At 73.2% G+C, this 57,344-nt stretch carries 50 protein-coding genes (1 of these 50 only partly in view); 32 read left to right on the top strand and 18 right to left on the bottom strand.

Annotation, left to right across the window (positions count from 1 at the left end; translation table 11 throughout):
* Positions 1–99 precede the first annotated feature (99 nt).
* Entirely contained in the window at positions 100–1,542 is a 1,443-nt protein-coding gene (locus LG396_RS14910) for an NAD(P)H-quinone dehydrogenase (protein ID WP_037740318.1), read from the bottom strand.
* A 108-nt stretch (positions 1,543–1,650) separates the two neighbouring features.
* On the opposite strand from LG396_RS14910, the gene LG396_RS14905 reads away from it, so the two are divergent.
* Together LG396_RS14905 and LG396_RS14900 are read left to right on the top strand one after the other, a co-directional pair.
* Positions 1,651–2,457, top strand: a complete 807-nt coding sequence (locus LG396_RS14905) for a purine-nucleoside phosphorylase (RefSeq protein WP_018834644.1) — start codon at positions 1,651–1,653, stop codon at positions 2,455–2,457.
* 207 nt (positions 2,458–2,664) lie between these two features.
* Positions 2,665–4,299 (top strand): phospho-sugar mutase, encoded by a 1,635-nt coding sequence (locus LG396_RS14900; protein WP_225795245.1) that lies wholly within the window; start codon positions 2,665–2,667, stop codon positions 4,297–4,299.
* A gap of 15 nt (positions 4,300–4,314) precedes the next feature.
* Here LG396_RS14900 and LG396_RS14895 read toward each other — a convergent pair whose 3' ends face one another.
* Entirely contained in the window at positions 4,315–5,193 is an 879-nt protein-coding gene (locus tag LG396_RS14895; protein ID WP_225795132.1) for a helix-turn-helix domain-containing protein, read from the bottom strand.
* 273 nt (positions 5,194–5,466) lie between these two features.
* On the opposite strand from LG396_RS14895, the gene LG396_RS14890 reads away from it, so the two are divergent.
* The 4 genes from LG396_RS14890 to LG396_RS14875 all read left to right on the top strand — a co-directional run bounded on the left by LG396_RS14890 (position 5,467) and on the right by LG396_RS14875 (position 10,696).
* A complete protein-coding gene (locus LG396_RS14890) occupies positions 5,467–6,969 on the top strand; it encodes a cytochrome P450 (protein WP_225795131.1) in 1,503 nt (500 codons plus the stop codon).
* A gap of 207 nt (positions 6,970–7,176) precedes the next feature.
* Positions 7,177–8,538 (top strand): cytochrome P450, encoded by a 1,362-nt coding sequence (locus LG396_RS14885; RefSeq protein WP_225795244.1) that lies wholly within the window; start codon positions 7,177–7,179, stop codon positions 8,536–8,538.
* A 95-nt stretch (positions 8,539–8,633) separates the two neighbouring features.
* Positions 8,634–9,713, top strand: coding sequence for a selina-4(15),7(11)-diene synthase (locus LG396_RS14880; protein WP_225795130.1), 1,080 nt, complete (start codon positions 8,634–8,636; stop codon positions 9,711–9,713).
* A gap of 182 nt (positions 9,714–9,895) precedes the next feature.
* Positions 9,896–10,696 (top strand): IclR family transcriptional regulator, encoded by an 801-nt coding sequence (locus LG396_RS14875; protein WP_225795129.1) that lies wholly within the window; start codon positions 9,896–9,898, stop codon positions 10,694–10,696.
* A gap of 51 nt (positions 10,697–10,747) precedes the next feature.
* Here LG396_RS14875 and LG396_RS14870 read toward each other — a convergent pair whose 3' ends face one another.
* Positions 10,748–11,431 (bottom strand): PH domain-containing protein, encoded by a 684-nt coding sequence (locus LG396_RS14870; RefSeq protein WP_018834651.1) that lies wholly within the window; start codon positions 11,429–11,431, stop codon positions 10,748–10,750.
* Between the two features lie 126 nt (positions 11,432–11,557).
* Between LG396_RS14870 and deoC the strand changes: the two genes are divergently transcribed.
* From deoC to LG396_RS14855, 3 genes are read left to right on the top strand one after another with little or no spacing between them, the layout of a single operon-like run.
* Positions 11,558–12,526, top strand: a complete 969-nt coding sequence (deoC, locus tag LG396_RS14865; RefSeq protein ID WP_037729820.1) for a deoxyribose-phosphate aldolase — start codon at positions 11,558–11,560, stop codon at positions 12,524–12,526.
* Between the two features lie 16 nt (positions 12,527–12,542).
* Positions 12,543–13,985: an aldehyde dehydrogenase family protein gene (locus LG396_RS14860; protein ID WP_037740303.1), complete on the top strand. Its 1,443-nt coding sequence runs from the start codon at positions 12,543–12,545 to the stop codon at positions 13,983–13,985.
* A complete protein-coding gene (locus LG396_RS14855) occupies positions 13,982–14,878 on the top strand; it encodes an aldehyde dehydrogenase family protein (RefSeq protein WP_037740301.1) in 897 nt (298 codons plus the stop codon). The genes LG396_RS14860 and LG396_RS14855 overlap by 4 nt, the downstream gene beginning before the upstream one ends.
* Before the next feature lie 453 nt (positions 14,879–15,331).
* Here LG396_RS14855 and LG396_RS14850 read toward each other — a convergent pair whose 3' ends face one another.
* Complete coding sequence (locus LG396_RS14850; protein ID WP_225795128.1) at positions 15,332–16,207, bottom strand: SigE family RNA polymerase sigma factor; 876 nt, start codon at positions 16,205–16,207, stop codon at positions 15,332–15,334.
* A gap of 211 nt (positions 16,208–16,418) precedes the next feature.
* On the opposite strand from LG396_RS14850, the gene LG396_RS14845 reads away from it, so the two are divergent.
* From LG396_RS14845 to LG396_RS14825, 5 genes are all read left to right on the top strand, one after another.
* Positions 16,419–17,096, top strand: a complete 678-nt coding sequence (locus tag LG396_RS14845; RefSeq protein WP_158691612.1) for a response regulator — start codon at positions 16,419–16,421, stop codon at positions 17,094–17,096.
* Positions 17,093–18,640, top strand: coding sequence for an ATP-binding protein (locus LG396_RS14840; protein WP_308190105.1), 1,548 nt, complete (start codon positions 17,093–17,095; stop codon positions 18,638–18,640). Before LG396_RS14845 ends, LG396_RS14840 begins: the two co-directional genes overlap by 4 nt.
* Positions 18,641–18,840: 200 nt before the next feature.
* The gene (locus LG396_RS14835) at positions 18,841–19,395 is read left to right on the top strand and encodes a hypothetical protein (RefSeq protein ID WP_225795127.1); all 555 of its coding nucleotides are present in this window, start codon (positions 18,841–18,843) and stop codon (positions 19,393–19,395) included.
* Between the two features lie 107 nt (positions 19,396–19,502).
* Positions 19,503–20,147 carry a VanZ family protein gene (locus LG396_RS14830; protein ID WP_225795126.1) on the top strand — a complete coding sequence of 215 codons (645 nt, stop codon included), beginning with the start codon at positions 19,503–19,505 and terminating at the stop codon, positions 20,145–20,147.
* Between the two features lie 91 nt (positions 20,148–20,238).
* A complete protein-coding gene (locus tag LG396_RS14825) occupies positions 20,239–20,442 on the top strand; it encodes a PspC domain-containing protein (protein ID WP_018834660.1) in 204 nt (67 codons plus the stop codon).
* 76 nt (positions 20,443–20,518) lie between these two features.
* Here LG396_RS14825 and LG396_RS14820 read toward each other — a convergent pair whose 3' ends face one another.
* Together LG396_RS14820 and LG396_RS14815 are read right to left on the bottom strand one after the other, a co-directional pair.
* Positions 20,519–20,773, bottom strand: a complete 255-nt coding sequence (locus tag LG396_RS14820) for a hypothetical protein (protein ID WP_225795125.1) — start codon at positions 20,771–20,773, stop codon at positions 20,519–20,521.
* Between the two features lie 180 nt (positions 20,774–20,953).
* Positions 20,954–22,078 (bottom strand): adenosine deaminase, encoded by a 1,125-nt coding sequence (locus LG396_RS14815; protein ID WP_018834662.1) that lies wholly within the window; start codon positions 22,076–22,078, stop codon positions 20,954–20,956.
* Between the two features lie 504 nt (positions 22,079–22,582).
* On the opposite strand from LG396_RS14815, the gene LG396_RS14810 reads away from it, so the two are divergent.
* A complete protein-coding gene (locus LG396_RS14810; protein ID WP_026276066.1) occupies positions 22,583–23,323 on the top strand; it encodes an alpha/beta hydrolase in 741 nt (246 codons plus the stop codon).
* Positions 23,324–23,606: 283 nt separating this feature from the next.
* Here LG396_RS14810 and LG396_RS14805 read toward each other — a convergent pair whose 3' ends face one another.
* Positions 23,607–24,584: a LysR family transcriptional regulator gene (locus LG396_RS14805; protein WP_225795124.1), complete on the bottom strand. Its 978-nt coding sequence runs from the start codon at positions 24,582–24,584 to the stop codon at positions 23,607–23,609.
* 63 nt (positions 24,585–24,647) lie between these two features.
* Here LG396_RS14805 and LG396_RS14800 point away from each other — a divergent pair, with 63 nt between their 5' ends.
* The 9 genes from LG396_RS14800 to LG396_RS14760 all read left to right on the top strand — a co-directional run bounded on the left by LG396_RS14800 (position 24,648) and on the right by LG396_RS14760 (position 33,737).
* On the top strand, positions 24,648–26,036 hold the full coding sequence (locus tag LG396_RS14800) for an MFS transporter (protein WP_225795123.1): 1,389 nt from the start codon (positions 24,648–24,650) through the stop codon (positions 26,034–26,036).
* Between the two features lie 100 nt (positions 26,037–26,136).
* Positions 26,137–27,156, top strand: coding sequence for a BMP family lipoprotein (locus tag LG396_RS14795; RefSeq protein WP_225795122.1), 1,020 nt, complete (start codon positions 26,137–26,139; stop codon positions 27,154–27,156).
* Between the two features lie 180 nt (positions 27,157–27,336).
* Positions 27,337–29,010 carry an ABC transporter ATP-binding protein gene (locus LG396_RS14790; protein WP_372483506.1) on the top strand — a complete coding sequence of 558 codons (1,674 nt, stop codon included), beginning with the start codon at positions 27,337–27,339 and terminating at the stop codon, positions 29,008–29,010.
* Positions 29,007–30,110, top strand: a complete 1,104-nt coding sequence (locus LG396_RS14785) for an ABC transporter permease (protein ID WP_018834668.1) — start codon at positions 29,007–29,009, stop codon at positions 30,108–30,110. The genes LG396_RS14790 and LG396_RS14785 overlap by 4 nt, the downstream gene beginning before the upstream one ends.
* A complete protein-coding gene (locus LG396_RS14780) occupies positions 30,107–31,390 on the top strand; it encodes an ABC transporter permease (protein WP_037740281.1) in 1,284 nt (427 codons plus the stop codon). Before LG396_RS14785 ends, LG396_RS14780 begins: the two co-directional genes overlap by 4 nt.
* A complete protein-coding gene (locus LG396_RS14775; protein ID WP_225795121.1) occupies positions 31,387–31,833 on the top strand; it encodes a cytidine deaminase in 447 nt (148 codons plus the stop codon). The genes LG396_RS14780 and LG396_RS14775 overlap by 4 nt, the downstream gene beginning before the upstream one ends.
* Complete coding sequence (locus LG396_RS14770; protein WP_225795120.1) at positions 31,833–33,110, top strand: thymidine phosphorylase; 1,278 nt, start codon at positions 31,833–31,835, stop codon at positions 33,108–33,110. The genes LG396_RS14775 and LG396_RS14770 overlap by 1 nt, the downstream gene beginning before the upstream one ends.
* 97 nt (positions 33,111–33,207) lie before the next feature.
* Positions 33,208–33,420, top strand: a complete 213-nt coding sequence (locus LG396_RS14765) for a type II toxin-antitoxin system CcdA family antitoxin (protein ID WP_199850161.1) — start codon at positions 33,208–33,210, stop codon at positions 33,418–33,420.
* Complete coding sequence (locus LG396_RS14760; protein ID WP_225795119.1) at positions 33,417–33,737, top strand: type II toxin-antitoxin system PemK/MazF family toxin; 321 nt, start codon at positions 33,417–33,419, stop codon at positions 33,735–33,737. Before LG396_RS14765 ends, LG396_RS14760 begins: the two co-directional genes overlap by 4 nt.
* Before the next feature lie 62 nt (positions 33,738–33,799).
* Here the strand turns inward: LG396_RS14760 and LG396_RS14755 are convergent, their stop codons facing one another.
* The 5 genes from LG396_RS14755 to LG396_RS14735 form a co-directional block, all read right to left on the bottom strand.
* Entirely contained in the window at positions 33,800–34,567 is a 768-nt protein-coding gene (locus LG396_RS14755) for a succinate dehydrogenase iron-sulfur subunit (protein ID WP_037740275.1), read from the bottom strand.
* Positions 34,567–36,321, bottom strand: a complete 1,755-nt coding sequence (gene sdhA, locus LG396_RS14750; protein ID WP_018842596.1) for a succinate dehydrogenase flavoprotein subunit — start codon at positions 36,319–36,321, stop codon at positions 34,567–34,569. Before sdhA ends, LG396_RS14755 begins: the two co-directional genes overlap by 1 nt.
* 21 nt (positions 36,322–36,342) lie before the next feature.
* Positions 36,343–36,825 carry a succinate dehydrogenase hydrophobic membrane anchor subunit gene (locus LG396_RS14745; RefSeq protein ID WP_018834678.1) on the bottom strand — a complete coding sequence of 161 codons (483 nt, stop codon included), beginning with the start codon at positions 36,823–36,825 and terminating at the stop codon, positions 36,343–36,345.
* Positions 36,825–37,205: a succinate dehydrogenase, cytochrome b556 subunit gene (gene sdhC / locus LG396_RS14740; RefSeq protein WP_026276069.1), complete on the bottom strand. Its 381-nt coding sequence runs from the start codon at positions 37,203–37,205 to the stop codon at positions 36,825–36,827. Before sdhC ends, LG396_RS14745 begins: the two co-directional genes overlap by 1 nt.
* A 256-nt stretch (positions 37,206–37,461) precedes the next feature.
* The gene (locus tag LG396_RS14735; protein WP_225795118.1) at positions 37,462–38,028 is read right to left on the bottom strand and encodes a 2-oxo-4-hydroxy-4-carboxy-5-ureidoimidazoline decarboxylase; all 567 of its coding nucleotides are present in this window, start codon (positions 38,026–38,028) and stop codon (positions 37,462–37,464) included.
* A 167-nt stretch (positions 38,029–38,195) separates the two neighbouring features.
* Between LG396_RS14735 and LG396_RS14730 the strand changes: the two genes are divergently transcribed.
* On the top strand, positions 38,196–40,004 hold the full coding sequence (locus tag LG396_RS14730; protein WP_225795117.1) for a beta-N-acetylhexosaminidase: 1,809 nt from the start codon (positions 38,196–38,198) through the stop codon (positions 40,002–40,004).
* A gap of 162 nt (positions 40,005–40,166) precedes the next feature.
* Here LG396_RS14730 and LG396_RS14725 read toward each other — a convergent pair whose 3' ends face one another.
* Positions 40,167–42,860: an N-acetylmuramoyl-L-alanine amidase gene (locus tag LG396_RS14725; RefSeq protein WP_225795116.1), complete on the bottom strand. Its 2,694-nt coding sequence runs from the start codon at positions 42,858–42,860 to the stop codon at positions 40,167–40,169.
* A gap of 616 nt (positions 42,861–43,476) precedes the next feature.
* Here LG396_RS14725 and LG396_RS14720 point away from each other — a divergent pair.
* From LG396_RS14720 to LG396_RS14710, 3 genes are all read left to right on the top strand, one after another.
* Positions 43,477–44,121: an RNA polymerase sigma factor gene (locus LG396_RS14720; RefSeq protein WP_225795115.1), complete on the top strand. Its 645-nt coding sequence runs from the start codon at positions 43,477–43,479 to the stop codon at positions 44,119–44,121.
* Positions 44,121–45,293 carry a hypothetical protein gene (locus tag LG396_RS14715; RefSeq protein ID WP_225795114.1) on the top strand — a complete coding sequence of 391 codons (1,173 nt, stop codon included), beginning with the start codon at positions 44,121–44,123 and terminating at the stop codon, positions 45,291–45,293. Before LG396_RS14720 ends, LG396_RS14715 begins: the two co-directional genes overlap by 1 nt.
* Before the next feature lie 258 nt (positions 45,294–45,551).
* Positions 45,552–46,313, top strand: coding sequence for an RNA polymerase sigma factor (locus LG396_RS14710; protein ID WP_225795113.1), 762 nt, complete (start codon positions 45,552–45,554; stop codon positions 46,311–46,313).
* Positions 46,314–46,587: 274 nt separating this feature from the next.
* Here the strand turns inward: LG396_RS14710 and LG396_RS14705 are convergent, their stop codons facing one another.
* Complete coding sequence (locus LG396_RS14705; RefSeq protein ID WP_372483504.1) at positions 46,588–47,496, bottom strand: L,D-transpeptidase family protein; 909 nt, start codon at positions 47,494–47,496, stop codon at positions 46,588–46,590.
* A 300-nt stretch (positions 47,497–47,796) separates the two neighbouring features.
* Between LG396_RS14705 and LG396_RS14700 the strand changes: the two genes are divergently transcribed.
* Positions 47,797–49,377, top strand: coding sequence for an acyl-CoA mutase large subunit family protein (locus LG396_RS14700; protein WP_225795111.1), 1,581 nt, complete (start codon positions 47,797–47,799; stop codon positions 49,375–49,377).
* Between the two features lie 135 nt (positions 49,378–49,512).
* Positions 49,513–50,223, top strand: a complete 711-nt coding sequence (locus tag LG396_RS14695; protein WP_225795110.1) for an HAD family hydrolase — start codon at positions 49,513–49,515, stop codon at positions 50,221–50,223.
* 7 nt (positions 50,224–50,230) lie between these two features.
* On the opposite strand, the gene LG396_RS14690 is transcribed toward LG396_RS14695, so the two are convergent.
* Both LG396_RS14690 and LG396_RS14685 read right to left on the bottom strand, forming a co-directional pair.
* The gene (locus LG396_RS14690; protein ID WP_225795109.1) at positions 50,231–51,427 is read right to left on the bottom strand and encodes a macrolide family glycosyltransferase; all 1,197 of its coding nucleotides are present in this window, start codon (positions 51,425–51,427) and stop codon (positions 50,231–50,233) included.
* Between the two features lie 109 nt (positions 51,428–51,536).
* Positions 51,537–52,175, bottom strand: coding sequence for a CatB-related O-acetyltransferase (locus LG396_RS14685; RefSeq protein WP_225795108.1), 639 nt, complete (start codon positions 52,173–52,175; stop codon positions 51,537–51,539).
* 196 nt (positions 52,176–52,371) lie between these two features.
* Here LG396_RS14685 and LG396_RS14680 point away from each other — a divergent pair, with 196 nt between their 5' ends.
* Both LG396_RS14680 and LG396_RS14675 read left to right on the top strand, forming a co-directional pair.
* Positions 52,372–52,977, top strand: a complete 606-nt coding sequence (locus tag LG396_RS14680; RefSeq protein WP_372483511.1) for a TetR/AcrR family transcriptional regulator — start codon at positions 52,372–52,374, stop codon at positions 52,975–52,977.
* 1,384 nt (positions 52,978–54,361) lie between these two features.
* A complete protein-coding gene (locus LG396_RS14675) occupies positions 54,362–55,177 on the top strand; it encodes an SAM-dependent methyltransferase (RefSeq protein WP_225795106.1) in 816 nt (271 codons plus the stop codon).
* A 136-nt stretch (positions 55,178–55,313) separates the two neighbouring features.
* Here LG396_RS14675 and LG396_RS14670 read toward each other — a convergent pair whose 3' ends face one another.
* Positions 55,314–56,555, bottom strand: coding sequence for an amidohydrolase (locus LG396_RS14670; RefSeq protein WP_225795241.1), 1,242 nt, complete (start codon positions 56,553–56,555; stop codon positions 55,314–55,316).
* 119 nt (positions 56,556–56,674) lie between these two features.
* On the bottom strand, positions 56,675–57,344 hold the 3' portion of the coding sequence (locus LG396_RS14665; protein WP_225795105.1) for a hypothetical protein. Its footprint extends 449 nt past the window's final position; the window shows 670 of its 1,119 coding nt (coding positions 450–1,119); its start codon lies beyond the right edge, outside the window; the stop codon is at positions 56,675–56,677.

The following is a 57,344-nucleotide window of genomic DNA, read 5'->3' as shown; positions in this document are numbered from 1 at the left end:
TTGCGTCGATGAGAAGAAAATGCTCCTTGGCGACATCTGAAGGTGGTATAGGCGCTCGCTTGCCCCCGCTGGCCAGCCGCCTCCGGTCCGGGCCCGGACCTAGTCGTCACCGCCCGGCTTGCTCGCCTGGAGCTGCCGTGCGACCTCCGCGATCGACCCCGTCAGCGAGGGATAGACGGTGAACGCCTTGGCGATCTGTTCGACGGTCAGATTGTTGTCGACGGCGATCGAGATGGGGTGGATCAGTTCGCTGGCCCGCGGCGCGACCACCACGCCGCCCACCACGATCCCGGTGCCGGGGCGGCAGACGAGCTTCACGAATCCGTCCCGCACCCCCTGCATCTTGGCCCGCGGGTTGCGCAGCAACGGCAGTTTCATCACCCGCGCATCAATGCGCCCCTCGTCCACATCCGACTGCTGGTAACCCACCGTGGCAATCTCGGGGTCCGTGAACACATTCGCCGAGACGGTCTTCAGCCGCAGCGGCGCGACGGTCTCGCCGAGAAAGTGGTACATCGCGATCCGGCCCTGCATCGCCGCCACCGAGGCGAGTGCGAAGACGCCGGTGCAGTCGCCCGCCGCGTAGATGCCCGGCGCGCTCGTGCGCGACACCTTGTCGGTCCAGATGTGCCCGGAGTCCGTCAGCCGCACCCCGGCCTCCTCCAGGCCGATGCCCCGGGTGTTGGGCACCGCGCCGACCGCCATCAGGCAGTGCGAACCGGTGATCACGCGGCCGTCGTTGAGCGTCACCTCGACCCGGTCGCCCACGCGCTTGGCGCTCTGCGCGCGCGAGCGGCTCATCACGTTCATGCCGCGGCGCCGGAAGACGTCCTCCAGCACCGCCGCCGCGTCCGGGTCCTCGCCCGGCAGCACCCGGTCCCGGCTGGAGACCAGCGTGACCCGCGAGCCGAGCGCCTGGTACGCGCCCGCGAACTCCGCGCCGGTGACGCCGGAGCCGACCACGATCAGCTCCTCGGGCAGCTCGTCGAGGTCGTAGACCTGCTTCCAGTTCAGGATCCGCTCGCCGTCGGGCTGCGCGTCGGGCAGCTCGCGCGGGCTGCCGCCGGTGGCGACCAGCACCGCGTCCGCGACCAGCTCCTCCTCGGCGGCGCCGGTCACGTGCACCGTGCGGGAGCCGTCCGGCGCCTGCTGCGGCGAGACGCTCGCGCGGCCGTGCACGACCCGGCCGCCCGCGCGGGTCACGTTCGTGGTGATGTCCTCGGACTGGGCCAGCGCCAGCCGCTTCACCCGGGCGTTCACCTTGCCCAGGTCCACGCCGACGACGCGGGCCGCCTGCTTGTCCGGCGGGGTGTCGTCCGCGACGATGATGCCCAGCTCCTCGTACGAGGAGTCGAAGGTCGTCATCACCTCCGCGGTGGCGATCAGCGTCTTCGACGGCACGCAGTCGGTGAGCACCGACGCGCCGCCCAGGCCGTCGCAGTCGACGACCGTCACCTCCGCGCCGAGCTGCGCGGCGACGAGCGCCGCCTCGTACCCGCCGGGGCCTCCACCGATGATCACGATCCGAGTCACGTACCCCATTGTCCCCCGCCGCCGCCGACGGCTCCCGCGCGGGGCGGCGGGTGTCCGGTGGGGGCCAGTGGGGGGCCGCTTCTACGCGCGTAGGGGGTGACGGGCTAGGCTCGTCGCGTGAACGCATCCACTCCGCACCCCGCCCCCGACGCGGCGGCCGCAGCCGACCGCCTCCGCGAGCTCACCGGGGCCGACTCCCACGACATCGCGCTCGTGATGGGCTCCGGCTGGGTGCCCGCGGCGGACGCGCTGGGCGCGCCAGAGCACGAGCTGCGCGTCACCGACCTGCCCGGCTTCCCGCCGCCCACGGTGGAGGGCCACGCCGGGCGGATCCGCTCGTACCGGCTCGGCGGCAAACGGGCGCTGGTCTTCCTCGGCCGTACGCACTACTACGAGGGCCTCGGCGTCGCCGCCGTGGCGCACGGCGTGCGCACGGCCGCGGCGGCGGGCTGCAAGACGGTGGTACTCACCAACGGCTGCGGCGGGCTGCGCGAGGGCATGCGCCCCGGCCAGCCGGTGCTGATCGGCGACCACATCAACCTCACCGCCACCTCCCCGATCGAGGGCGCCCGCTTCGTCGACCTGACGGACCTGTACTCGCCGCGGCTGCGCGCGCTGTGCAAGCAGGTGGACCCCAGCCTGGAGGAGGGCGTCTACGCCCAGCTGCCGGGCCCGCACTACGAGACGCCGGCCGAGATCGAGATGCTCCGCCGCGCCGGTGCCGACCTGGTGGGCATGTCGACGGTCCTGGAGGCGATCGCGGCCCGCGAGGCGGGCGCCGAGGTGCTGGGGATCTCGCTGGTCACGAATCTGGCGGCGGGCATGACGGGCGAGCCGCTGAGCCACGAGGAAGTGCTGCAGGCGGGTCGCGACTCGGCGGCGCGGATGGGCGGGCTGCTGGCCGAGGTGCTGCGGCGGGTGTGAGGGCTCCGGTCGGTACGCGCCGATGCGGTACGGGCCGGGGCGTACGCCGCGGCGGACGAAGGGGACGACAGTGACTGAGGACGGCGACAGGTGACCACGGACGCTGCTGGAAACACCGCGCGGGACGCTGCGGGGAAAGCCGCCGGAAAGGCCGCCGGGGACGCTGCCGGGGACACCGCCGGCCTCCTCGCCCGGGCGAGGGCGTGGCTGGCCGAGGACCCCGACCCCGACACCCGGGCCGAGCTGGCGGACCTGCTGGGCGCGGACGACACCGCCGCCCTCGCGGAGCGCTTCGCCGGCACGCTGCAGTTCGGCACCGCCGGGCTGCGCGGCGAGCTGGGTGCGGGGCCGATGCGGATGAACCGGGCCGTCGTGATCCGCGCCGCCGCCGGGCTGGCCGCGTACCTGGACGAGCAGGGCGCGGGCGGCGGTCTGGTGGTCGTCGGCTACGACGCCCGGCACAAGAGCCACGCCTTCGCCGAGGACACCGCCGCCGTCATGACCGGCGCCGGCTTCCGCGCGGCCGTCCTGCCGCGCCCGCTGCCGACGCCGGTGCTGGCCTTCGCGATCCGCCACCTCGGCGCGGTCGCCGGGGTCACCGTCACCGCCAGCCACAACCCGCCGCGGGACAACGGCTACAAGGTCTACCTGGGCGGCGGTTCGCAGATCGTCCCGCCCGCCGACGCCGCCATCGCGGCGGCCATCGCGGCGGTGGGCCCGCTCACGGACGTGCCCCGCCCGGCGGCCGGCTGGGAGGTGCTGGGCGAGGAGGTCGTGGAGGCGTACCTCGACCGGGCCGCAGCGGTCGTAGCGCCCGGCGGCCCCCGCGGCGTACGCACGGTGCACACCTCCCTGCACGGCGTCGGCGGCGCGACCCTCGCGGCCGCCTTCACCCGCGCGGGCTTCCCGGCCCCGGTGCCGGTCGCGGCGCAGGCGGAGCCGGACCCGGACTTCCCGACGGTCGCGTTCCCCAACCCGGAGGAGCCGGGCGCGATGGACCTGGCGTTCGCCACCGCGCGCGCGGCCGACGGGACCGACGTGGTCATCGCGAACGACCCGGACGCGGACCGCTGCGCGGTGGCCGTACGGGACGCGGACGCGGCCGCCGGGTGGCGGATGCTGCGCGGCGACGAGGTCGGCGCCCTGCTGGCCGCGCACCTCGTACGCAAGCGGGCCGCGGGTACCTTCGCCGCGTCCATCGTCTCCTCCTCCCTCATGGGCCGGATCGCGCGGGCCGCGGGCCTGCCGTACGAGGAGACGCTGACCGGCTTCAAGTGGCTGGCCCGGGTCGACGGCCTGCGCTACGCCTACGAGGAGGCCCTCGGCTACTGCGTCGACCCGGCGGGGGTCCGCGACAAGGACGGCATCACGGCGGCCCTGCTCGTCGCGGAACTGGCGGCGGAGCTGAAGGCGGCGGGCCGCACGCTGCAGGACCTGCTGGACGACATCGCGGTGGAGTACGGCCTGCACGCCACGGACCAGCTCTCCGTCCGCGTGGAGGACCTGGACGTGATCGCCGCCGCCATGCGCCGGCTGCGCGAGTCCCCGCCGCGGACGGCGGCGGGGCTGCGGGTGTCCCTGGCCGAGGACCTGTCGGCCGGCACCCCGGCCCTCCCCCCGACGGACGGCCTCCGCTACACCCTGGCGGGCGACGGGGCCCGGGGCGTGGAGTCGGCCCGGGTGATCGTCCGCCCGAGCGGCACGGAGCCGAAGCTGAAGTGCTACCTGGAGGTCGTGGCCCCGGTCCCGGCCGGCCGCCCCGGCCTGCCGGCGGCGCGGGCCGCGGCGGCGGAGGTCCTGGCGGAGCTGAAAGCCGACCTGTCGGCGGCGGCGGGCCTCTGACGCCGGGCGGCCGGATCAGCCTCCCCCGGCCTCGGTGGGAAAGTACGGGAACACGTGCAGCATCGCGAACGCCTCGCTCTCCAGCAGGGGCACGCTGAACATGCGGACCCGCATTCCCATGACCGTCTGGCTCCCGTCGGCCTGGCGGACTCGCACCAGGCGGTCGACGTGGTGGCTGGAAAGCGCATCGAGGTCGGCGCTCACCCGGTCGTACGCCCGTCTGAGCCGGGGCTCGGCGAGTACCGCGTCCGCGGTTTCCGCGATGACCGGGTCGTCCGGGTTGAGTTCCATCCCGGCCTTGAGGTAACTGAGCATCGGGGGAACCCAGTTGCGCATCCAGTCGAGGAAGTAGTCCTCCGCGTCCGGGTACTTCAGCACGAATCCGATCGGGTATTTCAGCGGATCGGCCAGTTCGTGCCCCGGCCGGACCGGAAAGGCCTGCGCGATCTCCCGGTAGGGCTCGTTCATCTCCACTACCTCGAAGGCGCCTGACAGCAGGTACGTGGGCAGTTCGTGCCGCCTGACCTGCATCCTGCAGTCCTCCATGAGGGCGGCGAGGCCGGGGGGATCACCGAGCGCCTCCCGGGAGCGGGGAATCCTCTCCGGCCGGCGGTCGGACAGCCGGTAGAGTTCCGCACGCTCTTCGAGCGAGGCGCCCAGACCGCGGAAGAACTTCTCGATCTGCGGCGGGGTCATGCGGCGCTCGCCGCTTTCGAGCTTGCGGAAAGTCGAAAGGTTGCCGCTCTTCAGGACGTCGTGCGTGGCGGCCATCTGCGTGATTCCGGCCCTGTTGCGGATTCTCCGCAGCAGCAGCCCCGCTTCCGCGTGTGGGGTGGGGGTCTTACGGCCCGGTGTGCCGACTTCTGGTTTCACCGACAATGCACGTCCCCACAATCCGTACGATCTCCGTATAGATCCGTATCTCCCGACCGGGAACCGGACGAAGCCAGCCGACTGCCGGAAAGATTGCGGTCGTCGTTCCGTAATGGAACGGTCTGCTTCTGCATATTTCTGCACGCCACGCGCTCACCATCGATCACGACCGCGAAGCACAGGGTCTTCCCCGGTCCAACCGCCGGGAAACGTACGCCCGGGCGGCGCAACCGCACTAGGCTGCCTGCCTGGTCCCGCACCCCCAACGGGTCGATCTTATCGAGGAGTTGACCGGTGTCTCCTTCCACGCCCTTCGACCACGGTTCACCGGGCTCGGCCGCCGCCCCGCCGGCGGGCTGTCCGGCCCACGACCTGGTGCGGCTCGGCGGGCCCGAGGCGGCCGACTCACGGCGGCTGCACGAGGAACTCCGGGAGCGGTACGGCGCCGTGGCGCCCGTGCTGCTGCCGGGCGACCTGCCGGCGTGGCTGGTCCTCGGGTACGCGGAGAACCTGCGGGTGGCGCGCAGCCCGGCGACGTTCACCCGGGACTCCAGGCTCTGGAAGCGCGCCCCCGAGCTGACCTCCGACCACCCGCTGGCGCCGATCGTCGCGTGGCAGCCGCTGTGCGTGTTCACCGACGGGGAGGACCACAAGCGGCTGCGCTCGGCCGTCACCGAGAGCCTGGGCAGCGTCAACAAGCGCGGCATCCGGACCGACATCACGCGCTTCGCCGACCGCCTCGTCGACGAGTTCGCGCAGGCCGGCGAGGCCGATCTGGTCGGGCAGTTCGCCCACCACCTGCCGCTGCTCGTCGTCACCAAGCTCTTCGGGATGCCCGAGGAGTTCAGCCCCCGCCTGATCGAGGCGGCCTGGACGAGTCTCGGCGGCGGCGAGTCCGCCGCCACGGCCAACGACTACCTGACGGACACCCTCGACCAGTTGGTGGCGCGCAAGAAGGCCGCTCCCGGCAACGACATCACCACCCGGCTCCTCGCGCACTCCTCGGGCCTCAACGACATCGAGGTGCGCGAGCACCTGCGGCTCATCCTCATCGCCGCCAACGCCACGACCGTCAGCCTGGTCGGCCACGTCCTGCTGAAGGTCCTGACCGACAAGAACTTCCGCGGCAACCTCAGCGGCGGGCAGATGACGCTGCCCAGCGCGCTGGACCAGGTCCTGTGGGACAACCCGCCGATGGAGCGGTGCCCGCACCGGGTGACGACCGGCAAGGTCGAGCTGGGCGAGACGGAGATCCCCGAGGGCGAGCTGCTGGTACTGGGCCTGTCCGCGGCCAACTTCGACCCGTACGTACGGCCCGACCTGGACGCCCCCGTACACGGCAACAGCGCGCACCTCGCGTTCAGCGCGGGCCCGCACGAGTGCCCGGGGCAGGACTTCGCGCGCGCGATCACGGAGACCGGGATCGAGACGCTGCTCACCCGGCTGCCGCAGATGGAGCTGGCGGTCGAGCTGGACGAGCTGACCTGGCGCAAGGACTGGACGAGCAGCCTGCTGGAGCAGCTGCCCGTGACGTTCCCCGTCCCGCAGAAGAGCGCCAAGCCCGTACACCGCGGTGCCCACACCCCGGCCGACGCCCCGGTCCCCGCGCCGCGGCGCGAGCCCGCGGTCGCGGAGGCGGCCGCCTCCGCGCCGGCACCCGGGGCCGCGGACGCAGCCGCCGGCCCGCAGCGGAGCGAGCCGTCCCCCGCCACAGCCACCACCACCGCCACGGCCGTCCCGGCCCGGCGCGGCCTGCGGGAGCGGCTGCACGCCTGGCTCGCCCGCATCCGCCGCTGAGCGGCCAACACCCGCCTGTACGCGGTGCGTTGACGCCCCGAGCCCTCCCGCCGGCCGGTGAGGGCCCGGGGCGCCCACGCGTGTAACCTGCCCTCCCGGCGGGTGCGGTCCCGCCCTCTTGTGCGTACAACGAATACGTGTCTGGGTAGTCATAACCAGTCGCCGGGCAGGTGAGGAAGGGAGAGTCCCGTGGGGGCAGACCCACAACTGCGCGCCATCCCACGAGCGTCGGGGTGGCTTCCGCTCGTCGGCCATCTCCGGCCCCTGCTGCGGGACCCGCTCGGCTTCATCTCGTCACTGCGCGAGGACGGCGACGTCGTACGCGTCGAACTCGGCCGCCAGCCCATGGTCTTCGTCAACAGCGCCGAACTCGTGCACGACATCTACGTGAAGCAGGCGCGGGCCTTCGACAAGGGCAGGCTCTTCGACCGCATGGCCCCGCTCGTCGGCGGAGGCCTCGCCTCCGCCGACGGCGAGACGCACCTGCGGCACCGCAGGCTCATCCAGCCGGCCTTCCACCGCCAGCGCCTCGCCGGCTACGGGGACGTCATCGCCCGGCGCGCCCGCGACCTCGCCGACTCCCTGGAGCCGGGCAGGGAAGTGGCCGTCGACGAGCTGATGAGCGACTACGCGATCGGCACCCTCGCCGAGACCATGTTCGCGTCCGACCTGGGCAGGCCGGCGATCCGGGCGGTGCGGCGCGACATCCCCGTGGTCCTGGACACGATGCTCACCCGGGCGCTGCTGCCGCCGGTCCTGGACCGGCTGCCGATCCCCGCCAACCGCCGCTTCCTGGCCGCCGCCGCCAGGCTCCGGCAGGTCATCGACGACGTCATCACCGCCACCCGGCAGGCCGACGACACCCACGCGGACCTGCTGTCGATGCTCCTCGCCGCCCGGGACGAGGAAACCGGCGCCGGCCTCACCGACGCCGAGGTCCGCGACGAACTGGCGACCATGCTCTTCGCCGGCACCGAGACGGTCGCCTCCACCTTCGCCTGGACGTTCCACGAACTCGCCGAGCACCCGGAGGCCGAACAACGCCTCCTCGCCGAGATCGACGAGGTGGTGGGCAGCGGCCCGGTCGCCTTCCGGCACGTCCGCGAACTGACCTACACCCGGGCGGTGCTGGACGAGGTGATCCGGCTGCACGGCGTCGTCCTCCTGGCGCGCCGCACCGCCCGCCCCGTCCGGCTGGGGGACGCCGACCTCCCCGCGGGGACCGAAGTCGCCTTCAGCCTCTACGCGGTGAACCGCGACCCCCGCATCTACGCCGACGCCGACGCGTTCCGCCCCGAACGGTGGCTGGCGGACGACCGGCCCGCGGCCTCGGAGCCGGTACGGCAGACGTTCACCCCGTACGGCGCGGGCAACCGCATGTGCATCGGCGACGCCTTCGCCCGCGCCGAGATCGCCCTCACCCTCGCCACCGTCCTGCCCCGCTGGCAGCTCAGATCGCGGCCCGGCTACGCGGTCCAGGAGGCCACCGCGGCGATGGCCCGTCCGAAGCACGTGCCCATGACCGTGCACCCGCGTTCCATGGCGCCCCCACGGCAGTCGGCCGCTTAGTGCACGACGGAAGGCCGTCCGGCAGGCGGCGATCCGCCGGTCGGACGGCTCCGCACCACGCAGATGCCCCGCCGGACAACCCCGAGGTGATCCACATGGACCGCGAGCCGACTGTTCCCGCGCTGTTCTCGCCTCTCGCGCCCGCCATCCACGCACGCCACGAGATCGTCAACAAGCAGACCGCCCTGTGGGCGAACGCCTTCGAGATCGGCTCACCCGAGCTGCGGGACCGGCTCGTCGACCACGACATCGGCACCTTCGCCGCCCGCATCCTCCCCGAGGGCCGCGAGGAAGTCGTGCAGCTCACCGCCGACTTCATCGTCTGGCTCTTCGGCGTCGACGACGGCCACTGCGAGGAGGGGGCCCTCGGTACGCGGCCGCACGAACTGCTCGGCGAGCTGTCCCGCATGCTGCGCGTCGCCGAGAACCCGCAGGTGCCCATGCTGCTGGACGACCCGCTCGCCGCGGGCCTGCGCGACCTGCGCCGCCGGGTCGACGCGCACGCGACCCCCGGCCAGGCCACCCGCTGGGTCGAGGCCCTGCGCCAGTACTTCACCTCGGTGGTCTGGGAAGCCGGCCACCGCAGCCGCGGCACGGTGCCCGACCTCAACGACTACACCCTCATGCGGCTCTACGACGGCGCCACGTCGGTCATCCTGCCGCTGCTGGAGATGGCGTACGGCTACGACCTCCACCCCGGCGAACGCGACCGGACCCCGGTGCGCGCCGCGGCCGAGATGGCGTTCTTCGTCATCACCTGGGACAACGACCTGTTCTCCCACCACAAGGAGAGCAGGAGCGGCAAGTACTTCCTCAACGTCCTCAGGGTGCTCCAGGACCCGGCACACCACGGCCTCTCGCCCCAGGACGCGATAGCCACCGCCGTGGCCCAGCGCGACCGCGTGCTCTGCCTCTACCTGCGCCTGCGCAGGCAGCTCGCCGCGGAGGGCACCCCGCAGCTGCGGCAGTACCTGCACAGCCTCGACGCCTTCATCCGCGGTGCGCAGGACTGGGGGATCACGTCGGTCCGCTACACCCGCCCCGACGACCCGGCGGGCCTGCCCACGACGTTCAGCGACACCCCCACGGACGACAGCACCAACCCCCTGGAGATCCCGAGCGTGTCGTGGTGGTGGGACCTGCCCGTGCCGTCCGGCACGGGCCGTACGGCCTGAGCCGCCGCGCCCGCGCGCCGCGCCCCGGCAGCCCGTGCTGCGCTACTTCCTGTAGCGCTACACGCAGGCACTTGCGCCCCTATTCGGCATCGCGAACCATGGCCCCATCAATTTCGCCACCCGATCGGCCGGACTGGAATCACCCGCTGCGGAGGCATATGCCGTGATGGGGAAGGGCAGCAATGCAGCAGCAAAGAAGGCCGGCCCGGTGCCTGATCGAACCGGGCCGATATCAACGCCAGCGCCTGCATCCCGTTTACACGTACAGCGATCGCGACCGGAGTCGCCGGACTCCGGAAACATCCCGGGCCGGCAGCGAGACATTCGCTCTGCTCAGCGTGCTGACCGCCGCGAAAACACCCCCGTCCGTCCGGAATATCGCCGATTCCCTGCACCTGACGGTCCGTGACACCCTGGCCCACGCGAAAGCCGCCTGCCAGGGGGAGTTCGTCACGTACGGCCCGGGCAGCCTGCTGTACGCGACACCGAGGGGCAGGGCGGTGATCGGGCAGCAGCGAAGCGCCCCCCACCTGCTCGGAACCGTGCACGCCGACGCGGTGTCCCTGCACCTGCGCACCGGGTGCAACGTCGCGTACCACCACTCGCCGCCGCCTCGCTCAGGGAGCCTCTGCGCGCTCCTCGACGTCGTCTGCCCACTGGAAGTGCTCGAAGAGATCAGCAGGTCGCAGACGGACGACAGCCGGGCGCGCACCGCCGCGAGCAGGGTGGTGGCGGCTTTCCTCCCCTTCGGGACGAGGCAGCGGCTCGGATTGCTGCCCGAGCACACCAGCCGCTGGCTCAGGCAGCGGAATTACGAGCACACCACCCAGGAAGGGTGGGACACCATCGCAGTCGCCGTACACCACGCCGGAACCGTTGCCGGCGCAATCTCCCTCGTGACCGAAAAGAGGCTCAGCGAAGATCATGCGGCACTTCTCGCCCGGCATATCCGCCGCGTCGCGTCACAGCGCCCCCCGCCCTAGCCCGACGGGGATATGCACGCACGACCCCGTCTGGGATCGGTCGCGGGGGCCTCAGCCGACGGCGATGGCGATGATCAGGGCCAGAGTCCCGGCGACCAGCGGGCCGAGGATCTCGTACGCCCAGCGCACCGACACCGGCCCCTGGGCGCCCTCGCGGTCGCCGTACGTGTACGCCAGCTCGCGCAGCTCGCGGATCGACTTGTCGGCCGTCGGGGTGAAGTCCTCCGGGGTCTGGTCCAGGTCGCTCGCGCCCGTGGCCCCCGGCCGGCGCATCGCCGGGTCCGACAGCGCCGTGCGGCTGGACGGGCTGAAGAGCCCGCCGCCGCCGGCCGCGCGGTCCCGCCGCCGGTTCGCCTTCTTGCGCGCGCGCAGCGAGACGGGGATCGCCCACATCTGGTACGTGGCGTCCTCGGTGACGACCTCGCTGGAATAGCCCGCGCGGATCTCCTCGACCCGGCCCCACGGCACCACGATCGTGCGGAACGGGTTGCGCACCCGCAGCCGCTCCTCGCCCGCGTACACCACCGGCCGCAGCGTCAGCGACACCACCATCGGCACCCCCGCGACCAGCGCCGCCACGGCGATCGCCCGCGCCTGCCCGCTGCCGCGGACCAGGGCGTCGGCACCGAGCCAGCCGCCGAGGGCCAGCAGCAGCACACCGGCGGCGATGCCGGCGACGGAGCGGTAGGCGCGGTCGGCGTACTTCGGCCGGGCGGCCGGGCTGTCCTTGCTCATGCCGCCGATTGTGCCCGACGGCCCGGATACGGACGTCGCGCCGGTATTGCGGTCCCGCATCGATCCGCGGGGACGGGATGCCCACTCCCGGGACGCTACGCGGGTAGATATGCTCGTGTGGTGACCATGCCCCGCATACCCACCGCAGCCGCAGGGCCGCCGGCGTCCCTCGCGGACGTGACGGCCTCCGACGGCGCGCTCCGCCGCTTCCTGCACGGGCTGCCCGGCGTCGACCCGGTCGGCCTGGAGGCACGTGCCGCCGCCCTGGGCACCCGCTCCATCAAGACCACCGCCAAGGCGTACGCCCTGGACCTGGCGGTCTCGATGATCGACCTGACGACGCTGGAGGGCTCCGACACCCCCGGCAAGGTGCGCTCGCTGTGCGCCAAGGCCCGTACGCCGGACCCCACGGACCGGACGACGCCGGAGGTCGCGGCCGTCTGCGTGTACCCGGACCTGGCCGCCGTCGCCGCCGAGGCGCTGGCCGGCTCCGGCGTCAAGGTCGCCTCGGTCGCCACCGCCTTCCCCTCCGGGCGGGCGGCGCTGGAGGTGAAGCTCGCCGACACCCGCGCGGCACTGGCCGCGGGCGCCGACGAGATCGACATGGTCATCGACCGCGGCGCGTTCCTCGCCGGCCGCTACCTCGAGGTCTACGAGCAGATCCGCGCCGTGCGGCAGGCCGCGGCCGGCGCCCGGCTGAAGGTCATCTTCGAGACCGGCGAGCTGTCCACGTACGACAACATCCGGCGGGCGAGCTGGCTCGGCATGCTGGCCGGCGCCGACTTCATCAAGACCTCGACGGGCAAGGTCGGCGTGAACGCCACCCCCGCCAACACCCTCGTCCTCCTCGAAGCCGTACGGGACTACCGCGCGGCCACCGGCGTGCAGGTCGGCGTGAAGCCCGCGGGCGGCATCCGCACGGCCAAGGACGCGGTGAAGTTCCTGGTGCTCGTCAACGAGACCGCCGGGGACGACTGGCTGGACAACCGCTGGTTCCGCTTCGGCGCCTCCAGCCTGCTCAACGACCTGCTCATGCAGCGGCAGAAGCTGCGCACCGGCCGCTACTCCGGCCCCGACTACGTGACCGTGGACTAGAGGGGGTCAGAGCCGCATGACCGCTGAACACAAGCTCTTCGCCTACGCGCCCGCGCCCGAGTCCCGCTCGGTCGTCGACATCGCGCCCAGCTACGGCCTGTTCGTCGACGGCGAGTTCACCGAGGCCGCCGACGGCAAGGTCTTCAAGTCCGTCGCCCCGGCGACCGAGGAGGTGCTCTCCGAGGTCGCACGCGCCGGCGAGGCGGACGTCGAGCGGGCGGTCGCCGCCGCCCGCCGGGCCTTCACCTCCTGGTCGGCGCTGCCCGGCGCGGAGCGCGGCAAGTACCTGTTCCGTATCGCCCGCATCATCCAGGAGCGCTCACGGGAACTGGCGGTGCTGGAGACGCTGGACAACGGCAAGCCGATCCGCGAGACCCGCGACGCCGACCTGCCGCTGGTCGCCGCGCACTTCTTCTACTACGCCGGCTGGGCCGACAAGCTCGGATACGCCGGCTTCGGCCCCGACCCGAAGCCGCTGGGCGTCGCCGGGCAGGTCATCCCGTGGAACTTCCCGCTGCTGATGCTCGCCTGGAAGATCGCCCCTGCGCTGGCCTGCGGCAACACGGTGGTGCTCAAGCCCGCCGAGACCACCCCGCTGTCCGCGCTGTTCTTCGCCGACATCTGCCGCCAGGCCGGGCTGCCCCGCGGGGTGGTCAACATCCTCCCCGGCTACGGGGACGCGGGCGCCGCGCTCGTCGCGCACCCGGACGTCGACAAGGTCGCGTTCACCGGCTCGACGGCCGTCGGCAAGGAGATCGCCCGGTCCGTCGCCGGCACCGACAAGCGGCTCACGCTGGAGCTGGGCGGCAAGGGCGCCAACATCGTCTTCGACGACGCGCCGGTCGACCAGGCCGTCGAGGGCATCGTCGGCGGCATCTTCTTCAACCAGGGCCAGGTGTGCTGCGCCGGCTCCCGGCTGCTGGTGCAGGAGTCGGTGGCCGACGAGGTGCTGGACGCGCTGAAGCGGCGCCTGGCCACGCTGCGGCTCGGCGACCCGCTGGACAAGAACACCGACATCGGCGCCATCAACTCCGCCGAGCAGCTCGCCCGCATCACGGAGCTGGCCGACGCCGGCGACGCGGAGGGCGCGCAGCGCTGGACGGCGCCGTGCGAACTGCCCGACAGCGGCTACTGGTTCGCGCCGACGCTCTTCACCGGCGTCACGCAGGCGCACCGCGTCGCGCGCGAGGAGATCTTCGGCCCGGTGCTCTCGGTGCTGACGTTCCGCACCCCCGCCGAGGCGGTCGCGAAGGCCAACAACACGCCGTACGGCCTGTCCGCCGGGGTCTGGACGGAGAAGGGCTCGCGGATCCTGGCGATGGCCGACCGGCTGCGCGCGGGCGTCGTGTGGGCGAACACGTTCAACAAGTTCGATCCGACCTCGCCGTTCGGCGGCTACAAGGAGTCGGGCTTCGGCCGCGAGGGCGGCCGCCACGGGCTGGAGGCATACCTGCGATGACACAGGCGGATGCGAGGCTGTCGGTCCTCAAGACCTACAAGCTGTACGTGGGCGGGAAGTTCCCCCGCTCGGAGAGCGGGCGGGTGTACGAGGTGACCGACGCGAAGGGCCGCTGGCTCGCCAACGCGCCCCGCGCCTCCCGCAAGGACGCCCGGGATGCGGTGGTCGCCGCCCGCAAGGCCGTCGCCGGGTGGTCCGGCGCGACCGCGTACAACCGCGGCCAGGTGCTCTACCGGGTGGCCGAGATGCTCCAGGGGCGGCGCGAGCAGTACGTCGCGGAGGTGGCCGACGCCGAGGGCCTGTCGAAGGCCAAGTCGGCGGCGCAGGTGGACGCGGCGATCGACCGGTGGGTCTGGTACGCGGGGTGGACCGACAAGGTCGCCCAGGTCGCCGGCGGCGGAAACCCGGTCGCCGGGCCGTACTTCAACATCTCCGCGCCGGAGCCCACGGGCGTCGTCGCCGTCGTCGCGCCGCAGGAGTCCGCGCTGCTGGGGCTGGTGTCGGTGCTCGCGCCGGTGATCGCCACGGGCAACGCGGCGGTGGTCGTGGCCGCCGAGGAGCGGCCGCTGCCGGCGCTGTCGCTGGCGGAGGTGCTGGCCACGTCGGACGTGCCGGGGGGTGTCGTCAACGTGCTCTCGGGGCGTACCGCGGAGATCGCGCCGACGCTGGCCGCGCACCAGGACGTCAACGCCATCGACCTGACGGGCGCGGACGCGGAGCTGGCGCGGGAGCTGGAGGTGGCGGCGGCGGACAACCTGAAGCGGGTGCTGCGGCCGCGGCAGCCGTACGACTGGACGGCGGACCCGGGGACGGGGCGGCTGACGGCGTTCCTGGAGACGAAGACGGTCTGGCACCCGACGGGCAGCCTGGGCGTGAGCGGCTCGGCGTACTGACGGCCTCCGTCCGGGGCTGCGGGGCGTACGGGCCGCGTGCGCGGAGACCGCAGGCGCGGGCGGGCACCGCGAGGTGCGCGCCCGCGCCGCCCCCGCGCGCGCCGGTGGACGGCCGGCTACCCGCGCCGCCCGCGCCCGTATCCGCCCGTACGCCGCGCCCGCACGCCGCCCGCGCGCCCGGCGCGGCAGCCGGTGGACGGCCTGGCGCCGCAGCTGTCGCGGCCCGGCCGGCGCGGCACCCGCGCGCCCCGCGCACGAGGTGGGGCCGGACGCACCCCCCGCGCGTCCGGCCCCGCCTCGTCCCCCGATCCCCCGAGTCCCCGGGTGCCCCCCAGCCCCCGTACGGTCTCGTGGTCTCCCCCCGCTCCCCCGATTCCCCCCCTTATCCCCCGATTTCCCCCGTTGTTCCCCTCCCGTGGCCCCGGGTTCCCCCGTCCCCGGTCATCGTCCCCCTCAGGCCACGAGCTCCTCGAACGACTCCTCCCGGTCCCGCCCGAAGCTCAGCGCCTCGTCGTCGCGCAGCCGGCGCAGCGAGCGCCAGATGCTGCTCTTGACGGTCCCCACGCTGATCCCCAGCACGTCGGCGATCTCCGGGTCGGTCCTGCCCTCGTAGTAACGCAGCACAAGCATCGTGCGCTGCATCTCGGGCAGCCGCGCCAGCGCCTGCCAGAGCACCGTGCGCAGTTCCGTGCCGCGCATGGCGTCCGACTCCCCCGGCGCCTCGGGGAGTTCCTCGGTCGGGTACTCCGCGAGCTTGCGCCGGCGCCAAGCGCTGATGTGCAGGTTCGTCATCGTGCGGCGGAGGTAGCCCCCCACCGCGGCCTTGTCGCTGATCCGGTCCCACGCCCGGTAGGTGGAGAACAGTGCGCTCTGCAGCAGGTCCTCCGCCTCGAACCGGTCGCCGGTCAGGTGGTAGGCGGTGGCGTACAGAGAGGCGCGCCGCTCGGCCACGTAGGCGGTGAACGCCGCGGTGCTGTCAGCCTCCGCGGCGGCCCCGGCCTGCGTGCCGACCGTTTCCCCCGGCACCTCTCCGTACGCCTTCTTCCTCCCGCCGTCCCCCCCGTTTCCCCCGTTCCCCCCCGGGTCCGCGGTCTGCCCGTTCCCCGCCGGCTTCGCGCCGGTCCCCCCGGGGCCCGTGCTGCCCGCGATCGCGACCATGTACGGAGGACGACGCCCGGTGCCGCGACCACACCCCCGCGCGTTCGCGGCACCGGACTCCCCCGTACCGCGCGTGGCGCGGCCGGGAGCCATCCCCTCAGCACTCCCCCCCTTGGCGTGCAGGCGTGTCTGAACCGCTGCGCTGGTGGTGCTGTCGTGCAGTGCGTTCATCTCACGCCCCCCGTCGGTGGAGTCTGCTTCGGTCGGCTTTGCTGTGCCGGGCTTGCCCGACGTCCAGAATCCTGGCGTCCCGACTTCATCGCGCTGTCCGCCGACTGTCACAGGCGTGCAACAGGGGGTCCCTGCCCCTTACACGGCCCCTCCCGAAGCCCGTGATGACGGCGAACTCGCCCCTTCCGGCGCGCCCTGCCAGAATGACCCGGTGCCTTCTCTGTTGCTGATCGAGGACGACGACGCCATCCGCACCGCGCTGGAGATGTCCCTCTCCCGCCAGGGCCACCGCGTGACCACCGCGGCGACCGGTGAGGACGGGCTCAAGCTGCTGCGCGAGCAGCGGCCCGACCTGATCGTGCTGGATGTGATGCTGCCCGGCATCGACGGCTTCGAGGTGTGCCGGCGCATCCGCCGCACCGACCAGTTGCCGATCATCCTGCTGACCGCGCGCAGCGACGACATCGACGTGGTGGTCGGGCTGGAGTCGGGCGCCGACGACTATGTCGTCAAGCCCGTGCAGGGGCGGGTGCTCGACGCCCGGATCCGCGCGGTGCTGCGCCGCGGCGAGCGGGAGACGACCGACTCGGCGACCTACGGGAACGTCGTGATCGACCGCTCGGCGATGACCGTCACCAAGGACGGCGAGCATCTGCAACTGACGCCGACGGAGCTGCGGTTGCTGCTGGAGCTGAGCCGCAGGCCCGGCCAGGCGCTCTCCCGCCAGCAGCTGCTCCAGCTCGTCTGGGAGCACGACTACCTGGGCGACTCCCGGCTGGTCGACGCCTGCGTACAGCGGCTGCGCGCGAAGGTCGAGGACGTGCCGTCCGCGCCGACCCTGATCAAGACCGTGCGCGGTGTGGGCTACCGGCTGGATCCGCCCTCGTGAGTCCGGGCCCCGCCGACGCGCCGGGGCGGCAGGGGCTCGTACGCGGCTGGGCGGCGGGGCTGCTGCGCTGGATCAGCCTGCGACTGCGTCTGGTCATCGTGTTCGCGCTGGTGGCGCTGGTCTCGGCGGTGTCGGTGGCCGGCATCGCGTACTGGCTGAACCGGGACTCCGTGCTCACCCGCACGCAGGACGCGTCGCTGAAGGACTTCCGGGAGTCGCTGCAGGACGAGGGCGGCGAGCTGGACCTGCGGGCCGGCTGCACCGACCTCGCCAAGGCCGCGCGGCGGCTGTCGAGCACCACGCAGAACTTCGACGTCATATTGATTTCCGGCGGCGGTGGCAGCGGCGGTGAGCCGGGCTGCGTGGAGCGCTCCGACCCGTCGTTCACGCTGCACGACGTGCCGAAGACCCTGAAGACGGCGGTCGACCAGCGGCGCGACGACGGCAAGTGGCCGTACCACCTGTACTGGCAGCGGGTGACGATGGACGGGACGCCGTACCTCGTCGGCGGTGCCCGGGTGATCGGGACCGACTGGACCGGCTACATGTTCAAGTCGCTGGACTCCGAGCGCCGGGACCTCAACTCGCTGGCCTGGTCGCTGGGCATCGCGACCGGCCTGTCCCTCATCGGCTCCGCGCTGCTCGCGCAGGGCGCCGCGTCCACGGTGCTGCGGCCCGTGCAGCGGCTCGGCGAGGCGGCGCGGCGGCTCGGCGAGGGCAAGCTCGACACCCGGCTGCGGGTCACCGGCACCGACGAACTGGCGGACCTGTCGCGGACGTTCAACCAGACCGCGGAGCGGCTCCAGAAGCGGGTGGAGGAGCTGAGCGAGCGGGAGAAGTCCAGCCGGCGGTTCGTGGCGGACATGTCGCACGAGCTGCGGACGCCGCTGACCGCGATGACCGCGGTGTCCGAGGTACTGGAGGAGGAGCAGGAGAACCTGGACCCGATGATCGCGCCCGCGGTGCAGCTCGTGGTGCAGGAGACCCGGCGGCTCAACGACCTGGTGGAGAACCTGATGGAGGTGACCCGCTTCGACGCGGGCACCGCCCGGCTCGTCCTCGACGACGTCGACGTCGCCGACCAGGTCACCGCGTGCATCGACGCCCGGGCCTGGCTGGACGCGGTGGAGCTGGACGCCGACCGCGGCATCGTCGCGCGGCTGGACCCGCGGCGCCTCGACGTGATCCTCGCCAACCTCATCGGCAACGCGCTCAAGCACGGCGGCTCCCCCGTGCGCGTCTCGGTGCGAACCACGGCGGACGCACCCACCGCCGGCGATCTGCTGATCGAGGTCAAGGACAACGGCCCCGGCATCCCGGCCGAGGTGCTGCCGCACGTCTTCGACCGGTTCTACAAGGCGGACACCGCGCGCCCGCGCTCCGACGGCAGCGGCCTCGGGCTGTCCATCGCGGTGGAGAGCGCACGGATCCACGGCGGTACGATCACCGCGGCCAACGACCCGGCGGGCGGGGCGGTGTTCACGCTGCGGCTGCCGCGGGACTCGTCGGCGGCGGCGGAGGCCCTGGAGCAGGAGGACGAGTGAGGGCGGCAGCCTCGAACCGGCCGGTCTTCGCGGCCCTAGGGCCTGTGTCGAAAGTCCCGCCTGCGCCGCGACGCCTGGCACGGCACCTCGCTGCGTTGTCGCATCGTCCGAATACGACCCGGTATGCGGACGACGCTCCGCCTTGCGATGCACCGCACCAGACGCCGCGGCGCCCGCCCTGCGGGCGGACGACGGGACTTTTGACACAGGCCCTGGCGGTCGCCGTCGCGGTGCTGGCCACCGGGTGCGGGATCCGGCCCACGTCCGTGCCCGTGGACGCGGGCAGCGCGCCGTCGCGGGCGGAGTGCGCGCCGGGCGGCCCGTCGCCGGCGGCGAGTCCGGGGGACGGCGAGACGCTGCGGACGGTGTACCTGGTGTGCGGTTCGCAGCTCGCGCCGGTGCCCCGGAGCGTCCCCGAGGACCTGGCGGGCAGGGAGCTGGCGGCGCGGCTGCTGACGGAGCTGGAGCGGGAGCCGGGCGAGGACGAGGAGCAGGCCGGCTACTCCACCGCCGTCTCGGGGCTGCGGGTGGCAGACCGGATTTCCGGGGATCCCGCGGGCGCGGTGCGGCTCAGCCGGGATCCGCAGGGGCTGGGGTCGCCGATGCTGGCGCAGATCGTGTGCACGTTCGCGGCGGGCGAGGAGCGCACGGCGGTGCTGGCGGGCCCGGAGGCGGGCGATCCGCCGTACACGTACCGCTGCACTGACGACGCGCTGCGGGCGCCGGAGAACACCGTGGGCGAGCCCGCGGCCTGAGGTTTTCCGCGCCGCGGGGGCGCGGTCCCGGCGGCTGCGGGGCGCGCGCACCGCCTGCGCGCCGTCCGTGCGCCGCCTCCGCACCGAAGATCACACTCCGGTGGCGGATGACGGGAACCGTACGGGTCGGTAGCCGCGTCATTGCCTGCGTGCAGCGCCATGCGACGGGCGGGACGACCGCCCTGAGAATCCGGGTGGCCGGCGTTGTCCTCCTAGTCCTGCATCTGCTCGCAGTCTGGTGGTTTACGCTCCGCCCCAACGCCGTGCCGTGGGTTGACGCGGCGAATCTGCGACCCCTCCGGACGATCCGCGCCGAGTACGGCGAGGACGCCTGGGCGGCGCTGCGGTACACCGTCGAGTCGCTGTTCGTGCTGGCCCCCGCGGGGGTGCTGCTGCCGCTGATCCGCGGGCGGCTCCGGGTGTCGGCAGCCGGGTCCTTCGCCCGTACCGTCTTCGCGGGCTCGATGCTGGCGCTGGTCGTCGAGTTGCTGAAGACCGCGGTGCCGGGGCAGGTCGCGAACGTGGACACGATGCTGCTCTACATCCTGGGGATAGCGCTGGCGCATCTGGCGGTGGTCCCGGCCACGCGGGCGCGGCTGCGCAGGCGGCACCCCGCGGGCCGCGCGGCGGGTGCGGCGCACGCGGAGGAGGCGGCCGGCGCGGAGGAGCCGGACCGTACGGGGGACGGGACGGGAGGCGGGACGGCTCAGGGCCCGACCCCGAGAATCACCAGGGTCGAGATCGCCCCGTAGGGCGACGTTTCGTCCGGCTTGTGTGCCTACGGTGAAATCAGTGGCCCGCACGACACGGGCCGCGGACGCCGACCCGAGGAGTGACGCAGCCATGGCCATGCCGACGAGACCGCGCGAGGGCCGGATGATCGCCGGGGTGTGCGCGGGCCTGGCCCGGCGCTTCGACACGACCCCCACCACCGTACGTACCGTCTTCGTGGTGTCCTGCCTGCTGCCGGGCCCGCAGTTCCTGCTCTACCTCGCGCTGTGGGTGATGATGCCCGGCGAGGAGAAGCAGCACAGCCCGGCCTGGTGAGGACGGACTTCCGACGACACGAAGCCGGGGCCGGCATCCGCTGCGGATGCCGGCCCCGGCCGTGTGCGTACGGGCGTCAGAGCGGCAGGGCCCCGACGGGAAGCGCGCTGGTCACCGCGCCGAGCTGTCCGAGGCCCGGAGACTGGGCGTCGGGGGCGGCCGGGGTGCCGTTGGCCGCCGGGTTGGCACCGGTGACCGACGTCAGCGGGGAGGTGAGCTGACCGACCGGGTCGGGCAGGCCGGGGACGGTCGCGGCGGAGGCGGTGCCCGCCGCGGCGGCGGCGAAGGCGGCGCCGAGCAGTGCGGTACCGAAGATCTTGCGGGTCTTCATGGAATTCAGGTCCTCGTCCTTGCGGATATCGAGCGGCAAAGAGAAACGTAACCGGCCGGATATCGCCGCGGCAAAGACCGCCCCGCCGGTGCGCAAGTTGGTCCGTACGGCCCCATCCGCGGATCGTAGGACCATCGCCAATCGGCCGGGCAGGCACCTGAATTCGCAGGTCGGAGCCGGTCAGCGAAAGAGCCACTCCGACTTCAGCCCGGCATATCCGGGCTTGATGACCTCATTGATCATCGCCAGTCTTTCATCGAAAGGAATGAAAGCCGACTTCATGGCATTGACGGTGAACCACTGCATGTCGTCCAGCGTGTAGTGGAACGTGCGCACCAGCTCCTCGAACTCGCGGCTCATGCTCGTGCCGCTCATGAGCCGGTTGTCGGTGTTGACCGTGGCGCGGAAGTAGAGCCGGCGCAGCAGCCCGATGGGGTGCTCGGCGTACGAGGCGGCGGCGCCGGTCTGGAGATTGGACGTGGGGCACAGCTCCAGCGGGATCCGCTTGTCGCGCACGTACGCCGCCAGCCGGCCGAGCTTGACGGTGCCGTCCTCGGCGACGTGGATGTCGTCGATGATCCGTACGCCGTGGCCGAGCCGGTCGGCGCCGCACCACTGCAGCGCCTGCCAGATCGACGGCAGGCCGAACGCCTCGCCGGCGTGGATGGTGAAGTGGTTGTTCTCCCGCTTCAGGTACTCGAAGGCGTCGAGGTGGCGGGTGGGCGGGAAGCCGGCCTCGGCGCCGGCGATGTCGAAGCCGACGACGCCGAGGTCGCGGTAGCGGTTGGCGAGTTCGGCGATCTCCAGCGAGCGGGCGGCGTGCCGCATGGCGGTGAGCAGCGCGCCGATGCGGATGCGGTGCCCGGCGGCGTGGGCGCGCCGCTCGCCCTCGCGGAAGCCCTCGTTGACGGCCTCCACGACCTGCTCCAGGCTCAGCCCGCCCTGGAGGTGCTGCTCGGGGGCGTAGCGCACCTCGGCGTAGACGACGCCGTCGGCGGCCAGGTCCTCGGCGCACTCGGCGGCGACCCGCACCAGGGCGTCGCGGGTCTGCATCACGGCGCAGGTGTGGGCGAAGGTCTCCAGGTAGCGCTCCAGGGAGCCGGAGTCGGCGGCCTCCCGGAACCAGGCGCCGAGCCGCTCGGGGTCGCTCTCGGGCAGCCCGTCGTAGCCGGTCTCGCGGGCGATGTCGACGATGGTGGCGGGGCGGAGGCCGCCGTCGAGGTGGTCGTGGAGCAGCACCTTGGGCGCCCGCCGAATCCGCGCCGCGTCCGGCACGGCCGTGGCCCTTCCGTTGTCGTCCGCCATGCGGCACCCCTTTCTGGTCACGATTTGGGCCATCCTACGCGCGTAGAGCGGTGCCCGACGGCGGGACCCGGCGGCGGGCGCCGACCCCGGGTGCCGCGGCGGCGAGAGGGCAGGCGGCAGATGACGGGTGGGCGGAGATCCCTGGAGCGGAGTAGGCGGGAGCGGGTCGTAGCGGCGCGTGTGGCCAGGAGGCACGGCGCCCTCGGAGCTGCGGGGCGGCGTGCCCGGGCGGCGGGGCCGGCGCCGGGGGGGGAGCGCCGCGCAGGGGGCGCGCGGGCGCCGGGAGACGGCCCTCCGCGCCTCAGCACACGGTTGCCCCCGGTGGACCGCCGGGCCGCGCGGCGACCGACTCGGCGGGCGGGTCCTCGTCGCCCGTCGCTGACCGCCGCCGTCCCAGGCCCCGGGCCGGGTCCCGCAACTGCACTGTGCGCAGGGCCCGGTCGCCGTGTGCCGGGTGGTGCAGACCACTGGGCAGGGGGTGTCGGCATCTGGAATCGTGCTGCCATGCCTCAGGAGACCAGCGTGACCCGCCCCGCCCGGCTCGGACGTGCCATCGGGGCGCCCTCCGCGCAGGCGGTGGCGCTGGTGCTGCCCGCGGGTGAGGGGGAGAGCAGCCGGCGGCCGTCGCGGCTCGCCGCCGCCTCCGTGTGGTCGCTGGCCCGCCGGCTCGGCCGCGCGGGACGCGGCGAGGGGCTCGTCGCGCACACCGTGCACTACCGCTTCCGGGGCTGGAACGGCGCGGCGGCGGACGCCGCGCAGGACGCGGAGTGGGCGCTGGAGGAGGTCGTACGGCGGTACGGGGACGTGCCGGTGGCGCTGGTCGGCACCGACGTCGGCGGCCGGGCCGCGCTGCGCGCCGCCGGCCACGAGGCGGTCGTCTCGGTGCTGGCGCTCGCGCCGTGGCTGCCGGACGCGCAGGCGGCGGACGCCGAGCCCGTACGGCAGTTGAGCGGGCGCACCGTGCTGCTCGTGCACGGCACGGACGACGCGCGCACCGACCCGGACCTGTCGTACCGGCTGGCGGTGCGGGCGAAGAAGGCCAACCGCGACGTGTGCCGCTTCGAGGTGCACTCCGACGGCCACGGGCTGCACCAGCACCGGCCCGAAGTCCTCGCGCTGGCCGCCGACTTCGTCAGGGGCTCGCTCTTCGGCCGGCCGTACAGCAGGCCGCTCGCCGACGCGCTCGCCGCGCCCCCGCCGATCGGCCTGCGGATGCCGCTGGCGGCCGGGTTCGCCCCGGCGTAGGGGCCGCTGCGGCGGGGCACCGCCGACGCGGCAGCGGGCGGGTGCGGCGGTGAGCGGATGCGTTGTCGGAGGGGCGGCCTACCCTGGGGCGGGTGTGCGGGCAAGGTTGCGCGGGAAGTTCGGCCCGGGCGGCACGACCCCCGGTACGGCGCACCCGCCACAGCCCCCCGCGCGCGCCACCGCCCCAGCCCCTGTACGAGCCACCGCCCCAGCCCCCGCACCGGCCGCCGCCACGGCCCTCAGTACGGGCCACCGGCGCGACCCCGCCGCCGGACCGTGCCGGCTACCCCGCCAGCAACTGCCCCCGCCGTCCCAGCAGGAACCGCCGGAACGCCCCCACCGGCGCCGTCTCCTGCTGCCCCGCCACCCACGCCACCCCGATCTCCCGGATCGCCCGGGGCGACGTGACGTCCAGTTCCACCACCCCCGGCCGCGGCACCGCGGGCGGCGGCAGCAGCGCGACGCCGAGGCCCGCCGCGACCAGCCCGCGGATCGTCTCCGCCTCCTCCCCCTCGAACGCGACGCGCGGCACGAACCCCGCCTCCGCGCACAGCTCCTCCATCATCCGCCGCATCCCGTAGCCCGGCTCCAGCGTCACGAACGGGTCCTCCGCCACCTCCGCCAGCCGGATCCGGCGGCGGCCGGCGAGCCGGTGGTCGTCCGGCACCACGAGCCGCAGGCGCTGCGCGTCGAGGCGCCGCGCCTGAAGATCGGGCGCGTCCGGCACCGGCGAGGTCAGGCACAGGTCCAACTCGCCCGCCCGCAGCCGCTGCAGCATCCACTCGCCGTAGTTCTGCACCAGCGCGAAGCGCACCCGCGGGTGGTCCTTGCGGAACTCCCGCAGCAGCCCCGGCACGGTCTCGGAGCCGAGCGTGTGCAGGAAGCCGAAGGCGACCTTGCCCGTCTCGGGGTGCGCGTCGGCGCGTACCGCCTCGGCGCCGCGCGCCACCTCGGCCAGCGCGCGCTCCGCGTACGCGAGGAAGTCGCGGCCCGCGGTCGTCAGCGACAGCGTGCGCCCCCGGCGGGCGAAGAGCGCGACGCCCAGGTCCGCTTCGAGACGCACCATCGCCCGGCTCAGCGTCGGCTGCGGGACGCCGAGGGCGCGCGCGGCGCGCGTGACGTGCTCCTCGCGCGCGACCGCGGCGAACTGCGCGAGCCGGGGCGCGAGCACCGCGCCCCACTCCTCCGGCCCGCCCGCCGAGATGTCTTCCTGATGACGGGACCGTGACAACGACCCCTGCGACCTCTGTTCATGCACCACAGCATCGATTATCGCCGTTTTCCGCATTGGACGCATGAGCGCGGGAGCCGTACGTTCCTTGTCATGCCCTCCGATACCGGGGCGCTTACGCCCCATGTGAGCGCCCTTCCCCAGCACGCCCCCGGCGAGCCCGGCTACCGGCGCGTGCTCCTCGCCCTGTTCGCCGCCGGCGTCGCCACCTTCACCCTCCTGTTCTCCACCCAGGCCCTGCTGCCCGCCATCTCCGCCGACCTCGGCGTCAGCCCGGGCGCGGCCAGCTGGACCGTCTCCGCCACCACCGCCGCGCTCGCGCTGGCCGTGCTGCCGCTGAGCGCCGTCTCCGAGCGGTTCGGCCGGCAGCGGACGATGACGTGGTCGCTGACGGCGGCCGTGCTGCTGGGCCTCGCGATGCCGTTCGCGCCGGACCTGGGTTCGCTCATCGCGCTGCGTACGCTCCAGGGCGCGGCGATCGCCGGGATCCCGGCGTCGGCCATCGCGTTCATCGCCGAGGAGTTGCGGGCCCGGGCGGTGATCGGCGCCGTGGGGCTGTTCGTCGCGGGCAACAGCATCGGCGGCATGGCCGGGCGCATCATCACCGGCTGGACGGCCGACGCCTGGGGCTGGCGCGCGGCCCTGGCCACCGTCGCCGTGCTGGCCGTGCTCTGCGCGGCCGCCTTCCGCGTACTGCTGCCGCGCGCCCGGCACTTCACCGCCGCCCCGCTGGCGCCGCGGGCGCTGGCGCGCACCGTACGCGGCCATCTCTCCGACGGGCTGATGCGCCGGTTGTACGCGATCGGGCTGCTGTTCATGACCGTCTTCGGCTCGGTCTACACGATGATCGGCTACCGGCTGGCCGGCGAGCCCTTCGGCCTGTCCGCGGGCCTCATCGGCTCGGTCTTCGTCATCTACCTCGTCGGCACCGGCTCCTCCGCCGCCGCCGGCCGGCTCGTCGCCCGCCTCGGCCGCCGCGGCACCCTGTACGCGGCCGCCGGCACCACCGCCGCGGGGCTGCTGCTGACGATCGGCGACTCCCTGGCCGCGGTGCTGGCCGGGCTCGTGCTGCTCACCGCGGGCTTCTTCGCCGGGCACGCGGTCGCCTCGGCCTCCGTCAGCCACGCGGCGAAGACCGGCAAGGCGCAGGCGTCGGCGCTCTACCAGGTCGCGTACTACGTCGGGAACAGCGCGGGCGCCACCGTCGGCGCGGTCGCCTTCCACGCGGTCGGCTGGAACGGTGTCGTCGTCCTCGGCCTCACCGCCCTCACCGGTGTCACGGGCATCACAATTCACGCCACTCGCCTGGCCACCGCGGCGACCCGCACGGCAGCGCACGACCGGGCGCGGACGGAACCCCGCGCGACGGTCCGTGCACGCACTCCCGCCGGCGGTCCCGTACGCGGTGAACCGACTGGTCAGCGGATAGGTGCCGGGCTCGCGCGCACCGCCGAAGGCACCGGCGCGGAGACGATCCGGTAACGGGTTCGTTGCCGGAGGTACAGCTTGTTCTACGCGCGTTACGATGCCCCCGAAGCAGCGCCGGAAAGAGGCGCTTCGCCAAGACGAAGGGGAAGTCCTCTTGCGCCGGGTAACCAAGATCGCCGCCGCGGGCGTGGCAACCGCGGCTCTCGCTTTCACCAGTGCTGCGTGCAGCAGCGACAGCGGCAGCAGCGACAAGGGCGTCGGCCTCGCGTTCGACGTCGGCGGCCGCTCTGACGCCTCCTTCAACGAGTCGGCGGCCCGCGGGTACGACAAGGCCAAGAAGGAGTTCGACCTCGGCGGCAAGGAGCTGACCGCCCGCGACGGCGAGACCGAGGCCGACCGCGAGCAGCGTCTGACCTCCCTCGCCGAGGCGGGCTACAACCCGGTGATCGGGGTCGGCTTCGCGTACGGCAAGTCCGTCAACAAGGTCGCCAAGGACTTCCCCGACACGACGTTCGCCGTGATCGACGAGGCGTCGCAGGCGAAGAACGTGGCCGGCGTCACCTTCGCCGAGCACGAGGGCTCGTACCTGGCGGGCGTGGCCGCCGCGCTGAAGACCAAGACCGGCAAGGTCGGCTTCATAGGCGGCGTGCACAACAACCTGATCAAGAAGTTCGAGGCCGGCTTCGTCCAGGGCGTCAAGGACACCAAGCCCGACACCGAGATCGACGTCAAGTACCTCTACGAGACCGACATCAAGGGCTTCCAGGACCCGCTGCGCGCCAAGAGCAGCGCCGAGGGCATGCTCGACTCGGGCTCGGACATCATCTACAGCGCCGCGGGCCTGTCCGGCACGGGCTCGATCGAGGCCGTGGCCGCGCAGGACGGCGCGTGGGCGATCGGCGTGGACTCCGACCAGTTCCGCGACAAGGCGCTGGCGGACTACAAGGACTCGATCATGACCTCGGTGGTCAAGAACGTGGACGTCGCCGTCTACGACGTGATCAAGAGCGTCGAGGACGGGAAGCCGCTCACCGGCGACACCGCCTTCGCGCTCAAGGACGACGGCGTGAGCCTCGCCACCTCCGGCGGGTTCATCGAGGACGTCCAGGGCGAGATCGACGCGGCCAAGCAGAAGATCGCCGACGGCGAGATCAAGGTCAGCGACACTCCCTGAGCACGGTACGTGTCACGGGGTCCGGAGGACGGTGCGAGCCGGCCGTCCACCGGACCCCGCGCATCTGCCTCCGGACTACGCGCGTAGCGTGATATGCCGTAACTCGCGTCACGTAACTCGCGCCGTCCGTACGGCGCTTCGGTACGTCCGCCGCCCCGCATCCACCGCCCTCGACGAGGAGTGTGCGCCATCACAGCCCCCAGCAGCAGCTCCACGGCAGCGGACCCGCCCGCCGGCGCCGCGGCCGTCGAGCTCCACGGCATCACGAAACGCTTTCCGGGCGTCGTGGCCAACCACAACATCGACATCACCGTGCGCCGCGGCACCGTGCACGCCCTCGTCGGCGAGAACGGGGCCGGCAAGTCCACGCTGATGAAGATCCTCTACGGCATGCAGAAGCCGGACGAGGGCACCATCACGCTCGACGGCACGCAGGTCACGTTCGCCAGCCCCGCCGACGCCATCGCGCGCGGCATCGGCATGGTGCACCAGCACTTCATGCTCGCCGACAACCTGACCGTGCTGGAGAACACCGTCCTGGGCAGCGAGAAGCTGCACGGCATCGGCGACGCGGCGCGCGCGAAGATCAGGGAGCTGTCGGAGGCGTACGGCCTCGGCATCCGCCCCGACGTGCTGGTCGAGGACCTCGGGGTCGCCGACCGGCAGCGGGTGGAGATCCTCAAGGTCCTCTACCGCGGCGCCCGTACGCTCATCCTCGACGAGCCCACCGCCGTCCTCGTCCCGCAGGAGGTCGACGCGCTCTTCGACAACCTGCGCGGGCTGAAGGCCGAGGGCCTGACCGTGCTGTTCATCTCGCACAAGCTCGGCGAAGTCCTCGCCGTCGCCGACGACATCACCGTCATCCGGCGCGGCACGACGGTCGCCTCCGTCAAGCCCGCGGACGTCACGTCCAAGCAGCTCGCCGAGCTGATGGTGGGCAGCGAGCTGCCGACCCCCGAGACCCGCGAGTCGACGGTCACGGACATACCCATGCTGCGGGTCGGCGATCTGCACCTGACGGCCGTCGACGCCGACGGCGTACCGCGCGAGGTGCTGGACCGCATCTCCTTCACCATCCACAAGGGCGAGGTGCTGGGCATCGCCGGCGTGGAGGGCAACGGCCAGTCCGAACTGGTCGAGGCCATCATGGGGCTGCGCGACCCGGACGACGGCAGCATCGTGCTGGACGGCGCGGACATCAGCCACGCCGCCACCCGCAAGCGCCGCGAGAGCGGCATCGGCTACATCCCCGAGGACCGCCAGCGGCACGGCCTGCTGCTGGAGGCCCCGCTGTGGGAGAACCGCATCCTCGGCCACACCACGGAACGCCCCAACAGCCGCGGCATGCTCATCGACGCCGCCGCGGCCCGCAAGGACACCAAGCGGATCGTCGAGGAGTACGACGTCCGCACCCCCGGCATCGACGTGACCGCCGCGTCGCTCTCCGGCGGCAACCAGCAGAAGCTGATCGTCGGCCGGGAGATGAGCCACCAGCCGAAGCTGCTCATCGCCGCACACCCCACGCGCGGCGTGGACGTGGGCGCGCAGGCGGACATCTGGGAGCAGATCCGCGAGGCCCGCCGCGAGGGGCTCGCGGTGCTGCTGATCTCGGCGGACCTGGACGAGCTGATCGGCCTCTCGGACACGCTGCGGGTGATGTACCGCGGGCGGCTGGTCGCCGACGCCGACCCGGCGGCGATCACGCCGGAGGAGCTGGGGAGCGCGATGACGGGCGCCGCGAGCGGCCACCTGGAGGACGACACGGCGGCGCGGGACGCGGTCGTGGACAAGCCCGCGGCGCCGGACACCCCCGGTGCCGCCGACGGCGGGCAGGGCGGAGGCCGTACGCGATGAAACGCCTCGACAGGGACAAGCTGATCACGGCGGTCGGCGCCCCGGTGCTCGCGGTCTTCGCCGCGCTGGTGCTGACGTCGGTGATCATCCTGATCTCCGGGAAGGACCCGTTCAGGGCCTACCAGGTCATGATCGAGTTCGGCACGACCGACCGCAGCGCCATCTACATCGTCAACAAGTCGACGATGTTCTTCCTCTCGGCGCTGGCCGTGGCCATCGGCTTCCGGATGAACCTCTTCAACATCGGCGTCGACGGCCAGTACCGCATCGCGGCCTTCTTCGCCGCGGCCGTCGGCGGCGCGCTGTCGCTGCCCGGCATCATCCAGATCCCGCTGATCATCCTGGTCGCCATGGGCGTCGGCGCGATCTGGGCGGGCATCGCGGGCGTGCTGCGGACCACCCGCGGCGTCAGCGAGGTCATCACGACGATCATGCTCAACTCGATCGCCGGCGCCGTCATCGGCTACTACCTCACCGCGGGCCGCCTCGGCGAGAAGGACGGGAACCTCACCCACACCCCGAACCTCCCGTCCTCCAGCCGCATCTTCATGATCGAGACGTCGGTCGGCGACATCAACGGCTTCGTCGTCTTCGCCGTACTCGCCGGCGTCCTCTACTGGTTCATCCTCAACCGCACCCGCTTCGGCTTCGACCTGCGCAGCGTCGGCCAGTCCGAGACGGCCGCCGCCGCGAGCGGCGTGGACGTCAAGCGCATGATCGTCACCAGCATGGTGCTCTCCGGCGCCGTCGCCGGCCTGGTCGGGATGCCGACGCTGCTCGGCGAGTCGTACAACTACGGCACCGACTTCCCGCTCGGCGTCGGCTTCACCGGCATCGCCATCGCCCTCCTCGGCCGCAACCACCCCGTCGGCATCGCGCTCGGCGCGCTGCTCTGGGCCTTCCTGGAGCGCACCGGCACGCAGCTCGAATTCGAGGGCTACGACCAGAAGATCGTCGAGGTCATCAAGGGCATCATCGTGCTCTGCGTCGTCATCGCCTACGAGGTGGTCCGCCGCTGGGCGCTGCGGGACCAGCAGCGCCGCGTCGGCGAGGAGCTGGCCCAGGCACGCAAGACCGAGAAGGCGGAGGTCGGCGCATGAGTACGGTGACCAAGACGGGCGCCGTCGCGCCCGCCGGACGGCCGCCGGTCGACGGCGGGAAGCGGCGGCTGGGCCTGCCGCAGGTGCTCCTGCTGATCGCCGCCGGCCTGCTGCTGCTGTCCGCCGTCCGCGCCCTCACCGACACCACCAACCTCACCGCCTCCGCGCAGATCGGCGGCGCGCTCGCGCTCGCCGTGCCGATCGGCCTGGCCGGCCTCGGCGGGCTGTGGGCGGAGCGGTCCGGCGTGATCAACATCGGCCTCGAAGGCATGATGATCCTCGGCACGTTCTTCGCCGGCTGGATCGGCTGGCAGCACGGCCCGTGGGCGGGCGCGCTCGCCGGGGTGATCGGCGGGGCGCTGGGCGGCCTGGTGCACGCGATGGCCACGGTCACGTTCGGCGTCGACCACATCGTGTCCGGTGTCGCGATCAACATCCTCGCGCTGGGCACGACCCAGTACCTGGCGAAGATCTTCTTCGCGGACGGGGACGCGCTGGCGGCGGGCGGAACGGACAAGCAGTCGCCGCAGGTCGACGACATGCATACGTTCTCCGTCCCCGGGCTCTCCGACTGGCTCGGGGACCTGGAGGAGAAACACTGGTTCTTCGTCTCCGACACCGCCGGGATCCTGGGCGGGCTCACCAACGACGTGTCGTACCTGATCCTGGTCGCGGCGGCGCTGTTCGTGCTCACGTACTACGTGCTGTGGCGCTCGGCGTTCGGGCTGCGGCTGCGGTCCTGCGGCGAGAACCCGGTGGCCGCCGAGTCGCTGGGCGTGAACGTCTACCTGTACAAGTACGCGGCGCTGGCCGTCTCCGGCGCGCTCGCCGGCCTCGGCGGGGCGTTCCTGGTCACGTTCACCCACATCTACCTGGAGGGCCAGACCGGCGGCCGCGGGTACATCGGCCTGGCGTCGATGATCTTCGGCAACTGGCGCCCCGGCGGCACCGCGATGGCGGCCGGGCTCTTCGGCTTCACCGACAGCCTCCAGCTGCGCGGCGGCGGCGAGGCGGTGCACGCGCTCTTCCTGCTGCTGGCCGTGCTGCTCGCGGTGTACGCGGTGTGGAAGTACGTGCGCGGCGGCACCCGCGCGGCGATAGCCGCCGGCGTCTCGGCGGTGCTCCTCGGGGCGCTGTACGCGACGACGGACACGGTGCCGCGCGAGGTCGTGGAGGCGACGCCGTACGTCACCACACTGGTGGTGCTGGCGGTGTTCGCGCAGCGGCTGCGGGTGCCGAAGTGGATCGGCAAGCGCTACCGAAGGGGAGAGAGCACGTGACGGAGACGGCGCAGGAGGCCGAGCGCTGGGAGGCGCTGCGGCGGGCGGCCCGGGACGCGATGTCCCGGGCGTACGCCCCGTACTCGCAGTACCCCGTGGGCGCGGCGGCGCTGGTGGACGACGGCCGTACGGTCGTCGGCTGCAACGTCGAGAACGCCTCGTACGGCGTCACGCTGTGCGCCGAGTGCGGCCTCGTCTCCGCGCTGCACCTCAGCGGCGGCGGCCGGCTCACCCACTTCACCTGCGTCGACGGCGACGGGCAGCTCATCCTGCCGTGCGGCCGGTGCCGCCAGTTGCTCAGCGAGCACGGCGGGCCCGGGCTGCTGCTCGACACCCCGTCCGGCATCCGGCCGCTGTCGGAGCTGCTGCCCGACGCCTTCGGCCCGCTCGCCCTGAACAAGTCGGACTCCCAGACGCCCCGGACCGGAGGAACGCAGAACTGATGGACGCCATCTCCGTCATCCGCGCCAAGCGCGACCGCCGGCGGCTCTCCGACGAGCAGATCGACTGGGTCGTGGCCGCGTACACCCGCGGCGAGGTCGCCGACGAGCAGATGTCCGCGCTCGCCATGGCCATACTGCTCAACGGCATGGACCGCGACGAGATCGCCCGCTGGACCGCGGCAATGATCGCCTCCGGCGAGCGGATGGACTTCACCGCGCTGCCGCGCCCGACCGCCGACAAGCACTCGACGGGCGGCATCGGCGACAAGATCACGCTGCCGCTGGCGCCGCTGGTCGCCGCCTGCGGGGCGGCGGTGCCGCAGCTGTCGGGCCGCGGCCTCGGCCACACCGGCGGCACGCTCGACAAGCTGGAGGCCGTCCCGGGCTGGCGGGCGTCGCTGTCGAACGACGAGATGATGGCGATCCTGCGCGACGTCGGCGCCGTGATCTGCGCCCCGGGCACGGGCCTGGCGCCGGCCGACCGCAAGCTGTACGCGCTGCGGGACGTGACGGGGACGGTGGAGTCGATCCCGCTCATCGCGTCCTCGATCATGTCGAAGAAGATCGCCGAGGGCACGGGCGCGCTGGTGCTGGACGTGAAGGTCGGCTCCGGCGCGTTCATGAAGGACCTGGACACGGCGCGCGAACTGGCCGCGACGATGGTGGGGCTGGGCAACGACCACGGGCTGCGCACCGTGGCGCTGCTCACCGACATGTCCACGCCGCTGGGGCTCACGGCCGGCAACGCGCTGGAGGTCCGCGAGTCGCTGGAGGTCCTGGCGGGCGGCGGCCCGGCGGACGTCGTGGAGCTGACGCTCGCGCTGGCCACCGAGATGCTCGCGGCGGCGGGCCTGCCGGACGCGGACCCGGCGGCGGCGCTCGCGGACGGCTCGGCGATGGACGCGTGGCGCCGCATGATCACTGCCCAGGGCGGCGACCCGGACGCCCCGCTGCCGACGGCCCGCGAGACCCACACGGTCCCGGCCCCGGTGACGGGCGTCCTCACGCGCCTGGACGCCTACGCGGTGGGCCTGGCGGCCTGGCGCCTGGGCGCGGGCCGCGCCCGCAAGGAGGATCCGGTCCAGGCGGCGGCGGGCGTGGAACTCCACGCCAAGCCGGGCACGCCGGTCACGGCGGGCCAGCCGCTGCTGACGCTGCACACGGACACCGCGGAGCGGATCCCGGAGGCGCTGGAGGCCCTGGAGGCCGCGTACGACGTGGCCCCGGCGGGGGCGGCGGTGGAGCGCGGTCCGCTGATCCTGGACCGGCTGGACTGACACACGGGGCGGTCGACACGACGCGGTCGTCCGCCCCACACCCGCCCCTGCACCGAACTGTCACCGCAGAAGTACCACGTTGAGTATGATCCCGCGTATGCAGACACGTGAGCGGGTCACCGTGACGCTTCCCCCGGACCTCCTCGCCACGGCCAAGGCAGCAGCGCACGGCAATCTCTCCGCGTATGTGGAACGCGCCATAAGAGCCCAGGCCCTCCGTGAGGCGGCCGATGCCGTGAGCCGGTGGCGCGGAGACACCAGCGGTGACGTCGAAGAGATCACAGAGGCGTTCGGCGAGGACATCGCGTGACCATCGCCCGCGGTCAGGTCTGGCGCGTGCAACTCGCCACCAAGACGGGAGCCGTGCTCGTCATCGAGGCCGACGCCGCCCTGGAAGCGTTCCCCGGTACCGCGGTCTGCATGATGATCGACGAAACTCTGGGCGCCCCGGACACGGTGGTGACCGTCCCGATCGACTCCCCCGTGCAGGGCGCCGCGGTCGCCGTGGACTGCACGTCCCTGACGGCCCGACGCATCCGCGCGGGGACCTGCCTCGGCACCGTGGAGGACGCGACCATGGCACGGGTCTCCGCGGCGCTGTGCGTCGTTCTGGACCTTCACGACTGAGCTGCGCCCGGCCCAGGCGTCCGCCGCGAGCGGGGCCGGGGCCGGGGCCGGGGGTGAAGCTTCTAGAAGCGGCGCGTGATCAGCGCCCGCTTCACCTCCTGGATCGCCTTCGTCACCTCGATGCCGCGGGGGCATGCGTCCGTGCAGTTGAACGTCGTGCGGCAGCGCCACACCCCGTCCCTGTCGTTCAGGATCTCCAGGCGCTGCTCACCCGCCTCGTCCCTGCTGTCGAAGATGAAGCGGTGGGCGTTCACGATCGCCGCCGGGCCGAAGTACTGGCCGTCGTTCCAGTAGACCGGGCACGAACTGGTGCACGCCGCGCACAGGATGCACTTCGTCGTGTCGTCGAAGCGTTCGCGGTCCGCCGCCGACTGGAGGCGTTCGCGCGTCGGCTCGTTGCCGTGGGAGACCAGGAACGGCATCACGTCGCGGTACGCCTGGAAGAACGGCTCCATGTCGACGATCAGGTCCTTCTGCACCGTCAGGCCCTTGATCGGCTCCACGGTGATGGGCTTCTCCGGTGCCAGGTCCTTGATCAGGGTCTTGCACGCCAGCCGGTTGCGGCCGTTGATGCGCATCGCGTCGGAGCCGCAGATGCCGTGGGCGCAGGAGCGGCGGAACGTCAGCGTGCCGTCCATGTCCCACTTGATCTTGTGCAGCGCGTCGAGGACCCGCTCCTTCGGGTCGATCTCGACCTGGAAGTCCTCCCAGTACGCCTCCGCCGCCGCCTCCGGGTTGAACCTGCGGATGCGGAACGTCGCGGTGATGTACGGGGAGTCCGCCGGCTCGGGGGACTCGGCTTCGACCTTGTCCATCACGGGTGTTGCCATCAGTACTTACGCTCCATCGGCTGGTAGCGGGTCTGCACGACCGGCTTGTAGTCGAGCCGGACGGTCTCCGTGCCGTCGTCGCCGACCTCGCGGTACGCCATGGTGTGGCGCATGAAGTTGACGTCGTCGCGGTTCGGGTAGTCCTCGCGGTAGTGGCCGCCCCGGGACTCCTTGCGGGCGAGCGCGGAGATCGCCATGACCTCGGCCAGGTCGAGCAGGTTGCCCAGCTCGATCGCCTCCAGCAGGTCGGTGTTGAAGCGCCGGCCCTTGTCCTGGATGCTCACGTTCTTGTACCGCGCGCGCAGCTCCGCGAGCTTCTCGACCGCCTCCTTGATGGTCTGCTCCGTGCGGAAGACCATCACGTTCTTGTCCATCGTCTCCTGCAGCTCGCGCCGCAGCTCCGCCACCCGCTCCCTGCCCGAGGCGTCGCGCAGCCGCTCCACCTCGCCGACCACGAACGCCTCCGGGTCCTCCGGCAGTTCGACGTGGTCCGCGGTCGCCGCGTACTCCGCCGCGGCGATGCCCGCGCGGCGGCCGAAGACGTTGATGTCGAGCAGCGAGTTGGTGCCCAGGCGGTTGGCGCCGTGCACGGAGACGCAGGCGACCTCCCCGGCCGCGTACAGCCCGGGGACGACCGTGGTGTTGTCCGCCAGGACCTCGCCGCGCACGTTGGTGGGGATGCCGCCCATCGCGTAGTGCGCGGTCGGCTGGATCGGGATCGGGTCGGTGTACGGCTCGATCCCCAGGTACGTGCGCGCGAACTCCGTGATGTCCGGCAGCTTCGCGTCGAGCTGCTCCGGCGGCAGGTGCGTGAGGTCCAGGTAGACGTGGTCGCCCTCGGGGCCGCAGCCGCGGCCCTCGCGGATCTCGGTGTAGATCGCACGGGAGACGACGTCGCGCGAGGCGAGGTCCTTCATGACGGGCGCGTACTTCTCCATGAAGCGCTCGCCGTCCTTGTTGCGCAGGATGCCGCCCTCGCCGCGCGCGCCCTCGGTGAGGAGGATGCCCATCCGCCAGATGCCCGTCGGGTGGAACTGGAAGAACTCCATGTCCTCCAGCGGCAGCCCGCGCCGGAACACCGACGCCTGGCCGTCGCCGGTCAGGGTGTGGGCGTTCGAGGTGACCTTGAAGAACTTGCCGTTGCCGCCCGAGGCGTAGACGACGGCCTTGGCCTGGAAGACGTGGATCTCGCCGGTCGCCAGCTCGTAGGCGACCACGCCGGCCGACCGCTTGACCCCGTCGACCTCGACGATGAGCTGGTCGAGGACGTAGAACTCGTTGAAGAACTCCACGCCCTCCTTCACACAGTTCTGGTAGAGCGTCTGCAGGATCATGTGGCCGGTGCGGTCCGCCGCGTAGCACGCGCGCCGCACCGGCGCCTCGCCGTGGTTGCGCGAGTGGCCGCCGAAGCGGCGCTGGTCGATGCGGCCCTGCGGGGTGCGGTTGAAAGGCAGGCCCATTTTCTCCAGGTCGAGGACCGCGTCGATGGCCTCCTTCGCCAGGATCTCGGCGGCGTCCTGGTCGACCAGGTAGTCACCGCCCTTGATGGTGTCGAACGTGTGCCACTCCCAGTTGTCCTCCTCGACGTTCGCGAGGGCGGCGGCCATGCCGCCCTGCGCGGCGCCGGTGTGGGAGCGCGTCGGGTACAGCTTGGTCAGCACGGCGGTGCGGCTGCGCTTCGTCGCCTCGATGGCGGCGCGCATGCCCGCGCCGCCCGCGCCGACGATCACGGTGTCGTACTTGTGGATCTGCATGAGGGGAACCTCTTCGCCGCGTCAGCGGATGTTCGGGTCGAAGGTGAAGATCACCAACGTGCCCAGGAGGACGGTGAAGACCGTGGCGGCGTACAGCAGCATCTTCAGCCAGAAGCGGGTGCCGTCGCGCTCGGCGTAGTCGTTGATGACCGTGCGCAGCCCGTTGGCGCCGTGCAGCATCGCGAGCCAGAGCATGAGCAGGTCCCAACCCTGCCAGAACGGGGACGCCCAGCGGCCGGCGACGAAGGCGAAGCTGACCTTGCTGACACCGCCGTCCAGCACCAGCTGGATCAGCAGGTGGCCGACGACGAGGACCGCGAGCACGATCCCCGACAGCCGCATGAACACCCAGCCGTACAGCTCGAAGTTGGTGCGGGTTCGGGAGGTGGAGCGGGCGGTGCGCGGGGTGCGGGCGCGGGGCGGCTCGATGAGCGGCGCGGGGTTGTCGGCGGAGTACGCGGCGGTGGAGCCGGTCAGCTCGACGTCGGAGGTGGCCATGGTCATCAGCTCCCGAACAGCTCGCGCGCGGCGTGGCCGAGCACCGGATAGATCGCCCCGGCCATCAGCACCGCCCAGATCCCGACCACGGTCCACAGCATCGGCTTCTGCAGCCGGACGCCCTTCGACCAGAAGTCGACGGCGACGACGCGCAGCCCGTTGAGTGCGTGGAAGAGGACGGCGGCGACGAGCCCGTACTCCAGCAGCGACACGATCGGCGTCTTGTACGTGGCCACCACGTCGTCGTACGCCTCGGGTGACACCCGCACCAGGGCGGTGTCGAGGACGTGGACGAACAGGAAGAAGAAGATGAGGACGCCGGTGACGCGGTGCGCCACCCAGGACCACATGCCTTCCCGGCCGCGGTAGAGCGTTCCAGCCGGCACGGAAAAACCCTCCGGAAACTGATCGGGGGCCGGCCGTCAGGGCTCGGGTTCCGCCTGTCGGTCATGACCCGGCCGGGTACGGTCCTCCGGCCTTCGCCATCGTAGCGACGGTGCGTCGGCACACCGGTCATGGGGGTGCAGGTGTGATCAATCAGGCACGCGCGTGGCCTAACGGCGCTGGCAGGCGTGGAGATCCGGGTGGTTGCGCCCCTTTTGCGGCCGGTTCCGCCGCGGGGCGCGTGGCGCGAATCCGTTGTCAGGTACGGGGCAACCCGGCACCCGGGGCGAGGAGCCGGGTGAGGCGGGCGCGGGCCCGGCGGCGGAGTTCGTCGGCGGCGACGAGGCGTTCCTCGTCGGGTTCGTTGCCGAGGCGGGTGCGGATGGCGGCCAGGGTGCGGTCCAGGCGCTCGTCCTCGGGGCAGTCGTCGAGGCACAGGACGAAGCAGTGGCCGAAGCGGCTCTCGTACGCGGCGTGCGCCGCCCGCAGCGCCGTCCGCTCGGCGGGGCCCGCGGCGGGGGGCAGGGCCGTCGCCTCGTCGGTCAGCGCGCCCGCGACGGCGCCGGGGGCCAGGTCGTAGCTGGCCTCGTCGGCGGCGGCGAGCAGGGCGTCGAGGTCGGGGTACGGGCGGTGGGCGGTGAGGCGGCGGGCCCAGTGCCGGTCGTCGAGGCAGCCGAGGAGCGCCTGCTCGGCGTCCGGGGCGGGGGCCGCGTTGAAGTCCGCCAGGCGGACGGGGTCGGCGGCTGGAGGGGCGGCGCGGGTCGCACGGGGGGCGGGTGTCGGCAGGGTGGCTCCCTGGGGCGTGCCGGGTGCGCGGTGGCGCACCGGGGACGGTTACGGTCGAACAGCGCTGCGCCACGCTAACGGCCGGAACCGAACGTTCCGGTGGCGGCGGCCGAGTGTTCACCCGTATGAGGAGGTTTGCCGGGAGCGAGTCGACGGAGTCCTGATCACCCCACGCGCTGCCGTGGTCCCCCGGGAGGTCCCCACCCATGCGATTCCCGCCGCGTACGCCCCGCCCGCCGCGCCGGTCCCCCGCCGGCCGGCACGCCCGCAGGCCCGACGGCCGCCCCGCCGGGCCGCTCCGCGCCCTGCGGGGCCCCCGGCGCGCGCTGTACTGGGCGCTGGCCACCGCGCTGGCCACCGCCGCCGTCCTCCTCGCGCTGCGCCCCGTACTCGACGGCGGGGACGGCGACGGCGGCCCCGAGCGCGGCGCCGCCGCCCACCGCAGCGCGCAGGACGGCACGGCCGCGCCCACCGCCGGAGGCGACCGCACCGACGCGTCCCGCGCCGACCGCGCGAAGCCGCTCCCCGACCCCCGCACCATCCCCGCCGTCCGCTCCTGGGAGCGCGCCGGGGGCACCGGCTGGCGGCCCGCGGAGCGGGCCCGCGTCGTCGCCGAGGACGCCGAGCTGACCGACGAGTCCATGCGCCTCGCCGGCGAACTCGGCATGCGCTACGCGGACGACGACGGCGGCAGCGGGGGCGGGGACGACGGGAACGGGGACGGCGACGACGGCGGGGGCACCGCGCTCGGGCAGCTCCCGGGCGACGTCCGCCTCCGCGTCGAACCCGGCCGCGCCGGCGGCCCCGAGGCGTACCGCATCGACGTCGCCGACGGCCGCGCCACCGTCACCGCCGCCACCGACACCGGCGTCTTCTACGGCACCCGCACCCTCCTCCAGGCCGCCCGCGCCGACGGCGGCGTACCGCCCGGCCGCATCGACGACCGGCCCGACCGGCCGCAGCGCGGGTTCATGGTCGACATCGCCCGCAAGCACTTCAGCGCCGCGTGGCTGTCCGACCGCGTCCGGGAGATGGCCGACCTCAAGCTCAACCAGCTCCACCTCCACCTCTCCGACGACCAGGCGTTCCGGATCGAGAGCGACAGCCACCCCGAGGTGGTCTCCGAGCCGCACCTCACCAAGGCCGAGGTCGGGGACATCGTCGAACTCGCCGCCGACCTGCACATCACGGTCATCCCCGAGATCGACTCCCCCGGCCACCTCGGCGCCGTCCTCGGCGCCCACCCCGGCCTCCAGCTGAAGACCCCCGAAGGCACCCCGGTGGAGGGGGCGATCGACATCTCCAAGCCGCGCGCGGCCCGGCTCGTGGACGACCTGCTGACGGAGTACGCGCGGCTCTTCCCCGGCCCGTACATGCACATCGGCGGGGACGAGTACGTCGCGCTGATGTCCAGCGATCCCGAGGCCCGCTACCCGCACCTGGCAGCCGCCGCCCGCGACCGCCACGGCGCGGGCGCGGCCGTTGCGGACCTCAACGCCGACTGGCTCAACGAGCGGGCGGACACGGTCAAAAAGCAGGGCAAGAAGGTCAAGGCGTGGAACGACGGCTTCATCCCGGGCGCGAAGACCGGCCCCGACCGGGACCGGGAGGTCGAGTACTGGACGGGCAAGGAGGCGTTCGCGCGCGACCCGCAGGCGTTCCTGGAGGACGGCCGCCGGCTGGTCAACCTCAACGACGAGTACCTGTACTACGTCCTGGGCGAGCCCAACGACTTCACGTACCCCACGGGCGAGCGGATCTACGAGGAGTGGACTCCCGCGGTGCTGCGCGGCACCCGGCCGGTGCCGAAGCGGCTGGCGGGGCCGGAGAAGGTGCTGGGCGCCCGTTTCGCGGTGTGGGGGGACGTCGCCGATGCCCAGACACCGGGGCAGATTGCGAAGGGCGTCAGGCTGCCGCTGGCGGCGCTGGCGCAGAAGGTGTGGGATCCGCGCGAGCCGCGGCTGGCGTGGGGGGAGTTCGCGGACCTGGCGCGGGTGGTGAGGGACGGGGGCTGAGGGCGCACGGGGAGGGGCGGCCCGGCCGCGTACGCCGCGGGTCCGCGGCCGTGCGCCGCGGACCCCGGCCCGTACGGGACCTGCCGCCGCGCGTACGTACGAGGGGCCGCCCGGCTTCCGCGGGACGGCCCCTCGCCGGCGGAGGTGCCGGGTGTCAGCGCCTCACGGCGCCAGTTCCACCCCCAGCCGGCCCGCGGCGGGCGTGCCCAGCGCGGACTTGCCGTAGTACACGGCGCCCGACGCCGATACGCCCTGGCTGCCGCTGTCGAGCTGGAGCAGCGTGCCGTCGTAGGCGTCCTCGCCGATCACGCCGATGACGAGGTCGGCCCGCCCGTACCCGGACAGGTCCGCCAGCACCACCGACGAGCCGAGCCGGTCGCCCTTCTCGCTGACGCCGCTGATCCCCGAGGTGTCCTGGTGGTACGCCTTCGGCGAACCGGACGCCGTCGACAGCCCCGCGGAGCCGCCGCGCAGCAGCAGGGACGTGCCGGCGTCGGCGCGGTTGGCGCCGTCGCGGGTCATGTCCTCGCGGTAGACGCCGGCGAGGACGTCGGCGTAGCCGTTGGCGTCCACGTCGCCGACGGCGACGGAGAAGCCCATCGCGTCGCCGGCCTCGGACGCGCCCGGCACCGAGCCGGTGCCCTGGTGGACGATCTGCTTGCCGGTCGTGGTCAGCCCGTTCGCGGAGCCCTTCAGCAGCGTCACCTGGCCGCCGGTGTTGGCCGACGACTCGCCCGGGAAGGGCTGGCCGACGACGAGGTCGGCGAAGCCGTCGCCGGTGACGTCCCCGGTGGCCACCGAGCGGCCGCCCGGCACCCCGAGGTTCGCGGTGGTGTCCAGCCCGACCGGGGTGCCGCGCAGGATGTCGAGGCGCGCCTTGCCGCTCGGGTCGCGGTAGGTGATCGCCGCGTCGTCGTAGCCGTCGCGGTTGAAGTCGCCCACGGCGGCGTCCTGGTAGCCCACCGTCTCGTACGGGAACGAGCCCTCGCGGCCGTTGCCGTTCAGGTCGTGCGTGGCCCACGCCTCGGCGCCGACGCCGAGCACCTCGTCACGGCCGTCGCCGTCGAAGTCGCCCGCGGCGACCGCGGAGCCGAACTTGGCGCCGGTCGGCGAGAAGCCGTCGCCGAGGACGAGGTTCTGCCCGGAGTCGAGCCCCGGCCCGTACAGGACGGTGATCACGCCGGCGTCGGCGTGGCCGGTGGCGTCGTCCTTGTTCGGGGCGCCCACGAGGAGGTCGGCGATGCCGTCGTTGTTGACGTCGCCCCACTCGGTGTCGGTGCCCCAGGCGTCGCCGGCCGCGGCCGTGCCGGGCACGCCGGTGCTGTTCTGGGTGATGCTGCGCTTGGCGCTCGCCACCGGGCCGTTCTCGCCGCCGGGGACGACGAACACCGCGCCGGAGCCGGTCTTCCCGCCGCCGTTGGCCCGCGGGGTGCCGGCGACGAGGTCGCCGCGGCCGTCGCCGTTGAAGTCCCGGGTGGGCAGGGCGTGCGAGGCGCCGGGGGCGGCGGCGCGGGCGCGGATCTGGCCCAGCTTGGCGTACAGCCGGTCGCCGGGGCAGGCGGTGACGTTGACGTCCGCGTCCGCGCCGTCCGGGCGGAACCTGCCGTCCTTGTGGCCGGCGATGTTCTTGATGGTCTTAGGGGCGCCGGCGGGGATGAAGTTGTCGTCCGCGTCGAGCTTCATGGGCGTCAGCGACGTGCTGCCGGTGGGGCTCACGCCGTACTGGCCGAGCTTCCATGCGGCGATGCGCGAGACGGCTTCCAGCGCGGGCTGCGAGGGGTGGCCGAAGGTGTGGTAGTCGCCGAGGACGGAGATGCCGGTGGAGTGGCTGTTGAAGTTGAGGGTGTGCGCGCCCAGCACCGGCTGGTCGATGCCGCCGGCGCGGCCCTCGAAGATGCGGCCGCACTTGTCGACGAGGAAGTTGTAGCCGACGTCGTTCCAGCCGTTCTCGTTCACGTGCATGAGGAAGATGCCGCGGACGAAGGCGGCGGACTCGGCGCACGAGTAGTTCACGGCCTGCGCGGTGTGGTGCACGAACGCGGCCTTGATGCCGTCGGGGTTGTACGTCGGCGGGTCCTCGACCAGCGACTCGTCGGCGCCCCAGCCGGCGCGGCGGATCACCGGCGGCGGGGTGACGGGCGAGTCGGGCGCCGGGCCGGGGTCGGCCTGGGTGACCGCGGCCGCGGGGGCCATGTCGGCGGCGTACGAGGACGCGGACCAACCCGCGGCGGACTCCGGCGCGCTCACCGCGGCCGCCTGCGCGACCGGTGCCGTCTCCGTGCCCGCCTCGGTGCCGACGCCGGCGGCCTGCGCCTCGTCGGCCTCCTCCTGCGTGACACCGGGGTCGACGAGGGCGACCTCCATGCCGGCGGGCAGCGGCGTGCTGGTGCCGTCCTCGCGTACGACCCGCGCCTCCACGCCGTCCGACGGGCCGACCCAGAGCGGCTCGGTGCTGCCGCGCATGCCGGCGGTCAGGTCGTCGGCGGACGGGCCGCCGTCCGTGCTGAGGGTGCGCCAGTCGCTCCAGGTGCCGGTTTCGGCCGAGCGCGTGCGCACCTCGGCGGCGCCGTCGAGGTCGCGGCGCTCGTTGCTCCAGGAGATGCCGACCATGGAGAACTGCTCGGTCCCGGTACGGTCCACCTCCTTCCGGGCGCCGTCACCGGTCAGGTCGACGCCGTGCACCGCCGGCTTGCGCGGCTCCAGCCCGGCCGCCGCCGGGTCGCCGGAGCCGGAGCCGGGGTCCGCCACGGCGACGGTGATCACGCCGGCGCCGCCGAGCACGACCGCGCCCAGGGTCAGCCAGGCACGTCTGCGCAGGCTCAGCGGCCGGTACGCATGGGATCTACGCGGACTCACATTCCGCCCCTTCGGTTCTCGCGTGGGACGTTCGCTCACGCTTGACATCCGTACAGCGCCGCGGGGTTCGAAAACGTGTCAGTCCCGCCCTGACCGGCACAAAGAAGACGGCCGGAGCCGCTACCCCCCACAGGAGCTGCTCCGGCCGTCGGCCTCAGTCGCGGTGCCCGTTCCGGCCCGCTGTATTACTCAGCGCCAGAGGGCCCGGAAATGTCACAGCCCCCCGTCCGCGCGTGCCCGCGAGCCCGTGCGCGGAGCCCCGCCGGGGTCCCGCCGGGCCCCCGCCGGGCCCCCTCCCGTGCGGTCGCCGGGCCGGTGCCCGGCCCCGGCGGAGCCCCGGTCCTGCCCCGGCGGAGCCCCGGTCCTGCCCGCGCCGAAGACCCGTCGAGCCCCTGTCGGGCCGCCGTCCAGCCGCCGCCGGTTCCTCATGCGACCGGGTGGGGAGTGTCCGGGTGTGTTGCGAAGGGACCGCCACCGCCGTAGCGTGCACCTCGCGCCGACCTGGCGCACAGACATTCGTTCGACCATCGCTCGACGGTCCGCCCAGATCCGGGGGTGCTCCGCAGATGTGTCCGCGTGTACTGCGTCTCCCGGCGCCACGGACCGACTGACCACCGTGCAGGGGGAATACGCGGAAGACGCCGCGCTGTCCGGCGCGGTGCACGCTGCCCAGCGTGGTGACGAGGCAGCGTTCCGCATCGTGTTCCGGACGGTGCACCCACGCCTGCTCGGATACGTGCGCAGCCTCGTCGGCGACGGCGACGCCGAGGACGTGACCTCCGAGGCGTGGCTGCAGATCGCCCGCGACCTCGGCTCGTTCAGCGGGGACGCCGACCACTTCCGCGGCTGGGCCGCACGCATAGCGCGCAACCGCGCGCTCGACCACGTACGCATGCGCTCCCGCAGGCCCGTCGCCGGCGGCGACGAGACCGAACTCGCCGACCGGCCCGCGGCCTCGGACACCGCGGAGGAGGCGATCGAGGCACTCGGTACGGGCCGCACGATGGCCTTCATCGCGCGGCTGCCCCGCGACTACGCCGAAGTCGTGGTGCTGCGCGTGATCATGGGACTGGACGCCAAGCGCACCGCCGAGGTCCTGGGCAAGAGCCCGGGCGCGGTGCGTACGGCGGCACACCGCGGCCTCAAGCAGTTGACCGCGCTGATCGAGAGGCCGCAGGAAGAGGGGGACGTTCCGCCCGGGGAAGGGCAGCAGCCTGGCGGTGTGACGCAATCGGCCGCGCGGACGCTTAAGGAAATGTGATGGTGGACGACCGGTACGGCTGGCTCGACGAGGACGTCGCGGAGCGACTGCTTCGCGGGGAGCCGCTCGACTTCGCGGACGGCAGCGGCCGGCGAGGGCGTAAGCGCTGGTCGCCGGAGGACCGGGCCGCGGCCGAGCGGTTGGCCGCCGTGCTGGCGCGGGTGGCCGAGTCCGGGCAGCCGGACGCGAACGGCCGGGCCCCCGGGGAGCAGGCCGCGCTGGCGGCGTTCCGGGCCGCGCAGGAGAGCCCGAGTCCAGCGTCGGCGGCGGAGTTCGCCGCCGAGTCGCCGTTCGAGACGCGCCGCGGACGGCGCCGCTCCGGCGTCGTGCAGCGGCTGCGGTCGCTGCGGCTGAGCGTGGTGGGCGCGGTGGCGGCGTGTGCGCTGGGCGGGGTCGCGGTGGCCTCCACCGCGGGTGTGCTGCCGGCGCCGTCGTTCATCCAGGACACCGGTGGCAACAACCGGTCGCCGAGCGTGGGCGCCACGTCGTCGGCGCAGACCCCCGGCGGCGAGAAGGAGGACGGCTCCGCCGCCGGGGGCGGCAAGGGGTCGGACAAGGACGGAAAGCACAAGGACTCCGGCAAGGACGGCAAGGACACCAAGGGCCAGGGCGGCGGTACGGACACGGACCTGCCGGGGCGCGATGTCATCGGCGACATCCGGGGTGACGAGCCGCCGAACATGGCGGACGCGGACTCCGTGCTCGACGAGCTGTGCCGCGACTACCTCGCCGCGCAGGCCGGTACGGGCACGATGCCCGGCCAGGGCCGGCTGCGCGTCCTGGAGCAGGCGGCCGGTTCGCCGGAGGCGATGGCCTCGTACTGCTCGAACCGGCTGGGCACGAGCGTGGGTACGCCGGGCGGCGCCACCGGCGGCGGCACCGGCGGCTCCACGGGCGGCTCCTCCGGGGGCAGCACGGGCGGCGACACCGAGGAGCCGACGAGCCCGAGCCCGTCGCTGCCGACCGACCCGGGTACGGACCCGGGCGGCACCGGCGGGGACAGCGGCGGCGACACCGACGGCGGCAGCGAGGACGGCGGCAGCAGCGAAGGCCCGCCGCAGGAGGGCCCGTCGCCGAACCCGAGCGCCAACATCTCGGAGTCACCCGTACCGGAACCCTCGGCGACGGGCACCGCCTCCGAGCCGGCGCCCGAGGAGCCGGCCACCGGCTGACACCCGCGGCCCCGCTCCTCCCAGCTCCCCGCTCCCCGCTCCCCCGCAAGTCGCCCGCCGGATCGGCCTTTTGTCCCGTTTCACCCGGAGCCGGACACGTGAGCCCGAAGCGGTCTCCTGCCTATACAGGAGGAATGTGGGGGTGCTCACGTCAAACGCCCATGATGTCTGGCATTGTTGCACTGTTCTGTTCGATTCCGGGTGTGGCTGGGGCAGCGGCCTGACGGAGAGCGCGCGGGGGCGCGGGCACGGTGCACAGTGCCGCAGGCCGATCACGAGGCGCACAAGGTGGGGGAAAACGACAGACCGGCGGCCGCACGGGCGGCCCCGGGACACAAGGTTGCGGACGAGGACCTCCAGCCACTGGTCCTCCGCGCCCAGAACGGCGACGAGGAGGCGTTCACCGCGCTCTACCGGCGGCTCCAGCCGGTACTGCTCGCGTATCTGCGCGGCGTGGTGGGCGACGACGCCGAGGACGTGGCCGCCGACGCCTGGCTGGTGATCGCGCGCGACCTGGGCAGGTTCCGCGGCGACGGCCCGTCGTTCCGCGGCTGGACGGTCACGGTCGCCCGGCGCCGCGCGCTCGACCTGCTGCGCCGCGAACGCCGCCGCCCGCAGGGCGTGCTGCTCGACGAGGGGCTCCACGACCTGCCCGCGGAGCGCGCGGCCGAGGACCACGCGCTGGAGTCGATGGGCACCCGGCAGGTGCTCGGGCTCATCTCCAAGCTGCCCCGGGACCAGGCGGAGGCGGTGCTGCTGCGCACGGTGGCGGGGATGCGCGCCACCGACGCCGGGAAGGTGCTCGGCAAGCGGCCGGGCGCGGTGCGTACCGCCGCCCACCGCGGGCTGCGGCAGCTCGCCGAGCTGGTGGCGTCGGCGGGCTTTCGGGAGCGGAGCCCGGATTCGGAGAACACCGAGAGCCCGGAGAGCCCCGGGAGCCCCGCGAGCGCGGAGAATCCGGAGAGCGCGGAGAACCCGGAGGGCTCGGAGGAGCAGTTGAGGCTGGGCCTGGGCGCCTGAGAGGGGCCCTACGCACGCTGCGGTACGACACGTGGCGTACGGGTTGTGGAAGGCGGCCGGAAGAGGGGGGTGGCGCGGGCGGTGCTGGGGGAACGCAACCCGCCCGCGCCATATGCGCTGAGCCGCAGGTACGGGGGGAACCCCGGCCGAGCGCTGGGCCGATGACCAGTCGGCACATCACTTACAGCGTCGTCGGCGGAGAAAGTGTCACAGCCACAGCTCAGCCCCTGCGTACGGCGCGTACGGCACCGCGGACGCCGTACGCGCCGCGCGCTCAGTCGTAGACGACCACCTTGTCGCCGACGCGGACCTCCCCGAAGAGCTTCGCGATCTTCGCCTCGTCGCGCACGTTCACACAGCCGTGCGAGGCGCCGGCGTAGCCGTTGGCGGCGAAGTCCGCGGAGTAGTGCACCGCCTGGCCGCCGCTGAAGAACATCGCGTAGGGCATGGGGGTGTCGTAGAGCGTCGAGACGTGGTGCCGGCTCTTGAGAAAGACCTCGAACACGCCCTCGCGGGTCGGCGTGTACTGCGACCCGAAGCGCACGTCCATCGCCGCCAGCACCTCGCCGTCCTTCATCCACCGCAGGGTGTCGCTGCGCTTGCTCACGCACAGCACCCGCCCCTCGTTGCACCGCGGGTCGGGCTTCTCCATGGCCTGCGACGTCGGCGGGTACAGCTCGTCGCGCGCGGGCTCGTCCGTACGGGCCTTCAGCCGCTCCCACGTGACGACGTCGGTCTCGCCGGTGCGCGGCAGGCCCCGGTCCTCCTGGAACGCCGAGACGGCGTCGGCGGTGACCGGCCCGTAGTAGGCGGTGGGGCTCCGGTCGAAGACGCCCTCCGCGCGCAGCCGGGCCTGCAGCTCCCGTACCTGCTCGCTCTCGTCGCCCACGGCCATGAGCACCTCGGGGCCCTCGGGCGTCGGCTCCGGGGTGGGCGTCCTGGACGCCGACGCCTCGGCCTCGGGCTTCTTCTCCGGCTTCTTCTCCGGCTTCTCCTCGGACGGCGTGGCCGAGGGCTCCGCGGGCTCCTCCGACGTCGCCGGCGCCGCGCTCGACGGCGGCGCCGAGCGGCCCCCGCCGCCGGCCGCGTCCGCGGAGGCGGAACATCCCGCCGCGAGCGCCGCCGCGGCGGCAGCGAGCGCGACGGCCACGCGCATCGAACGGAGCTTCCTGTGAACGCTCATATGTGCTGGACGCAATTCGCCCGCCCCCCCGGTTCCCTCCCGCACGACGTCGAACGATTCTCTCCGACGCGGGGGCCCCTGCGGAACCCCGTAGCGCACTGTTGCCTCCCGGACACCTTGCGTTCGGCCGGCGGGCCGTTTCCAGGCGGCGCGCGGCCGGTCCCGGGCCGTTGTCGGCGGCGGAGCGTACGCTCGTGGCTACAGTCCGTGCAGACGCCGGGCTGCGGCACGGGGCTGCGGTTCCGTGCCGACGCGGAAGGCCGGAGAAGGCCGCGGAGGTCGGGGAAGGGCAGGGATCGCATGGCGCGCCACTCGGAGTCCGGCCTGCCGATCGAGCCGGTGTACGGGCCGGAGGCCCTGGCCGGCTGGCACCCGGAGGTGCGGCTCGGGGCACCCGGGGCGTACCCGTACACCCGCGGCGTCTACCCGACGATGTACACCGGCCGGCCGTGGACGATGCGCCAGTACGCGGGCTTCGGCACCGCCGCCGAGTCCAACGCGCGCTACCGCGACCTGATCGCCCACGGCACGACGGGCCTGTCCGTCGCCTTCGACCTGCCGACGCAGATGGGTCACGACTCCGACGCGGTCCTCGCGCGCGGCGAGGTCGGCAAGGTCGGCGTCGCCGTCGACTCGGTCGACGACATGCGGGTCCTCCTCGACGGCATCCCGCTGGACCGGGTGTCCACGTCGATGACGATCAACGCCCCGGCAGCGCTGCTGCTCCTGCTCTACCAGCTCGTCGCCGAGGAGCAGGGCGTGCCCGCGGCGCAGCTCACCGGCACCGTCCAGAACGACGTGCTGAAGGAGTACATCGCGCGCGGGACGTACATCTTCCCGCCGAAGCCGTCGCTGCGGCTGACCGCCGACATCTTCCGGTACTGCCGCGCCGAGATGCCGAAGTGGAACACCATCTCCATCTCCGGGTACCACATGGCGGAGGCGGGCGCCTCGCCCGCCCAGGAGGTCGCGTTCACGCTCGCGGACGGCGTCGAGTACGTGCGTACGGCGGTCGCGGCCGGCATGGGGGTGGACGACTTCGCGCCCAGACTGTCGTTCTTCTTCGTCTCCCGGACGACGGTGCTGGAGGAGGTGGCCAAGTTCCGCGCCGCGCGCCGCATCTGGGCGCAGGTGATGCGCGAGGAGTTCGGCGCGCGCGACCCCAGGTCGCTGATGCTGCGCTTCCACACCCAGACCGCCGGCGTCCAGCTCACCGCCCAGCAGCCCGAGGTGAACCTCGCCCGGGTCACGGTCCAGGCGCTGGCGGCGGTCCTCGGCGGCACGCAGTCGCTGCACACCAACTCCTTCGACGAGGCCATCGCGCTGCCCACCGACAAGTCGGCGCGGCTCGCGCTGCGGACGCAGCAGGTGCTGGCGTACGAGACGGACGTGACCGCGACCGTCGACCCGTTCGCCGGGTCGTACGTGGTGGAGACGATGACCGACGACCTGGAGGTGGCGGCGGTGGAGCTGATGCAGCGGGTCGAGGCCCAGGGCGGCGCGGTCAGCGCGATCGAGAACGGCTTCCAGAAGGGCGAGATCGAACGGAACGCGTACCGGATCGCGCAGGAGACGGAGTGCGGCGAACGGGTCGTGGTGGGCGTCAACCGCTACCAACTGGCCGAGGAGGAGCCGTACGAGCCGCTGCGCGTCGACCCGGAGATCGAGGCGCGGCAGGTGGAGCGCCTCGCCCGGCTGCGGGCGACGCGCGACGGGGACGCGGTGGAGGCGGCACTGGCGGAGCTGCGGACGGCGGCGGAGGGGACGGCGAACGTGCTGTATCCGATGCGGACCGCGCTGGCGGCGCGGGCGACGGTGGGCGAGGTGTGCGAGGCACTGCGGGGGGTGTGGGGGACGTACGAGCCGGTGAACGCCTTCTAGCGGCGCGACGGTCGTCGGGGCGGCGGTTGCTTCGGTGGCGGCGTTGCTTCGGTGGCGGCGGTGACCGGGCGTCCGCGAGTCGCCGCCGGGCTCCGGCCGATGGCGTACGGGGAAGGGATTCACCAGACTGGGCACGTGACGACTCGACCGGCCCCTCCCCCGGCGCTCCGCGCCGTCCTCTTCGACTCGGGCGGCGTCCTGATGCGGCCGATCGGCGGGCGCTGGAATCCCCGGGCCGACTTCGAGGAGACCGTCCTCGCCCACGCCCCGTCCGTCTCACCGCGGCAGTTCGCTGCGGCGATCGCCGCGGGTGACCACTTCCTTGCCGCCTCGGCCTCGACACCCGGCCGGGACGACTACCACCGGGTGCTGCTTCGCCACCTCGGCGTGGACCCGGCTCCGCGTCTCCTCGCCGACCTCCGCCGCGACGTTCCGCCGTCGGCGTTCCTGGAGACGTACCCGGACGTCGAGGAGACCCTCGTGGAGCTGAGCCGGCGGGGTGTGCGGATGGCCGTGGTGTCCGACGCCTGGCCCAACCTGCCGGATCTGCACGCCGCACTCGGGATCGGCCGGTTCTTCGAGGCGTACGCCGTCTCCGCCGTCCTCGGCTGCAACAAGCCCGATCCGCGCATGTACCACCACGCCAGCACCGCGCTGGGCGTCCCTCCCGGGCAGTGCCTGTTCGTCGACGACGACCCGGAGCTGGTCGCCGCGGCGATCGGACTCGGGTACGCGGGGCGGGCGCTGCGCCGGACCGGCCCCGCGGCGTCGGCGGTGCCCTGCGTCGGCTCGCTGACGCAGTTGCTGGATCTCTTTCCCGGCGATGCCTCCGAGAGGGGCAGGTGAAGCGTGATCAGGTGGGCCGGGCGGGTCGGAGGGCGGCGGGCAGCATGGTCTCGATGAGGTCGGCGGCGCGGTGCGTACCGCCCTCGGTGCGGGCCTCGGCCTGCAACCGCCGGGACCTGTCGGCCCGTTCCGGATCCGTCATCAGGGCGTCCAGCGCCGCGCGCAGGGTCTCGGCGGTGGCGTCGGCGGTGTCCACCCGGCGGGCGATGCCCAACTCCACGAGCCGGTCGGCGTTCATGAACTGCTCGGCGCCCTGCGGCACGGCGATCATGGGGACGCCCGCCAGCAGCCCCTCGCCGCAGCCGCCCATCCCGGCGTGGGTGACGAAGGCGTCGGCCTGCTCCAGGACGGCCCGCTGCGGGACCCAGGAGTGCACCTCGACGCTGCGCGGGACGGCGCCGAGTTCGCCCGGGTCGGTGTGCTTGCCGATCCCGAGGACGACGTGCCAGCCGGGCAGGTCGCCGAAGGCGGCGATGCACTGCCGGTAGAACTCCGGTTGACGGGTGTACGCGGAGCCGAGCGAGACGAGCAGCACCCGGTCGGCACCGGGCGGGCGGGTCCAGCCGTCCGGGTTCGTGTCGAAGCACGGGCCGACGAAGGTCACCGTCCCGGCGTCGACGCGGTCGGCGTTCGGCTGCATCGCCCGCGGGATGAGGGCGAGGGCGCGGCCGGGCGGCCCCGAGAAGGCGTCGACGTCCTTGGTCGTCGCCCCGCACTCGGCGAGCCACCGCGCGAACTTCGCCTGGTACGCGTCGGCGCCGGGCAGCTTCCGCAGGTGGGCGGCGACTTCCTCCTCGTAGCCGTCCCAGGCGACGAACGTCGGGGACAACTGGAGGAGGGGCCGGCCCTGCGCCTCGCCGAGGGCGCGGGCGGCGTAGGCGCCGATGTCGTAGAGGTACAGGTCGGCGGGATCGTCGTCGTAGGCGGCGTGCAGTTGGGGGAGGGCCTGGATGGCGTCGGCGAGGAAGAGGCCCGACGCGGCGATGGGGTCGGCGGGCCAGTCGTTGTCGGCGACGGGCAGCGTGGAGGTGCAGGGCACCAGTTCCGCGCCGGTGGGCTCGATGCGGTCGGCGATGAAGGGGTCGTTGGCGTAGGTGACGCGGTGCCCGCGGGCCACGAGTTCACGGATGACGGCGAGGCTGGGCAGGACGTGGCTGACGGCGGGAATGCCGACCATGGCGATGTGGGCGCGGCGAGGGGGCATGGGCGATCTCTCGTTTCCAGGTGGTGCGGTTCTGCGGGGTGTACACGCAGCCGACGGCCTACGGGGCTACGGGGCTACGGGGCTACGGGGACTACGCGATACACGCGATCTACGGGACAACGGCCTCCAGTTCGGCGACGGTACCGGCCATGATCGTCCGCACATGGGCGGTGATGTGCTCGACGGGCCAGTCCCACCACGCGACGGCGAGGAGCCGGGCGACGTCGGCGGCGTCGTAGCGCGTACGGATGAGACGGGCCGGGTTGCCGCCGACGATGCCGTAGTCGGGCACGTCACCGGTGACGACGGCCCCGGCGGCGACGATCGCCCCGTGGCCGATCCGTACGCCGGGCATGACCGTGGCGCCGTGCCCGAACCACACGTCGTTGCCGACGACGGTGTCGCCGCGGCCCGGCAGGCCGGTGATGAGGTCGAAGTGCTCGGCCCAGGAACCGCCCATGGTGGGGAAGGGGAACGTGGAGGGGCCGTCCATGCGGTGGTTGGCGCCGTTCATGAGGAACCGGGTGCCGGTGCCGAGGGCGCAGTACTTGCCGATGACGAGGCGCTCGGGGCCGTAGTGGTAGAGCACGTTGCGGGTCTCGAAGGCGGTGGGGTCGTCGGGATCGTCGTAGTAGGAGAAGTCCCCGGCTTCGATGAGGGGGGAGGTCAGGAGGGGCTTGAGGAGGACGACGCGCGGGTGGTCGGGCATGGGGTGGAGGACGGTGGGGTCGGCGGGAAGGGGCGGCATGGGAAGGACGGCTCCTGGTCTCGGTTAGTGCGACAACTGTAGCGTTAAGATGCTGACGCACCACTGGCCCGTTGATCAACCGAATTGCGGACTACCGATGACAGCCCAGAAGGCCACACCACCAGCGGACGGCGGCGGCCGGGGTCGCCGCCCGGGAGGGCGCACCGCCAGGGTCCGGGCCCAGGTCCTCGACGCGGTGCGCGCCGAACTCGCGGAGAACGGCCACGGAGAACTCACGATGGAGGGGGTCGCGACCAGGGCGGGAGTACACCGCGCCACGGTCTACCGCCGTTGGCGCGACGTGGGCGGCCTGCTCGCGGACGTGATCGACGCCGCCGGCGAGATGGACTGGCACCCGCCGGACACCGGCTCGCTGCGCGGCGACCTGACGGCGCTGAACGAGGAGATCCAGGAGTCGCTGACCGTACGCCCGTCCTTCGCCGTGGCGTTGATGGCGGCCTCGTACCACTCGGAACAGGCGGCGGAGGCGCAGACGCGGCTGTGGGAGGACCGGTACGGGCAGTGCGAGGCCGTGGTGGCGCGGGCGGCGGAACGGGGCGAACTCCGGGGGGACACGGACGCACGGGCCCTGCTGATAGCGGCGACGGCACCGGTGTACCACCAACTGGTACTGCTACGCGGGGCACCCGACCCGGGACTGCCGGAACGGGCGGCGGGGGCGGCGGTTTTGGCGGCGGCGGGGGGCGCGTTCGGGGCGGAGAAGCGGACCGAGGGCCGACAGGAAAGCCGAACCCCAAGGAAGAACCCCGCACACCCACCCAAGGGTATGCGCGTGAACTGACAACGCAGTCGGGTCGCTGGCGCGGTGGGCGGCTTTGACGCGCGCGTGGGCCGGGTGCGGGGTTTGCGGTTCCCCCGCGCCACCCCCCGATCTCCCCTCACGCCCACCCAAGGGTATGCGCCCGCTCTGACAACGAACCCGGGTCCCGGGCGAGGTCAGCGGGTCTGACGTGTGTGCGGGACGGGTGCGGGGGTTACGGCCGCCGGGGTGAGCGGTCGGTACGCGGAGTGGGCCCGGGTGCGGGGGCCTGGGGCCGGTGGGTGCGCGCGGGTGGGCAAAAGTCGGTTCGCGTGGGTGAATTGCGCTGGTTTGGCTGGCGGGTTGCCGGGAGTTCGTGCAGATAGCACCCACTCCGGACTGCTCGGGCGGTGGTCGGTGGCGGCTGGGGCGGGTTAGCGCATCCGGCTGGGCGAAAGTCGGGCCCTGCTGGGCGCTTTGTCCGGGTTTTGCACGCCGGTGCGGCGACTTTGTCTACGTTGCGTTCGCTGGGTGCGGTCTGGGCGGAGGCTGGCGTCGCTGGAGGTGTTGGGTGTGCGCAGGTGGGCGAAAGTCAGGGCGCATGGGCGATTTAGCATGTTATTGGGGGTGAGTTACCGCCGGTTACGACCAATCTCCTCCGGCGGGGCGCCGGCGGCAGTGGTGTGCCCAGCTCCGGTGGCCCGCCCCCGTCCGCGGGGACGCCTCGGTGATCGGGCAGTTCCGGCTCGGGTGGTCCGGCCCCCGTCCGCCGGGCTCTGCCTCCGTAGGCACGGCGTTCGGGTGCCCGCTCCCCCTGGGCCACCCTTAGCTGCCGGTCTGTCACGGGCCGGAGTCCGGGGTCAAGGGTGGGGCGAAGCCCCATCGCGCAGCGACGTTCCCGCAGCGAAGCGGAGGGAACGCCCTTGACGCCGGACGCAGGCCCACACTCAAAGAGCGGGGTGGCCCGGGGGGAGCCCCAGCGACACCGCCACTCCCCTCGCCGCATCCCCGGACACCGCCACACTCCGCGTACCAACCGCTCACCCCGGCGCCGTAACCCCCGCACCCGTCCCGCACACACGTCAGACCCGCCGACCTCGCCCGGGACCCGGGTTCGTTGTCAGAGCAGGCGCATACCCTTGGGCGGGCGTGAGGGGAGATCGGGGGGTGGCGCGGGGAAACCGCAAACCCCGCACCCGGCCCACGCGCGTCAGAGCCACCCACCGCGCCAGCGACCCGACTGAATTGTTAGAGCACGCGCATACCCTTGGGCGGGCGTGCGGGGAGATGGGGTCTGAACGCGCCGGTGGCCCGGCTGCGTTGTCAGAGCGGGCTCCTACCCTTGGGTGGGAGTGCGGGGAGGTGGGTGGGGTGGAGCTGGGAAATCGGTACCCCTGTGCTGCCGGGTCGTTCTAGCGTTCCGGGCATGTACCACTCCTCCTCCCCTCCCCGCCTCACCCGGCTCACCTTCCACGGCCCCCTCTCCGAGGACCGCGCCGTCCGGATGATCCGCCGGCTGTCCGCTCCACCCGTCCCCGCCTCCCCCGCCTCCCCTGACGACGCCCCTGGCTCCCCGACCGCCCCTGCCTCCGTCCTCGACATCGGCTGTGGCTGGGGCGAGTTCATGCTTCGCTTCCTTGAGGCCACCCCCGGCTCGACCGGTGTCGGCATCGACCTCAACGAGGAAGACCTCGCCCGCGGCCGCGCCGGCGCCGAGGCCCGTGGGCTCGCCGAGCGCGTACGGTTCGTCCGGGAGTCCGCCGTCGGCACAGCCCACGGTCCCGCCGACCTCGTCCTGTGCTTCGGCGCCAGCCACGCCCTCAGCGACGCCCCGCCCCCCGAGCACACCTCCGCCGCCCTGCACGCCCTCCGCCGCCTGGTCGCCCCCGGCGGCCGTGTCGTTCTCGGCGAGGGGATCTGGCAACGGCCTCCCACCACCGCCGAGTTGTCCGCCATGTGGCCGGACGCCTCCCCCACCGAGCACCTCGACCTCGCCGGCCTCGTCGACCTCGCCGTCGCCGCGGGCTTCCGGCCCGCCTGGATCGAGACCGCCGGCGACGACGAATGGGAGGACTTCGAGTCCGCCTACCAGTCCGACGTCGAGGAGTGGCTCGCCGCCCACCCCGACCATCCCCTGGCCGAGGAGACCCGCGACCGCGTCGACCGCCACCGCAGCATGTGGCTCCGGGGGTACCGCGGCGTGCTCGGCCTCGCCTACCTGACGCTCGTCCCCGTGCGCTGAGAGGCCGCAGAGGCCCCCAGAGGCCGCAGAGGCCGCAGAGACCCCGTAGGCCGCAGCTCCCCCGCGTCTCCTCTTTCGGCCGGCGCCGACGTGCATCGCGTAGCCAGGCTGCGAACCCGTGTCGCCGAGTCCGCCCCTACACCACCGCCCCCGCCCCCGCGTCCAGCAGCGCCGCCGCCGTGAACAGCTCGACCCCCACGCGGATCGCGCCCTCGTCCACGTCGAAGTCCCCCTGGTGCAGGTCCCGCGGCAGCCCCGTCTCCCCCACCGCCCGCACGCCCAGCCGCGCCAGCGCGCCCGGGACGTGCTCCAGGTACCAGGAGAAGTCCTCCCCGCCCAGGCTCTGTTCCGTCGTCTCCACCGACTCCGTTCCCCGCCGCGCCGTCATCGCGTTCGCCAGCAGCGCCGTCGTCGCCGGTTCGTTGACCACCGGCGGGACGCCGCGGACGTACGTGATCGCGGACTTCGCGCGGTGCATCGCCGCGACCTCGTCGACCGCCGCGTGGACCATGTCCGGGGCGCGGCGCCAGGTGTCCAGGTCCAGGCAGCGGACCGTGCCGGACAGCTCCGCGTGCTGCGGGACGACGTTGCAGGCGTGGCCGGCGTGGAGGCGGCCGAAGGTGACCGCCAGGCCCGCGCGGGCGTCCACGCGGCGGGACAGGAGCGCCGGTACGTCGGTGGCGACGCGGGCGGCGGCCGTGACCAGGTCGGTGGTCAGGTGGGGGCGGGCGGTGTGGCCGCCGGGGCCGTCGAGGGAGATTTCGAGGCGGTCGCAGGCGGACGTGATGGCGCCCTGGCGCAGGCCGATGCGGCCCACCTCCACGCGCGGGTCGCAGTGCACGCCGATGATCCGGCCCACGCCCTCCAGGACGCCCGCCTCGATGGCGTCGGTCGCACCGCCGGGCAGCACCTCCTCCGCGGGCTGGAAGATCAGCCGTACCGGGTGCGGCAGCAGGCCCTCGCGGGCCAGGCCGGCGAGGACGATGCCCGCGCCCAGGACGACGGCCGTGTGGACGTCGTGGCCGCAGGCGTGGGCGCGGTCCGGGACGGCGGAGCGGTACGGGACCGTCTTGGTGTCCGGGATCGGCAGCGCGTCGATGTCCGCGCGCAGCGCCAGCATCGGGCCGGGGGCCGTCCCGCCGTCCGGGATGCCGATGTCGCAGATCAGGCCCGTGCCCGCCGGGAGCACGCGGGGGGCGAGGCCCTCCTGCTCCAGCCGCTCCTTGATCGCGGCGGTGGTACGGAACTCCTGGTTGCCCAGCTCCGGGTGCATGTGCAAGTCCCGGCGGAACGCGATGAGTTCGGCGTTCAGCGGTGCCGGGAGCGCCCCGGGCAGCAGCGCGTCGGGGCCGGACTCGGGCTCTGCGTCACGGGACATCAGTCGGTTCACACTGTGAAGCGTACGGGGATCACCGGGGTCGCCGAGAAGGATCAACAAAATTTCAGCCCCGCGGGTGCATGACCGGCGTACGCGGTGGGTACACTCCGGCGCTCGCTTCAGACCGACGCCGCCGGTGCCCCCGACCACCCCGTGGCCGTCGCCGGGCCCACCGGCAGCCCGTCGACGCCCCGGCGCTCCCGGGCCGCCCCCGCCACCGACGACAGGAAGCCCTGCGCCCGCGGCGACGCCGTCTCCGTCAGCCAGCTCGCGTCGACCTCGCAGACCGCCACCTTCACGCCCGTACCCGCCAGGGCCAGCGGCAGCGTGTGCACCACCGTCGACGGGAAGCTGACGATCGTGCGGCCGATCGGGCCGCGGCGGGCGATGATCTCCAGCGGCAGGTCGGGGCGGACTATCTCCAGGCCGGTGTGCTGGTGCAGCCGGTGGAGCTTGTCGGCCCGCTCCCTGCGGTGCGCGAAGTAGCGCGTCGCGCCGTACACCTTGGTGAGCGACGCCACCGCCTCCAGGTACCGGTCGTGGTCCACCACACCGGTCTCCACCAGGGACGTACCGACGAGGTCCGTGGCCGCGCCGACGCTCGGCGGGCCGAAGCGGGAGCGGGTCCAGGCGAACTCGTTCGCCGTCACCTTCAGCCCCTCGGGCGGGTCCACCACGGGCATCGAGGTGAACACCTCCACCCGCGTGCCCGCCGCGCCGGCGCCCCCCGCGGGGGTCAGCCGGCGCCGCGCCGCGCTCGCGACCGGCGCGAACAGCATCCCCCGCGCG

It is taken from the genome of Streptomyces aculeolatus (genome assembly GCF_020400605.1).
In the GTDB taxonomy this organism is placed as follows: Bacteria; Actinomycetota; Actinomycetes; order Streptomycetales; family Streptomycetaceae; genus Streptomyces; species Streptomyces aculeolatus.
The sequence above is the reverse complement of the archived record's forward strand: the minus strand, read 5'-3'. Positions and strand labels throughout refer to the sequence as shown.

Coding starts and splice junctions, on each gene's coding strand:
- LG396_RS14910 (WP_037740318.1), bottom strand. CDS start 1,542: ATGGGGTACGTGACTCGGATCGTGATCATCGGTGGAGGCCCCGGCGGG.
- LG396_RS14880 (WP_225795130.1), top strand. CDS start 8,634: ATGGACCGCGAGCCGACTGTTCCCGCGCTGTTCTCGCCTCTCGCGCCC.
- LG396_RS14875 (WP_225795129.1), top strand. CDS start 9,896: ATGCAGCAGCAAAGAAGGCCGGCCCGGTGCCTGATCGAACCGGGCCGA.
- LG396_RS14870 (WP_018834651.1), bottom strand. CDS start 11,431: ATGAGCAAGGACAGCCCGGCCGCCCGGCCGAAGTACGCCGACCGCGCC.
- deoC (WP_037729820.1), top strand. CDS start 11,558: ATGCCCCGCATACCCACCGCAGCCGCAGGGCCGCCGGCGTCCCTCGCG.
- LG396_RS14860 (WP_037740303.1), top strand. CDS start 12,543: ATGACCGCTGAACACAAGCTCTTCGCCTACGCGCCCGCGCCCGAGTCC.
- LG396_RS14855 (WP_037740301.1), top strand. CDS start 13,982: ATGACACAGGCGGATGCGAGGCTGTCGGTCCTCAAGACCTACAAGCTG.
- LG396_RS14850 (WP_225795128.1), bottom strand. CDS start 16,207: ATGAACGCACTGCACGACAGCACCACCAGCGCAGCGGTTCAGACACGC.
- LG396_RS14830 (WP_225795126.1), top strand. CDS start 19,503: ATGACGGGAACCGTACGGGTCGGTAGCCGCGTCATTGCCTGCGTGCAG.
- LG396_RS14825 (WP_018834660.1), top strand. CDS start 20,239: ATGGCCATGCCGACGAGACCGCGCGAGGGCCGGATGATCGCCGGGGTG.
- LG396_RS14820 (WP_225795125.1), bottom strand. CDS start 20,773: ATGAAGACCCGCAAGATCTTCGGTACCGCACTGCTCGGCGCCGCCTTC.
- LG396_RS14815 (WP_018834662.1), bottom strand. CDS start 22,078: ATGGCGGACGACAACGGAAGGGCCACGGCCGTGCCGGACGCGGCGCGG.
- LG396_RS14810 (WP_026276066.1), top strand. CDS start 22,583: ATGCCTCAGGAGACCAGCGTGACCCGCCCCGCCCGGCTCGGACGTGCC.
- LG396_RS14800 (WP_225795123.1), top strand. CDS start 24,648: ATGCCCTCCGATACCGGGGCGCTTACGCCCCATGTGAGCGCCCTTCCC.
- LG396_RS14785 (WP_018834668.1), top strand. CDS start 29,007: ATGAAACGCCTCGACAGGGACAAGCTGATCACGGCGGTCGGCGCCCCG.
- LG396_RS14780 (WP_037740281.1), top strand. CDS start 30,107: ATGAGTACGGTGACCAAGACGGGCGCCGTCGCGCCCGCCGGACGGCCG.
- LG396_RS14770 (WP_225795120.1), top strand. CDS start 31,833: ATGGACGCCATCTCCGTCATCCGCGCCAAGCGCGACCGCCGGCGGCTC.
- LG396_RS14765 (WP_199850161.1), top strand. CDS start 33,208: ATGCAGACACGTGAGCGGGTCACCGTGACGCTTCCCCCGGACCTCCTC.
- LG396_RS14755 (WP_037740275.1), bottom strand. CDS start 34,567: ATGGCAACACCCGTGATGGACAAGGTCGAAGCCGAGTCCCCCGAGCCG.
- sdhA (WP_018842596.1), bottom strand. CDS start 36,321: ATGCAGATCCACAAGTACGACACCGTGATCGTCGGCGCGGGCGGCGCG.
- LG396_RS14745 (WP_018834678.1), bottom strand. CDS start 36,825: ATGACCATGGCCACCTCCGACGTCGAGCTGACCGGCTCCACCGCCGCG.
- LG396_RS14730 (WP_225795117.1), top strand. CDS start 38,196: ATGCGATTCCCGCCGCGTACGCCCCGCCCGCCGCGCCGGTCCCCCGCC.
- LG396_RS14715 (WP_225795114.1), top strand. CDS start 44,121: ATGGTGGACGACCGGTACGGCTGGCTCGACGAGGACGTCGCGGAGCGA.
- LG396_RS14705 (WP_372483504.1), bottom strand. CDS start 47,496: ATGAGCGTTCACAGGAAGCTCCGTTCGATGCGCGTGGCCGTCGCGCTC.
- LG396_RS14700 (WP_225795111.1), top strand. CDS start 47,797: ATGGCGCGCCACTCGGAGTCCGGCCTGCCGATCGAGCCGGTGTACGGG.
- LG396_RS14690 (WP_225795109.1), bottom strand. CDS start 51,427: ATGCCCCCTCGCCGCGCCCACATCGCCATGGTCGGCATTCCCGCCGTC.
- LG396_RS14685 (WP_225795108.1), bottom strand. CDS start 52,175: ATGCCGCCCCTTCCCGCCGACCCCACCGTCCTCCACCCCATGCCCGAC.
- LG396_RS14675 (WP_225795106.1), top strand. CDS start 54,362: ATGTACCACTCCTCCTCCCCTCCCCGCCTCACCCGGCTCACCTTCCAC.
- LG396_RS14670 (WP_225795241.1), bottom strand. CDS start 56,555: ATGTCCCGTGACGCAGAGCCCGAGTCCGGCCCCGACGCGCTGCTGCCC.